Below are 57,671 nucleotides of genomic sequence, written 5' to 3'. Positions count from 1 at the left end.
AATCCGCATTACGACACGTTCGAGGTCGATCTCGACGAATGCGGCCCGATGGTGCTCGACGCGCTGATCAAGATGAAGTCCGAGCAGGATTCGTCGCTCACCTTTCGCCGCTCGTGCCGCGAAGGGATTTGCGGGTCGTGCGCGATGAACATCGACGGCGCCAACACGCTCGCCTGCACCAAGGCGATCGAGGACGTGAAGGGCGAGATTCGCATCACCCCGCTGCCGCACATGGAAGTGATCAAGGACCTCGTCCCCGATTTCACGCACTTCTACGCGCAGTACAGCTCGATCAAGCCGTGGCTGCAGACCGTCACGCCGCCGCCCTCGGGCAAGGAGCGGCTGCAGTCGCCGGCCGAGCGCGAGAAGCTCGATGGGCTGTACGAGTGCATTCTGTGCGCCTGCTGCTCGACGGCATGCCCGAGCTATTGGTGGAATTCGGACAAGTTCCTGGGGCCGGCGATCCTGTTGCAAGCCTATCGCTGGCTCGCCGACAGCCGCGACGAGATGACCGGCGAGCGGCTCGACGAGCTCGAGGATCCGTTCCGCCTGTATCGCTGCCACACGATCATGAACTGCGCCAACGTCTGCCCCAAGGGGCTGAACCCGGCCAAGGCGATCGCCGAGATCAAGAAGATGGAAGTCGAACGCGTCGTTTGATGGCTTCTTCTGCTCCCTCTCCCCGCCGGGGAGAGGGTCGGGGAGAGGGGCTGTACCAAGGAAGAACGTCCGAGTGACTGCCCCTCTCCCTCGCTTCGGCTTCGCCTCGCTTGCCCTTTCCCCGCAAGCGGGGAGAGGGAGAATATGACTGACATCCTCAAGCGCTATGCCGCTTTGCTCTCATCGGGAGAGCTGAAACCCGATCCCGAGCAAGCCGCCGCCGCTCAGCGCCTCGCCGACCTCGCCACCGCACTCCAGGCCACTCCCAAGCGCGGCTCTACGCTGTGGCGCGTCCTCGGCCGCAAGCCCGAGCCGCCACGCGGGCTCTACATCTGGGGCGGGGTGGGGCGCGGCAAGTCGATGCTGATGGACCTCTTCTTCGACTCGCTCGACATCCGCCGCAAGCGCCGCGTCCATTTCGCCGAGTTCATGCTCGAAGTGCACCAGCGCCTCGCCGCCGAGCGCGCCAAGGAACTCGGCGACCCGATCCCGCCGCTCGCGAAAGCCTTTGCCGAGGAAACGCGGTTGCTCGCGTTCGACGAGATGATGGTCACCAACAGCCCCGACGCGATGATCCTGTCGCGGCTGTTCACGCATCTGCTCGACGAGGGCGTGACGGTGGTCACCACTTCGAACCGCCCGCCCGCCGATCTCTACAAGAATGGGCTCAACCGCGAGCATTTCCTGCCGTTCATCGCGCTGATCGAGCAAAAGCTCGACGTGCTCGCGCTCAACGGGCCGACCGATTATCGCCGCGATCGGCTCGGCCAAGTCGACACCTGGCTCGTCCCCAACGGCCCGCAGGCGACCGCGACGCTGTCGGGCGATTTCTTCCGCCTGACTGATTTCCCGGTCGAGGATCGCGCGCACGTGCCGTCCGAGGAGATGATCGTGCAGGGCCGCACGCTGCACGTGCCCAAGGCGATCAAGGGCGTCGCGGTGTTCAGCTTCAAGCGGCTTTGCGGCGAGGCTAGGGGGGCGGCCGATTACATTGCGATCGCGCGGCGATTCCACACCGTGATCCTCGTCGGCATCCCCAAGCTCGGCCCCGACATGCGCAACGAGGCGGCGCGCTTCGTCGCTCTGATCGACGCGCTGTACGAGCATAAGGTCAAACTGCTCGCCGCCGCCGATGCCGAGCCCGCGCTGCTCTACGAAGCGGGGGATGGCCGCTTCGAGTTCGAACGGACGATCAGCCGCCTGGAAGAAATGCGCTCGGAAGAGTATCTTGCGCAAGGGCATGGCACAGACTGAGGGCTGCGGCGTTCAGCCTTGGTACAGATAGCGCTCTCGTCTAATTGCACTTGCGAATTAGTCGCAATACCGGTTGTTAACCCAGTCGCCTTTACGGTTGCCCCAAGGCGCAAACCGGCCTAAGCCGCGCGCCATCTGCCCCGCCGCGCGTCCGCGGCCCCAATCACAACGCCCGTGCGCGGGCGATAGTCGGAAGGATCCCAGATGGCTCGCAAGAAGATCGCGCTGATCGGCGCCGGTAACATCGGTGGCACGCTCGCGCACCTCGCAGCGCTCAAGGGTCTGGGCGACGTCGTGCTGTTCGACGTGGTCGAAGGCGTGCCGCAGGGCAAGGCGCTCGATCTCAGCCAGTGCTCGCCGGTCGAGGGCTTCGACGCCAAGGTCACCGGCACCAACGATTACAAGGACATCGCCGGCGCCGACGTGATCATCGTCACCGCCGGTGTCGCGCGCAAGCCCGGCATGAGCCGCGACGATCTGCTCGGCATCAACCTCAAGGTCATGAAGGCCGTCGGCGAGGGCATCGCCGCCAACGCCCCCGACGCTTTCGTCATCTGCATCACCAACCCGCTCGACGCGATGGTGTGGGCGCTGCGCGAATTCTCGGGGCTGCCGCATCACATGGTGGTCGGCATGGCCGGCGTGCTCGATTCGGCACGCTTCAGCCACTTCCTCGCCGAGGAATTCGAGGTTTCGGTCAAGGACGTCACCAGCTTCGTGCTCGGCGGCCATGGCGACACGATGGTCCCGGTGATCCAGTACTCGACCGTTTCGGGCATCCCGGTCCCCGATCTGATCGCGATGGGCCGTTCGACCCAGGAGAAGATCGACGCGATCGTCAAGCGCACGCGCGGCGGCGGCGGCGAGATCGTCGCTTTGCTCAAGACCGGCTCGGCTTATTATGCGCCCGCCACCAGCGGCATCGCGATGGCCGAAGCCTATCTCTACGACCAGAAGCGCGTCCTCCCGGCAGCGGCGCACCTCACCGGCCAGTATGGCATCGACAATCTCTATGTCGGCGTCCCGGTCGTGATCGGTGCCGGCGGCGTCGAGCAGATCGTCGAGATCGCGCTCGACGACGAAGCCAAGGGCAACCTCTCGGTCTCGGTCGACGCGGTCAAGGAACTGCTGGTCGCGTGCAAGGCGATCGACGGGTCGCTCAACTGATTTTTCTGCCGGTGGTGCGCTGATCGCACCACCGCTTTCTCCCAACAGGAAGAACGCTGCATGAGCATTCTCGTCGACAAGAACACCAAGGTCATCACCCAGGGCATGACCGGTGAGACCGGCAGCTTCCACACCAAGGCGGCGCTTGAATATGGCACGCAGATGGTTGGCGGCGTGACGCCCGGCAAGGGCGGCACCACCCACCTCGATCTGCCGGTGTACGACACCGTCGCCGAGGCCGTCGCCAAGACCGGCGCGACCGCATCCGTGATCTACGTTCCGCCCCCCTTCGCGGCCGACTCGATCCTCGAGGCGATCGACGCGCAGGTTCCGCTGATCGTCACGATCACCGAGGGCATTCCGGTGCTCGACATGGTTCGCGTCAAGCGCGCGCTGTCGGGTTCGAAGTCGCGGCTGATCGGCCCGAACTGCCCGGGCGTGCTGACGCCGGGCGAGTGCAAGATCGGCATCATGCCCGGCAGCATCTTCCGCAAGGGTTCGGTCGGCGTTGTCAGCCGTTCAGGCACGCTCACCTATGAGGCGGTGTTCCAGACGTCGAACGCAGGCCTTGGTCAGACGACCGCGGTCGGCATCGGTGGCGATCCGGTCAACGGCACGAACTTCATCGACGTGCTCGAGCTGTTCCTGGCGGACGACGAGACCAAGTCGATCATCATGATCGGTGAAATCGGCGGTTCGGCCGAAGAGGAAGCCGCGCAGTTCCTGCGTGACGAAGCCAAGCGCGGTCGCAGCAAGCCGATGGCCGGCTTCATCGCGGGCCGCACGGCGCCTCCGGGTCGTCGCATGGGCCATGCCGGGGCGATCGTCTCGGGCGGCCAGGGCGGCGCCGAGGACAAGATCGCGGCGATGGAAGCGGCGGGTATCCGCGTTGCGGATAGCCCCTCGGAACTGGGCACGACCTTGCTGGCAGTGCTGAACGGTTGAATCTAACCCTTCTCCCCCTGTGGGAGAAGGTGGCCCGAAGGGCCGGATGAGGGGGAGTAGGGGGCCGCTGCTGTGGTCCCCCTCACCCTCCCACCCGCAAGAGCGGGTGGGCCCCTCCCTCTCCCACAAGGGGAGAGGGAAAAGAGGACGACGACTATGGGCATTGAAGGCCAGGATTTCGCGGATGTTGCGGGCAGCGTAAGCCCCGCCTTCATCGAGTCGCTCTATGCGCGGTTCAAGACGTCGCCCGACAGCGTCGAGCCGTCGTGGCGCTCCTGGTTCGAAGGCCTCGAAGGCTCGACCGAAGGCGCTTCGTGGCAGCAGGCGAACTGGCCGCTCTCCTCGACCGACGATCTGACGTCGGCGCTCGACCCGACCCAGATGGAGCCCGCGCCCAAGCCCGCGCGCGGTGGCGCCAAGCCTGCGCCCGCCGCGGCGGCTGCCCCCGCGCCCTCGCAGGACGCGATCCTGCGCGCCGCGAGCGACTCGATCCGCGCGATGATGCTGATCCGCACCTACCGCGTGCGGGGCCATCTCGCTGCCAACCTCGATCCGCTCGGCCTGTCGACGCGCGACATGCCCGACGATCTCAAGACCGAATATCATGGCTTCTCCGACGCCGACATCGACCGCAAGGTCTATCTCGGCGGCGCGATGGGGCTCGAATGGGCGACGATCCGCGAGCTCGTCGACACGCTGCGCACCAATTATTGCGGCAATGTCGGCCTCGAATACATGCACATCGCCGACGTCGAAGAACGCCGCTTCCTGCAGGACCGCATGGAAGGCAAGGACAAGGCGATCGAGTTCACCGACCTCGGCAAGAAGGCGATCCTCAACAAGGTGATCGAAGCCGAGCAGTGGGAACGCTTCTGCGGCAAGAAGTATGTCGGCACCAAGCGCTTCGGCCTCGATGGCGGCGAGAGCATGATCCCGGCGCTTGAGTCTGTCATCAAGTATGGCGGCGCGCTCGGCATCAACGATATCGTCTTCGGCATGGCGCATCGCGGCCGCCTCAACGTCCTCACCAACGTGATGGCCAAGCCCTTCCGCATCATCTTCCACGAATTCGGCGGCGGGTCGGACAATCCCGACGATGTCGCGGGTTCGGGCGACGTGAAGTATCACCTCGGCACCTCGACCGACCGCGAGTTCGACGGGATCAGCGTCCACATGTCGCTGGTCGCCAACCCCTCGCATCTCGAGGCGGAAGACCCGGTCGTGCTCGGCAAGACGCGTGCGATCCAGACGATCGCGGGCGATCTCGACGAGCATAAGGCGTCGCTTCCCGTGCTCATCCACGGCGACGCGGCGTTCGCGGGGCAGGGGATCGTGTGGGAGTGCCTCGGCTTCTCGGGGATTCGCGGCTACAACACCGGCGGTTGCGTCCACTTCATCATCAACAACCAGGTCGGCTTCACGACCAGCCCGCAATTCGCGCGCTCGTCACCTTACCCGTCGGACGTCGCCAAGGGCGTCCAGGCGCCGATCTTCCACGTCAATGGCGACGATCCCGAGGCGGTGACCTTCGCCACCAAGATGGCGATCGAGTATCGCCAGAAGTTCCACCGCGACGTGGTGATCGACATGTGGTGCTATCGCCGCAACGGCCACAACGAGGGCGACGAGCCGTCCTTCACCCAGCCGCTGATGTACGACGTGATCCGCAAGCATCAGCCGGTCAGCGAAATCTATGGCGCCAAGCTGATCGAGCAGAAAATCATCGACCGTGCGTGGATCGACGCCAATATCGCACAGTTCACGACGCTGCTCGAAGGCGAGTTCGAAGCTGGCGCGACCTACAAGCCCAACAAGGCCGACTGGTTCGCCGGTCGTTGGTCGGGACTGCACTCGCCTGCCGATTCGGAAAGCGCGCGCCGCAACGTCGAGACGGGCATCGAGCAGAAGCTGTTCGACTCGCTCGGCCGCACGCTGACGACGATCCCCGAGGGGCTGACCGTCCACAAGACGCTCAACCGCGTGCTCGACGCCAAGCGCCAGATGTTCAAGGCCGGCGAGAATTTCGACTGGGCGACCGGCGAAGCGCTGGCGTTCGGCTCGCTGCTCTCGGAAGGCTATGGCGTTCGTCTGTCGGGCCAGGATTCGGGTCGCGGCACCTTCTCGCAGCGCCACGCGGTGTGGGTCGACCAGACCGACGAGCACAAGTATCGTCCGCTCTCGACGGTCGAGCATGGCCGTTTCGAAGTGCTTGACTCGCCGCTCAGCGAGTACGGCGTGCTCGGGTTCGAGTACGGCTATGCGCTCGCCGATCCGAAGACGCTGGTGCTGTGGGAGGCGCAGTTCGGCGACTTCATGAACGGCGCGCAGATCATGATCGACCAGTTCATCGCGTCGGGCGAGGCCAAGTGGCTCCGCGCCAACGGCCTCGTGATGCTGCTGCCGCACGGCTATGAAGGGCAGGGGCCGGAGCATTCGTCCGCCCGCGTCGAGCGCTTCCTGCAGCTCTGCGCGCAGGACAATATCCAGGTCGCCAACTGCACAACGCCGGCCAACTACTTCCACCTGCTGCGCCGGCAGATGCACCGCTCCTTCCGCAAGCCCTTGATCATCTTCACGCCCAAGTCGCTGCTGCGCCACAAGCTGGCGGTGTCGAAGACTGCGGACTTCACCGGCGACAGCCACTTCCAGCGGATGCTGAGCGATCCTTCGGCTCCGGCCGATGCGGACGTGAAGCGCCTCGTGCTGTGCACCGGCAAGGTCGCCTACGATTTGATGGAAGCGCGCGATGCCGCTGGCGACCAAAACACTTCGATCGTCCGCGTCGAACAGCTCTACCCCTTCCCGGGTGAGCCTTTGGTCGAGCGTCTGAAGCGCATGCCCAACCTCGAAACGGTGGTGTGGGCGCAGGAAGAGCCGAAGAACAACGGTGCCTGGACCTTCGTCGATCCGTTCATCGAGGAATGCCTGATCGAAGCGGGCGGTAAGGTGCAGCGTGCGCGCTACGCCGGGCGTGCAGCGTCGGCGTCGCCGGCGACCGGCCTGATGAAGCGCCACCAGACCGAGCAGGCGGCACTCGTCGCCGACGCGCTCGGGCACAGCGTTCGCGAAGAAATTCGCCGGACGCGCAAGGTTTGATGGGTATCCCGGCTGCACGCGCAGCCGGGCTTTTGAAATTTCGCGAAGCGCTTGATCGGCAAGCGCTCCGCACCTGGGCCCCGGCCTTCGCCGGGGAAGAGAAAAGAGGCTGATATGGCAACCGAAGTCACAGTACCGGTACTCGGTGAATCGATCACCGAAGCGACGCTCGGCGAATGGCTCAAGCAGCCCGGCGACAAGGTCGCGGTCGACGAGCCGATCGCCAGCCTCGAGACCGACAAGGTCTCGGTCGAAGTCCCGTCGCCGGTCGCCGGCGTGATGGGCCAGCACGCGGTGCAGGTCGGTGACACCGTGCTCGTCGGCGCGATGATCGCGACGATCGACGCAGGCGAGGGCGCTCCCGCCGCCGCCGTTGCGCCGCAGCCCGCCGTGCTCCAGTCGCCCGCCGCTGCCCCTGCCGAAGCACAGGCTTCGCCCGCCGCGACCGCCGGTCAGCAGGCCCCCGCGTCCGATCCGCGCGACACCCCCGCCGCGCTCTCGCCGTCGGTCCGCCGCGCGGTGCTCGAGCACGGTGTCGACCCCGCGACGGTCAAGGGCACCGGCAAGGACGGCCGCCTGACCAAGGACGACGTCGCGGCGGCCGCCGCTTCGACGCCTGCACCGGCACCTGCTGCCGCACCGCCGGTCTCGGCTTCGGTTGCCGCGTCGACCGGCCGCAAGGAAGAGCGCGTCCGCATGACGCGCCTGCGCCAGACGATCGCCAAGCGCCTCAAGGAAGCGCAGAACACGGCGGCCTTGCTGACGACCTTCAACGACGTCGACATGACCGCGGTCATCGAGGCGCGCGCGAAGTACAAGGATCTGTTCGAGAAGAAGCACGGCGTCCGCCTCGGCTTCATGGGCTTCTTCGTGAAGGCCGCCTGCCTCGCGCTGAAAGACATCCCGAGCGTCAACGCCTCGATCGAGGGCGATGAGATCGTCTATCACGATTATGCCGATATCTCGGTCGCGGTGTCGTCGCCCGGCGGGCTCGTCGTGCCGGTGGTGCGCGATGCCGACCAGATGTCGGTCGCGCAGGTCGAGAAGACGATCGGCGATTTCGGCAAGCGCGCCAAGGACGGCACGCTCAAGATGGACGAGATGAAGGGCGGTACCTTCACCATCTCGAACGGCGGCGTGTTCGGCTCGCTGATGTCGACCCCGATCATCAACCCGCCGCAGGCCGCCGTGCTCGGCCTGCACCGCATCGAGGACCGCGCGGTGGTGGTGAACGGCCAGATCGTGATCCGCCCGATGATGTACCTCGCGCTCAGCTACGATCACCGCCTGATCGACGGTCGCGAGGCTGTGACGTTCCTCGTCGCGCTGAAGAATGCGATCGAAGATCCGACGCGGATCCTGATCGACCTGTAATATCGGATCGCACCGACCCATATTCCGTTCGTGCTGAGCTTGTCGAAGCACTGTCCTTGTCTGTCGGACGGAAGAGAAGGCAGCCCCTCGGCAAGCTCGGGGCGAACGGAGTGACACATGGCTGACTACGATTACGACGTCCTCATCATCGGTTCGGGCCCCGGCGGCTACGTCGCCGCCATCCGTGCCGCACAGCTCGGCCTGCGCACGGCGTGCGTCGAGTCGCGCGAGACTCTCGGCGGCACCTGCCTCAACGTCGGCTGCATCCCGTCCAAGGCGCTGCTCCACGCGTCGGAATATTTCGACGCCGCCGCCAACGGCACGATGGCCAAGCTGGGCATCAAGGTCACGCCTGAGCTCGACCTTCCGCAGATGCACGCTCAGCGGCTCGACGCGGTCAACCAGCTGACCGGCGGCATCGCCTTCCTGTTCAAGAAGAACAAGGTCACCTGGCTCAAGGGCCGCGGCGCGTTCGTCGATGCGCACACCGTCCAGGTCGGCGAGCAGACCGTCACCGCCAAGGACATCGTGATCGCGACGGGTTCGTCGGTCACCCCGCTCCCCGGCGTTACCGTCGACCAGAAGGTCGTGGTCGATTCGACCGGTGCGCTCGAGCTCGACAAGGTTCCCGAGCATATGGTCGTGATCGGCGGCGGCGTGATCGGGCTCGAGCTCGGCAGCGTGTGGCGGCGGCTTGGCGCGAAGGTCACCTGCGTCGAGTATCTCGACCAGATCCTCCCGGGCTTCGATGGCGATATCCGCAAGGAATCGAACAAGGTCTTCAAGAAGCAAGGCATCGAATTCAAGCTCTCGACCAAGGTCACTGGCGTCACCGTCAACGGCGACAAGGCCACGCTGACGGTCGAACCGTCGGCCGGCGGCCCCGCCGAGACGATTGAGGCGGATTGCGTGCTCGTCTCGATCGGGCGGCGTCCCAACACCGATGGCCTCGCGCTCGAAAACGCCGGCCTCTCGACCAACCCGCGCGGCCAGATCGACACCGATCACCGCTTCCAGACGACCGTCCCCGGCGTGTGGGCGATCGGCGACGTCATCCCCGGCCCGATGCTCGCGCACAAGGCCGAGGACGAGGGCATTGCGGTTGCCGAGAACATCGCCGGCCAGACCGGCATCGTGAACCACGCGGTGATCCCGAGCGTCGTCTACACCTGGCCGGAAATCGCCGGCGTCGGCCTGACCGAGGAAGTCGCGCGCGAGCAGGCGACGAAGAACGGCGGCGAGATCAAGGTCGGCAAGTTCCCGATGGCGGGCAACAGCCGCGCCAAGACCAACCACGATCCCGACGGCTTCGTGAAGATCATCGCCGATGCCAAGTCCGACCGCGTGCTCGGCGTCTGGGCGATCGCGGTGCCCGCGGGCACGATGATCGCCGAGGCTGCGCTCGGCATGGAGATGGGCGCGACGAGCGAGGACATCGCCTACACCTGCCATGCGCATCCGACGCATAGCGAGGCGATCAAGGAAGCCGCGATGGCGGTCCGCGGGAAGGCGATTCACGTCTGAGTCTGATCGCCCGAGGCCGTAGCGCAGCTACGGCCAAGGCCCGCCGCGATCAGACCGGCCGGCGGCGCCCAAAGCGCCGGCCGACGGCATGGGCTTTGCCCATGCCCTTGGATCACGCACCCCCGCTCGCTCCGCACGCGGAACGATCTCGCGCAACGGCGGTTCTCCGCGCGTACCCTTCTTGGTACGCGTAAACGGGGATTACCGATGAAAAAGACGATGATCGTGGCGTTGGCGCTGGTCGCGCTTCCGCTGGCCGCCTGCGGTGGCAATGGCGACGGCAAGCTTGCCAAGCAGGTCGAGAAAGCCGCCGACAATCGCGCCGACGCGATGGAAGCCAATGCCAAGGACCTGCAGGCGCAGGCCAAGGCCGAGCGCGAGAATGGCGAAGACCGTGCCGACGCGATCCGCGCCGCCGACGTCAATGCCGCCGCGATGACGCCCGAACAGCGCGGCGCCGTCGTCGCCAACGACGCAGCCGCCGTCCGCTGATCCGAACCGGCGCGCGGCCACATGCCGCGCGCCGATCTCGCGCGAACCACATTCCCTCTTCGCCGCTCCTCGCCTAGAGCGTGGCGATGCCCGCACAATTTCCCTGGCAATTCGGCTCGATCCTGCCGTGGCTCGACCTGTTCGGGATCGCGGTGTTCGCGATCACCGGCGCGCTCGCCGCGACGCGACACCAGCAGACGCTCGTCACCGCCACCTTCTTCGCGCTGATCACCGGGGTCGGCGGCGGCTCGGTGCGTGACCTGCTGATCGGCGCGCCGGTGTTCTGGGTGCATGACCGGTTCGTCGCAGGGACGTGCCTCGCGGTGGCGGTGCTGGTGTGGACGACGCCGCAGCGCTGGTGGAAGGGCACCGCGCTCGACTGGCTCGATGCGGTCGGGCTCGCCGCCTACGCCGTGTTCGGCGCGGCCAAGGCGCTGGCGTTCGGCATCCCGCCCGTCCCGGCCGCGCTGATGGGGGTGGTGACCGCGTGCGTCGGGGGGATCATCCGCGACGTGCTGGCGGGCGAGCCTTCGATCCTGATGCGGCCCGAATTGTATGTGACGGCGGCGGCGCTGGCGGCGGGGTCGCACGTGGTGCTGGTCACCTTGGGCGTTTCGCCAACGCTCGCCGCGCCGATCGCCGCGGCCTGCGGGTTCGCGCTGCGTGCGGCGGCGATCCGGTGGCGGCTGGCGTTGCCGGCGTATGGGCGGGCGTAGCGCCTTTTCGTTGCGCGAACGCGCGCGCCTGCCCCGGCGCCGATGTGGCCGATTTCGGCTAAGGCTAGGAAGGTAGGAGCCAGACGATCTTGCGTATCCCGTGCCGGACCTGCGGCTTGCCGTCGGTCCCGAGCGGTGGCGCGTAGCGACCGCGTCTGGTGATGGCGCTACAACTGGCCTCGTCCAGCGCCTTCGACCCACTCGAGTTCACGACGCGACAATCGGCGACTTTGCCATCGGTCTTTATCGTCCAGGCGATCGTCGTCGCACCCTGTTCGCTGGCATCGAGGGAATTGGTCGGATAGTCGTCGTTGGTGATCCATTGTGCGGGAGAAGTCGCACCGGTCGACAGCGGTGGTAAATCGCGCTCGGCTGGGTCGATCTTCCATTGGCGCAGCAAATCGTCCTGGCATGCCCGGAGGGCGCCTGCTGCGCTTTTCATCCCCGGCATCGCGAACGCTGTTTGCGAGCCGTTGGCGGAGGTGATCGAAAGCGACGACGAACGCAGGATCTCGGTTGCGGCATCACCTTCCGCTCTAAGCGTCGTGACGGTCTGGTTTCTGGCCTTGATCTGGTACCTAGAAATCTCGCTGTCGATCGTTCGACCCGACGGCTGGAGCGTCAGCGTCCCCTTGGTCGGACGGTAGCGCGTTGTCGTCGCGCCTGGCGTAACGGTGATGAGCTCGAGGCCTGAGCCAAGCGGCGATGGGTTTACGCCGAGCGTCGTCCGCGCGTCGGCTGTGCCATAATCGCGCGACAGGATGCAGGCCGCGTCCGCGTAATCCACCGTCCACTTCCCGGTAGGCGCCAGTGGCGCGGTCTGGGTCGGTACAGGCTGTGCCGTTACGAGCAATGCCGCGATCGCAATTGATTTCATTGAAGCCCCCGCCCTTGTTGGGGGCATCCTAACGCCCCATCTCGCCCCTGCAACCGGTCGCTTGCGCCACCCGAACAAATATGGAACACGCCCCTACATGCTGACTCATATTTCCGTGCGCGGCGCGCGCGAGCACAATCTCAAGGACGTCTCGGTCGATATTCCGCGCGATACGCTGACGGTCATCACCGGGCTGTCGGGATCGGGCAAGTCGAGCCTCGCCTTCGATACCATCTATGCCGAGGGGCAGCGCCGCTACGTCGAATCGCTCAGCGCCTATGCCCGCCAGTTCCTCGAGCTGATGCAGAAGCCCGACGTCGACCACATCGAAGGCCTCAGCCCCGCCATCTCGATCGAGCAGAAGACCACCAGCCGCAACCCGCGCTCGACCGTCGCGACCGTCACCGAGATCTACGATTACATGCGCCTGCTATGGGCGCGCGTCGGCATCCCATACTCCCCCGCGACCGGCGAGCCGATCGCCGCGCAGACCGTCAGCCAGATGGTCGACCGCGTGATGGCGCTGCCCGAGGGCACGCGCCTCTATCTGCTCGCCCCCGTCGTGCGCGGCCGCAAGGGCGAGTATAAGAAGGAACTGCTCGAGTGGCAGAAGGCCGGCTTCACCCGCGTCCGCATCGACGGCGAGATCCACGAGATCGACGAAGCCCCCGCGATCGACAAGAAGTACAAGCATGACCTCGAGGTCGTGGTCGACCGCCTCGTCATCGGCCCCGACATCGCGACGCGCCTCGCCGAAAGCTTCGAGGCCGCGCTGAAGCTCGCCGACGGGCTCACTTATGTCGACCCCGCCGACCCGGTCGAGCCACACACCCCCAAGAACGAAGTGCTCGGCGACAACGCGCCCCCCGGCCGCATCGTGTTCAGCGAGAAGTTCGCCTGCCCGGTCTCGGGCTTCACCATCGCCGAGATCGAGCCGCGGCTGTTCTCGTTCAACGCGCCGCAGGGCGCGTGCCCGGCGTGCGACGGCCTCGGCGAGAAGATGCTGTTCGACGAAGAACTCGTCGTCCCCAACCACGCGCTCAGCATCAAGAAGGGCGCGGTCGTGCCCTGGGCAAAGTCCAACCCGCCGAGCCCGTATTACATGCAGGTGCTCGGCAGCCTCGCGCGCGAGTATAAGTTCGAGCTCGACACGCCGTGGGAGGATTTGCCCGAAACCGCGCGCGACACGATCCTCTACGGCACCAAGGGCAAGGCGGTCACGCTGACCTTCATCGACGGCAAGAAGTCGTACGACGTCAAGAAGCCGTTCGAGGGCGTGATCGGCAACCTCAACCGCCGCATGCTCTCGACCGAGAGCGCGTGGATGCGCGAGGAGCTGAGCAAGTACCAGTCCTCCGCCGCGTGCGAAGTCTGCAAGGGCGCACGCCTCAAGCCCGAGGCGCTCGCGGTCAAGATCGGCATGCGCGACATCTCGAGCGTCACGCGCCTGTCGGTGGTCGACGCGCTCGCCTGGTTCGAGCAGGTCCCGAGCCAGCTCGGCGACCAGCAGAATGCGATCGCCGAGCGCATCCTCAAGGAGATCCTCGAGCGGATCGGCTTCCTCAACAATGTCGGGCTCGATTACCTCAACCTCGACCGCACCTCGGGCACCCTGTCCGGCGGCGAATCGCAGCGCATCCGTCTTGCGTCGCAGATCGGCAGCGGCCTGTCGGGCGTGCTCTACGTGCTCGACGAGCCCTCGATCGGCCTGCACCAGCGCGACAACGACATGCTGCTCAAGACGCTGCGGCGCCTCCGCGATCTCGGCAACACCGTGCTCGTCGTCGAGCATGACGAGGATGCGATCCGCACCGCCGACTATGTCATCGACATGGGGCCGGGCGCGGGCGTCCACGGCGGCCATATCGTCGCGCAAGGCACCTTCGAGGAAGTGCTCGCCAACGAGAACAGCATCACCGCCGACTATCTCTCGGGCCGCCGCGAAGTCGCCGTCCCCAAGACGCGTCGGAAAGGCAACGGCAAGAAGATCACCGTCCACAACGCCACCGCCAACAACCTCAAGGGCGTGACGGCGAGCCTCCCGCTCGGCACCTTCACCTGCATCACCGGCGTCTCGGGCTCGGGCAAGTCGAGCTTCACGATCGACACGCTGTTCGCCGCCGCCTCGCGCACGCTCAACGGCGCGCGCATCGTCCAGGGCAAGCACGACAAGATCACCGGCCTGCAATATCTCGACAAGGTCATCGACATCGACCAGTCGCCGATCGGCCGCACCCCGCGCTCCAACCCGGCGACCTATACCGGGAGCTTCACCCAGATCCGCGACTGGTTTGCCGGCCTCCCCGAAAGCCTCGCGCGCGGCTACAAGCCCGGGCGCTTCAGCTTCAACGTCAAGGGCGGCCGCTGCGAAGCGTGCCAGGGCGACGGGCTGCTCAAGATCGAGATGCACTTCCTCCCCGACGTCTATGTGACGTGCGACGTCTGCCACGGCGAGCGCTACAATCGCGAGACGCTCGAGGTGAAGTTCAAGGGCAAGAGCATCGCCGACGTGCTCGACATGACGGTCGAGGATGCGGTCGAATTCTTCAAGGCGGTCCCGCCGATCCGCGACAAGATGGCGATGCTGCAGGAAGTGGGCCTGGGCTACGTCAAGGTCGGCCAGCAGGCGACGACGCTGTCGGGCGGCGAGGCGCAACGCGTCAAGCTCGCCAAGGAACTCTCGCGCCGCGCTACGGGGCAGACGCTGTATATTCTGGACGAGCCGACGACGGGGCTGCATTTCGAGGACGTGCGCAAGCTGCTCGAAGTGCTCCACCAGCTGGTCGAGCAGGGGAATACGGTGGTGGTGATCGAGCACAACCTCGACGTCATCAAGACGGCGGATTGGGTGCTCGACCTTGGGCCCGAGGGCGGCGTGAAGGGCGGCGAGATCGTCGCGCAGGGGACGCCTGAGGTTGTGGCGAAGGCGAAGGGGTCGTTTACTGGGAAGTATTTGGCGCCGTTGTTGAAAAATTGATATAAAGGCTATCGTTTCTAAATAAAAAGATATTTATATCGACGTTGATGGATATCGTGATGATTTAATCAAAAATGAAGTTGCGCTTAACGATCAGAGGCAGACAGGGGCTTGTCACCTACGAATTTTGCGCAGGCGAATATTCTGATTTGAACATTTGGGGGGGGCGACGTGGATAAAATCATTGATCTCGCGAAGGAAATCGCGTGGCCTATATCTGCGCTCCTCATTGCAATTTGTATTCTTTTAATTGTTTGGCGTGTTACAGCAGCGGCTGGTGACCTGAGCTTTAATGTAAAAGACTGGCTCAAATTAGATCGCAAAGGTCCAAGCGTGCCGGCTCACGTCGAAGTTGCGCCTGCGGCAATTAGCTTCCCCCACGACGCTGAAGCGCCTGCAACAGCCGCTGAGACGTTGGCGGATGTCGCTGAGCAAGACGAGTCTAAGAATATTAAGAACCTTTTTTGGATTGATGAAAATCCTGATAATCTTGAAAGCAGTTTTGAAGATTTTAAGAAAAGCGAATCATATAACAATGATATCGAGTTTTGGGAAAGTCTTTACGTTGATAGGCGGAGAGAACTAGCTGTAGGTTACGGCCCGGATGAGTTTAGAAGCTTGGCTAACTCTAATATAGGGTGGGTTTGGCCTCTTATATTTCTGGTTAGAAGGTTTGTTCGACTTCACGACCTAGATAACGCGGAAAACACGCTAAAAGAAGCTCTGGGGCGCGCCAATAGAGATAAGAAAGTATACGTCCTCCGAGAGGGGATAGATTTGTACAATAGTTTGATTGGATTTGATAGATCTTTGGAATTCTGTAGAGACCAGCTTCTCGCAGGCGCAAGCGATTATGAAGTTTCGTCGATGTTTTTAAAGCTCGCGGGCCTTGTAAAAAAGGAAGATGATCCATTTTCAGCGGCGATGTTGTTGGAAATAGCAACAAGTTATAAGTCAAATGATAAGGACTCACTCTTTGATTTGGCGTATTCGTACGGAACTATAAAAAGCTTGGCTGTCATCGCTTATGAAAGGTATGCCAAAGTCGGAACAGCCGACAAAAATTGGCAAAGCTCTCCTAATAATATGGGAGTAGTTATGGAAAATACTAATTCCATCGTTCAAAAAGAATATTATGAGCAGGCATTTAGTCTCGGTAGCGGAATCGCTGCCGCTAATATAGCTCGCGGTCTCGTCTCGGATGGATATATATTCCGTGCAGAGCAGGTTTTGAAGGAAGTAGACGAAAGTCAGTGCAGCGCTGGTGATCTTTCGGCAATTGCCGACGCGCGAGCCAAAGTGGCGGCAGCGCGGCATTCCATGGAAAAAGCAAGAAAGTCATTCGACGAATATGCTGCAGAGCAAGACCAAAGATATAAAGCTACGATATTCGCCGCATTGGAGTTTTTCAAAGGTAGCGACAATCGCTCGGTTGTGGGAAGATTTACCTCAGCCGATAGTAGCGTACGAATTATAGCTGATCTTGAAGGCGCAACGTGTTCATACAAGCTTGGAGATGTAACTCTTAATGGACGCCTAAACAGAAAGCCGTTGTGCTTCGAAGGGACAGTGTCGGAGGGTGCTGCATTATTGAGCTACAAGCAACGTCGCATGTTGGTAGTTCAGATTGCAGACACAAAGCTTAGGGTCATTATTTGGCCAGAAGAAGTGAAGGAAGAGGACCCTCTCCGGGTTTTGGATCTAGAAAGAGTCCCAACACAGTCGGATCAGATGCAAATAGCAGTAGATGGCAAGATCCCTTCTGTCGCTTTGACTGACGCTGGCGCGATTAGAGAAGATTGATTCTTGTCAGCTGCGGCAAAGGCGCGCCGGCGGTCGGCGCTGTGGCGCCGCCGGCCGAGCCACGCTTGAGCGCGCGTCTTTAGCTTTGCTAAAGCCTCGGCCGCGTGGCTACACCCACGGCTCCACCACCCCGCTCACCAGCAACAACCCACAAACCCCCGCCAGCATGCCCACATTCGCCCACCGCCCCTTCACCAGCAGGAGCGCGATCAGCAGCCCCAGCACCCCGAACCCGCTAAGCAGATACACCAGCACAAGTCCCCCATTCCCCACCTTCTCCGCCGCCTCGGGCAGCGGGTGCACCGCGTCGAGCGCGATCGAGCCGAGCCAGCTCGCGACATTGGCGGCGAGCAGCCCGCCGATCACCAGCCGGTTCTGCTTGTCGTACCATTCGTCGAAATCGGGCCAGTCCTCGGGCGCGTCGGGAAAGATCAGCGTCGCCGCCAGATAATAGACGCCGACCATCGCCAGCACGCCGACCAGCGTGACGTAATTCGCGCCGATCTGCTCGCGCGCATCCCAGGCGAGCAGCCAGAAGCTCGTCAGGTCGAGCATCACCACGAGCCCGAGCAACGGCGTCAGCCAGCCGACCCGCACCGGCCGCGTGCCGCGCTTGAGCTTCACCGCACGCGAGAAACCACCGAGCACCTCTGCCAGCGCGAGACCTAGCAGCAGGCCGTAGACGGCAAACACCAATTCGAACGGACTCATCGCTTTCCCCCCGGAATCGCGTCGCGCACCGGCCCGATCCCCCCGGGCCTGCCGCGCCGCAGCGGCAACCTTATCGCGCGCCGCGCATTTCGTTGGAATAGCATAACAGGAGGAAACCCATGCGCGCACTGACTCTGGGATTGATCGCCGCCTCGACGCTCGTCGCCGGCTGCACCGATTACGATACGGGCGGCCCGCGCCGCGGCTATTATGCCGGCGGCGGTGGCGGCTATTCGCAATATGATTATGACCGGCCCGACCCGGCATATAACGGCTACGACGCGTCGCGTTACTATCGCGACGACAATCGCCGCTATCAGGAACGCCGCCTGAGCAACAACGACCGCGTCTATCGCGGCAGCGACGGGCGTTACTATTGCCGCCACAGCGACGGCACGACCGGTCTGGTCGTCGGCGGCATCGCCGGTGGCGCGCTCGGCGCGGCGATCGCTCCGGGTGGCTCGGGCGTGCTCGGTGCGCTGCTCGGCGCGGCGGGTGGTGCGCTGGCCGGCCAGGCGATCGACAAGGACAGCACGCGCGACGCGCGCTGCCGGTAACTTTCTCGCGCGCGGCGGCTCCGGTCGCCGCGCGCCTGCTTTTTGAAGACGAGATCCACCATGGCCAAGACCCCGACCAAGACTCCCGCGAAGGCACCCGCCAAGAGCAACTCGACCGCCAAGCGCGCACCCGCCCGCACCGCTGAGGCGACGACCCCCGCGATCCGCAGCACCGCCGCCTGGTCGATCGGCGCGGTGGTGGTTGCCGCCGGTGCCGGGCTGGCGGCGTTCCTGTCGCGCGGGCGGATCGCCGCGATTCTCAATGCCGGCCGCGAGGAAGGGCATGTCCCGACCGACCTGCTCGACCCCAAGCGCAATGCCGATGACCGCGCGGTCGCCGATTTCCGTCCCGACATGGATGCGGTGATGACCGCGGCCGAGCGCGAGGCGCTGCGCCCGCCGGTCGGCAAGCCGTCGATGACCGCGTCGAACGGCTCGATGAACGCGATGACCGCCCCGGCGAACTGACGCCGGGAGCCGCCCGCGCGTCGGTTCAGGCCGCCGTGCGGGCGAGGCGCCGCAGCGCCCGCCGCCGCAGCAGCCATTGCCACGCCGGGATGGTGATCAGCCCGACCTGGCTGAACGGCGCGACGACGAACGCCAGGCCGATCGCGACGAGCGCGCCGAGCACGACCCCGCCACCGCGCGCGCGGACGATCGCGATCGCCTCGGCCGGGACGTCGGCGCGCACCACGCCCGGGCTCGTCGCCATCCGCGAAAGCCGCATGCTCAGCAGCCCGGTGACGATCAGCGTCACGGCGTAGAGCAGCGACGGCACCAACGCCCCGAGGTTCGCGCCCATGAAGGCGGTGGCAAAGGGCATGAACACGATCGCGCACAGCATCTGCAGATTGGGCGCCAGCAGCTTTTCGGAATACTGCCCGGCCAGCCCGAAAGCGCGGTGGTGCCCCGACCAGAAGGCGCCAATCACGAAGAAGCTGACGAAGAAGCCGAAGAAGTTCGGCGTAAGGTCGTACAGGGAGGTGGTGTAGGCCTGCCACGGCGCGCCATGCGGCAGGTGCGGCGGGTGGACCTCGATAATCAGCAGCGTGATCGCGATGGCGAACACCGCATCGGAAAAGAAGATCAGCCGCTCGAGCGGGTGGTCGGGCGCTGCATGGCCGGTTTGCCCGCTATGGCTGTGCTGGTCGGTCATACGCTGCTTCCCCCTGGCGCTTCTATCGCCGAGCAGACAGCGCGCGTGCAAGCCGGATTGCACTGCGCGTCCATGCTTCCCATATCGCCCGGATGAGCGAGAACCCACTGGTGTGGCACGGCACCACGATCCTGTCCGTGCGCAAGAATGGTCGCGTCGTCGTCGCCGGAGACGGCCAGGTGACGCAGGGCCAGACCGTCATGAAACCCAATGCGCGCAAAGTCCGTCGCCTCGGCGATGGATCGGTGATCGGCGGCTTTGCCGGCGCGACCGCCGATGCGTTCACCTTATTCGAGCGGCTCGAGCGCAAGCTCGAGCAGCATCACGGCCAGTTGCTGCGCAGCGCGGTCGAGCTCGCCAAGGACTGGCGCACCGACAAATATCTGCGCAACCTCGAGGCGATGATGATCGTCGCCGACAAGGACGTGACGCTGATCCTGACCGGCAATGGCGACGTGCTCGAGCCCGAGGCGACCGCCAACGGCACCGTCGCTGCGATCGGATCGGGCGGCAATTTCGCGCTCGCCGCGGCGCGCGCGCTGGTCGATTATGAAGCCGATGCCGAGACGATCAGCCGCAAGGCAATGGCGATCGCGGCGGAGGTGTGCGTCTACACCAACGACCGGCTGACGGTGGAGTGGCTCGACGCGAGCGCGCCATAATCCCCCTCCCGCATGCGGGAGGGGTTAGGGGAGGGCCTGTCCTTCCGAGCGCCGCCCGCGACAAGCCCTCCCCCGACCCCTCCCGCATGCGGGAGGGGAGAAGAGACAGACCATGAACGAAGCCCTGACCCCCAAAGCCATCGTCGCAGCGCTCGACGCGCACATCATCGGCCAGGCCGACGCCAAGCGCGCGGTCGCGGTGGCGATGCGCAACCGCTGGCGCCGCCAGCAGCTCGCGCCCGATCTGCGCGACGAGGTGTCTCCGAAAAACATCCTGATGATCGGGCCGACCGGCTGCGGCAAGACCGAGATCAGCCGGCGCCTCGCCAAGCTCGCCGACGCGCCGTTCATCAAGGTCGAGGCGACCAAGTTCACCGAAGTCGGCTATGTCGGCCGCGACGTCGAGCAGATCGCGCGCGATCTCGTCGAGGAGGCGATCCGGCTCGAGAAGGAGCGCCGCCGCAGCGTCGTCAAGGACAAGGCCGAGGAAGCCGCGATGGCTCGGCTGCTCGATGCGCTGACCGGCAAGGGCGCGAGCGAGGCGACGCGCGAAGCCTTTCGGCAACGCCTCCACGACGGCCATCTGCGCGACACCGAGATCGAGATCGAACTCGAGGCCGCACCGCAAATGCCGTTCGAAATGCCCGGCGGCGGCGCGCAGATGATCAACCTGTCCGAGATGATGGGCAAGGCGTTCGGTGGCGGCCAGCTCAAGCGCCGCAAGCTGACGGTGCCCGCAGCGTGGGACAAATTGGTCGAGGAAGAGGCCGACAAGCGGCTCGACCAGGACGAGGTCAGCCGCGCGGCGCTCGCCGATGCCGAGGCGAACGGGATCGTGTTCCTCGACGAGATCGACAAGATCGCGGTGTCCGACGTGCGCGGCGGTTCGGTCTCGCGCGAGGGCGTCCAGCGCGACCTGCTGCCGCTGATCGAGGGGACGACGGTCGCGACCAAATATGGGCCGATGAAGACCGACCATATCCTGTTCATCGCGAGCGGCGCGTTCCATGTCGCCAAGCCGTCGGACCTGCTGCCTGAATTGCAGGGGCGTTTGCCGATCCGCGTCGAGCTGAAGGCGCTGACCGAGGATGATTTCGTCGCGATCCTGTCCGACACCAAGGCGTCGCTGACGCAGCAATATGTCGCGCTGATCGCGACCGAGGGCGTCGGCGTCGAATTTACTGCCGACGGCATCCGCGCAGTCGCGCGGATCGCGGCCGAGGTGAATGGCGAGATCGAGAATATCGGCGCGCGGCGGTTGCAGACGGTGATGGAAAAGCTGCTCGAGGACGTCAGCTTCAATGCCGAAGATCGCGGCGGCGAGACGGTGGTGGTCGATGCCGCTTATGTCGAGACGCATCTGGCGAGCATTGCGCGCAACACCGATCTCAGCCGGTTCGTGCTGTAGGCGGGGTGCTGGCGGACCCTGCAACGCACCCTGGCGGAGCCCCGCAGCTTCGCCAGGCAAGCGCCGACGGACGGTCCGTCTCGCCGTTCGTTTCGAGCGAAGTCGAGAAACCGCGACGAGCGCTGTGCCAGGTTTCTCGACTTCGCTCGAAACGAACGGTTGGGAAGCCTCGACGCTGCGTTCGGCCGCTCTCAGCTGCGACCGCGAACTCGGCGCACGCCCCTTACTTCACCTTGTCCCACGGCACGAACGAACCGAGCCGGCAGCGCGGGCCGGGGATCCCGCCGCCGCCGCGTTGTAGCGTGTAGATCTGGTCATTGCGGCACAATTGCCCGCCATAGACCTCGGTCACGATGATCGCATCCGGGTCGAGCCCGGGGCAGGCATCGGGCAGGTCGTTGCGCCACAGCCGCGGGCCGTCGCGGTAGAGCAGGACGCTGTCGCTCATGATCTGCGGGCTGTTGCTGCGCGCACTCGACAGGCAGGTCACTGGCGCCCCCGGCGCGCGCCCGGCAAGCGCCTTGGCCAGCTCCTTGCTGTCCGATCCCGTCGTCGCGCCCAGTGCGGCGACCAGCAGCAGCCCGCGGATCATGGTTTTTTATAGGGCACGAAGTCGCCGAAGCTGCAGCTGCCGCTCGGGATGCGCATTGGCAGGTCGACCGTGGTGACGATGTCGCCGCGGCACAGCTGGCTGCCGAAGGTCTTGGTGACGATCGCATCGCCGCGCCGCAGCCCGAAGCAACCGCCGCCGGTATCGTTAACCATCACGTCGTTGCGGCCGTTCTTGTAGAGGATCTTGTCGCCGACGCGTGTCGTGTCGCGATAGCGGATCGGGTCGATGCAACTCTGCGGCTTGCCCGGCACGAGGCCGGCCAATTGCTTGTCGAGCTCGACCCGGTCGTTCGCCGCCTGGCGAGCGGCATAGCCCTTGCTGTCGGCCGAGAGCGCGGCCGTCCCGCCGAGCAAGAGCATGGCGGGGAGGATGAAACGGAACATCATGTCGATCCTTTTCAAAGCAGTCGCCCCCCGCCACACTATAGCGCAGGTTGCGTTAGAACACATCCTTTGCGGCCCGCCGTTCGGCGAGCTGCGCGGCCGATTCCGCACGCAGGAACGGGTTGGTTGCCAGTTCGAGCGCGATCGTGGTGGGGACGGTCGGCTCGCCCGCCGCGCGCTTGGCATCGATCTCGACCATCCGCGCGCCGACCGCTGTATTGTCAGGCTCGGCGGCGGCGGCATAGCGGCCGTTCGACTGGGTATATTCGTGCGCGCAATAGACGATCGTCTCGGGCGGAAGAGTCTTGAGCCGCTGCATGTTGGCATACATCTGGTCGGGCCCGCCCTCGAACAGTCGGCCGCAGCCCATCGCGAACAGCGTGTCGCCGCTGAACAAAGCGGCGTCGTCGGCCATGTAGAAGACGATATGGCCGGCGGTGTGGCCCGGCGTCTCGATCACGTGCGCGACATGCGCGCCGATCCGCACGCTGTCGCCCTCGCGCAGGCCGTAATCGAGCGTCGGGATCTTGTCGGCTTCCGCCACCGGGCCGCTGACGGTCGCGCCGAGCGCCTTGATCTCGGCATTGCCGCCGGTGTGATCGGGGTGCCAGTGCGTGTTCCAGATCTGCGAGATCGTCCAGCCACGCGCCTTTGCTGCGGCGAGCACAGGGGCTGCCTCGCTCGGATCGACGACGATCGTCTCGTCCGATGCCGAATCATGGACGAGCCAGACGTAATTGTCGTCGAGCGCCGGAATGCGGACGATTTCGAGCGGGCTCGCCATTACCATTCCCCGGTGTTGGGCATCGAGGCCCATGGCTCGGCGGGGGCGAGCGCGCCGCCCTCCTGCAGCAGTTCGATCGAGATGTTGTCGGGGGTGCGGACGAACGCCATGTGGCCGTCGCGCGGCGGACGGTTGATCGTCACGCCGCCATCCTGGAGCCGCTGGCAGGTCTCGTAGATATTGTCGACGCGGTAGGCGAGATGGCCGAAATTGCGCCCGCCCGTATAGCTTTCGGGATCCCAATTGTGCGTCAGTTCGACCTGCGCATCATGGTCGCCAGGGGCGGCGAGGAAGATGAGCGAGAAGCGGCCTTTTTCGCTGTCCATGCGGCGGACCTCCTCGAGCCCGAGCAGCTTGAAGAAGGCGATCGTGGCGTCGGGATCGGTGACGCGGATCATCGTGTGGAGATATTTCATGCAGCGCTCCGGTGTGGCTTTGCACCGAGATAGGGGCGACCGGCGGCTGGCGCTACCCTAGCGCGATCCCTTTGCCGGGGCTTTTGCCGCAGGAGCCGTCGGCGATGGGGTCGCAGCGGGGGCCGTGTCGAATTGCCGCAGCGCCGCAGCCGCGGCCTTGCCGGGCTCGCTGTCGGGGCGCAGCGTGACCGCCTGCTGCCATGCGCCGCGCGCGCCTTGCTCGTCGCGCGCGAAGGCGGCGATGTTGCCCGCTTCGAGCTGGACCGCCGGATCGTCGGCGCCGAGCCGCAGCGCTTCGGCAATGTCGTGCTTGGCGCGGACGATCTGCTGCTGGCGCCGCGCCAGCGTCGCCGACAGCAGCCAGGCGAGCGGATCGGTCGGCACTTCGGCGAGCGCGCGGTCGAGATCGTCGCGTGCGCCCTCGAGATCGTCGCCCGCCACCATCGCGCGTGCGCGATCGAGATGCGCCTCGCCGAGCGGCAGCCCGCTCAGCGTGCCGCCGGCGAGCGCTGCATCGAGCGCGGCGCGCGCCTTGGTGGCATCGCCAGACGCGAGCCAGGCATTGCCAGCTTGCGCCCAATAATTGGCCGAGCGCCCGTCGCCGGCCTTCTCGGCCGCGCGCGCGGCGGCATCGAAGGCGGCGGCGGCGGCGGTCCAGCGCTGTTCGTTGGCATAGGCCATGCCGAGGCACTGGCCGGCCAGGAACCCGCCGCCCGCCAATTGCCATTGCCCGGCCTCGGCTTCGGCCGCAGTGGCGTTGGTCGTCGCGAGATCGAGGCATTTTTCGTAGCGCTGCGACGGCGGCGGCGCGGGCGGGCCGCTCTGCGCGGCAGCCTGGCTCAGCAGGAGGGAGGCGAGCAGGATCGGCGTCATAAGGCGGTCATCACAGATTCGAGCGTCGCTTCGAGCAACGCGAGATCCGCGTCGCGCGAGAGGCGGTGGTCGCCATTCTTGACGAGCGTGACCTGCACATCGGCTGAACGGAGCTGCTCGGCCAGATGGATCGAGCGGTTGGCGGGGACTTCGGTGTCGGCCATGCCGTGGAGCAGCCGCACCGGTGCATCGATCGCGAGCCCGGCGAAGAGCACGCGATTGGCCTCGCCCGATTGCCAGAAGGTGCGGGTGTAGACCATCGGCAGGTCGGCATAGCGGCCGACCTTCTCGAGCCGGCCTTCCGAGAGGATCTGCAATTTCTGTTCGACGCTGAAACCCCAGTCGGTGAAGTCGGGCGCGGCGGCGATGCCGACCAGCGCGGCGACCTTTTCGGGATGATCGCGCGCGACGAGCAGCATCAGCCAGCCGCCCATCGACGAGCCGACCAGCACCGCGGGGCCGTCGACCAACTGGTCGAGCATCGCCAGCACGTCGTCGCGCCAGCCGGCGAGCGTCTGCTCCTCGAACACGCCCTCGCTGCTCCCGCAGCCGCCATAATCGAAGCGCAGAAAGGCGCGGCCGGTGCGCTTGGCCCACGCCTCGAGCGTGAGCGCCTTGCTGCCCTCCATGTCCGAGCCGTAGCCGGGCAGGAACACGACCGTCGGGCCGGTGCCCTCGGTCAGATGATAGGCGAGCGCGGGGCGGGCGGGGAGCGTGTCGGTCATGGGGGCGGGGCTTAGCGGAAGATTACGGGCGGGGAAATCGCGCTTTCCCCTCCCGCGCACCACGGCACGTGTCGCTATTTCGCCTCGACGAAGGCGATCACCGCCGCCTTGAACGCGTCGGGCTGGTCGAGCATCACCATGTGCGCACTCTCGGCAATGTCGACGAAGGTGATGTGCGGCGCGGCCGCGTATTGCTTGCGATAGAAGGCGTCGCCCTTCGCCTTGGGCAACGATGCCGCATTCCACGGATACAGCATCGTCAGCGGCGTCGTGATCGTCGCGAGCGACGGGCGCAGGTCGGTCGTCAGATCCTCGTACATCGCCTCGCCGGTAACGCGCGGATCGGCGGCCTTCGCCCAGCCCGACATCGTCACGACGCTGCTGGGCTTGAGCGCGAGTCCGCGCGTCTGCGCCGCGACCATCTCGTCGCTCAGCGGCTTGCCGTAAGTGGCGACGATCCCGTCGCGCATCTTGGCGGCGTAGGGCGCGACCATCGCGGGGGTCGGATCGACCCCGGGCGGGGCCATGATCACCGCGAAGAACGGCAGCGAATCGACGATCATCAACCGCGACAGGTCGACCGGGTGCGCCTTTGCCAGCATCATCCCGACAAGCCCGCCCATCGAATGGCCGACGACCAGGACGTTCGTCAGCTTCTCCGCCGCGATATAGCCGTCGAGATCGGCGACGATCCCGTCGAGCACGCCGGGTTGCAGATTGGCGCCCGGATCGTCGCCGCCAAAGCCGTTGACTTGCACCACGATGACCCGGTGCTTCGCCGCAAGTGCGGGCGCGACGCCGTCCCACACCGCGCGGGGGGAGGCGAGGCCGGGAATGAGAATGACCGGGCTGCCCGACCCCATCGTCACGATAGAGATGTGCGGCAGCCGCACCTCGGGCGTCGGCGCGACCGGCGCAGCGAGGCAAGGCGTAACGGGCAGCAGCGCAAGCGCGGCGAGCAGGCAGGCTTTGAGGACAGGCTTCACGACGCATCTCCTTTGGAGGGGCTGACGAAGATCGCTTCGATCGGGAGCTCGAACAGTTCGGCGATGCGGAAGGCGAGCGGGAGCGAGGGATCGTAGCGCCCGGTCTCGATCGCGTTGACGCTCTGCCGCGACACGTCGAGTCGCTCTGCGAGATCGCCCTGGCTCCAGCCGCGCTCGGCGCGAAGCACGCGCAGGCGGTTGATCATGCCGCGTCACCGCCGCGGCGCTCGATCACGGCATTGACCGCCGAGCCGAGGCCGAGCCCGGCAAACCACGCGATCGGCACGAAGAACAGCGGGATGTGCGGGGTGTGCGCATAGACTTCGAGGAACCCCCAACCGGTCGCCAGCGTCATCGCAAAGCCCGTCGCGACGAGCGCCTTGCGCACTTCGAGCATCCGCCGATATTCGTCACGCAGATCGATCAGATAGCGGCCGATGATCCAGAACACCGCGCTCAGCGGGAAGGCGGGGAGCAAAGCGATCAGCCACAGCAGCGGGCCGGTCGCACCCAGGGCACGGATCAGGAAGGGCGATGCCCAGACCAACACGACATAGAGCGCCATCACGGCGACGAAACGGCGCAGATAGGCGCGGTCGGCCGGGTCGATGCGCCGGCTCACAGCGCGGCGTCCGAACCGGAGAGACGCGTTGCACACCGGCCGAGACCGAGGCCGCCGAACCATAGTACCGCGACATAGAAAGGCTCGAGATGCCCGACCAGGTCAAACGCCTCGAGAAACCCCCACAGCGTTGCGGCGCTGAGCGCGAAGCCGCTTGCCCACAGCGTCTGGCGGACCATCAGCATGCGCAGATATTCGTCCGGCTCCTCGACGAGATAGCGCCCGATCGCGACGAATACGCCGATGATCGGCAGCGCGGGCAGGATGGCGACGATCCAGGCGGCGGGGCCGGCCACGATCTGATGCTTGAAGGCATAGACCGCGCCGAGCAACGCGGCGGCGTAGAGCATCGCCAGCCAGAGCGTGCGGGTCCGATAGCGGCGGGCGGCGACGGTACGCGACATGGAAAGCTCCCTTTCACATTTGTGAAGGTCGCTTTACAGTCAAGGTCGCTTGTCTGTCAAGCGAGCTTTCCACGCTCGCTCGGGTGGGGCGATTGCCCAACCATCACCCCGGCCTTGTGCCGGGGTCCACCGGGATGCGCATTCTGCGGTTACAGTTCTCGCGGCGCGGTGGACCCCGGGACGAGCCCGGGGTGACGGACTGGGGGCTTTCCGGCGCTTTCGAACTTACGCCGCCATCGCCCGCGCCACCGCCTCGGCAACCTTGATCCCATCGACCGCCGCCGACAGAATCCCCCCGGCATACCCCGCGCCCTCACCCGCCGGGAACAGCCCGGCGGTATTGAGGCTCTGGAAATCGTCGCCACGCGTGATGCGCACCGGCGAGGAGGTGCGGGTCTCGACGCCGGTCAGCACCGCGTCGGGATGGTCGTAGCCGGGGATTTCGCGACCGAACTGGACGAGCGCCTCGCGCATCGCGGGCACCGCGAACTCGGGCAGGCATTCCGCGAGGTCGGTCATGTACACACCGGGCTTATAGGACGGCACGACGCTGGCGAGCTTGGTCGAGGCGCGGCCGGCGAGGAAATCGCCGAGCAATTGCGCCGGCGCGGCATAGGTCGATCCCCCCGCGACGAAGGCGCGCGATTCCCAATGGCGTTGCAGCGCGATGCCGGCGAGCGGATCGCCGGGATAATCGCGCGCCGGGTCGATCCCGACGACGAGCCCCGAATTGGCGTTGCGCTCGTTGCGCGAATATTGGCTCATGCCGTTGGTCGCGACGCGGCCTTCCTCCGAGGTCGCCGCCACCACCGTGCCGCCGGGGCACATGCAGAAGCTGTAGGCGGTGCGGCCGTTCTTGGCGTGGTGCGACAGAGCATAATCGGCGGCGCCGAGGATCGGGTTGCCGGCGTTGTGGCCGAAGCGCGCGTCGTCGATCCACGATTGCGGATGCTCGATGCGGACGCCGATCGAGAAGGGTTTGGCCTCGAGATAGACGCCCTCGGCATGGAGCATCGCGAAGGTGTCGCGCGCGCTGTGGCCGACTGCGAGCACGACCTGTTCGGCTGCGAGATAGTCCCCGGTGTGGAGGTGCAGCCCGCGCACTTTCCGCGTGCCATCCTCGCTGGTGGCGACATCGATCCCGTCGACGCGCGTCCCGAAGCGATATTCGCCGCCGAGCGCCTCGATCGTCGCGCGCATGCTCTCGACCATCGTGACCAAGCGGAAGGTGCCGATGTGCGGGTGCGCTTCGGTAAGGATCTCGGGCGGCGCGCCCGCCTTGACGAACTCGATCAGCACCTTGCGGTCGAGGTGCCGAGGATCCTTGATCCGGCTGTAGAGCTTGCCGTCTGAGAAGGTGCCAGCACCACCTTCGCCGAACTGGACGTTCGATTCGGGGTTGAGCACGCTTTTGCGCCACAGCCCCCACGTGTCCTTGGTGCGTTCGCGCACCACCTTGCCGCGATCGACGATGATCGGCTTGTAGCCCATCTGCGCGAGGATCAGCCCGGCGAACAGGCCGCACGGGCCGGTGCCGATGACGACGGGGCGCGGGCCGGCATAGTCGGCGGGGGCCTTGGCGACGAACTTGTACGCCGTGTTGGGCGTCTGCTGGACGTGCCGGTCCTTCTTGAAGCGCGCGAGCACCGGCGCCTCGTCGCGCACGTTGACGTCGACCGAATAGACCAGCTGGATGTCGGTCTTGTCGCGCGCATCGTGCGCGCGCCGCGCGATCGTGTAGCGGACCAGGTCGCGCGGCGTGATGCGCAGCCGGTTACGAATCGCGGCGGTCAGTTCCTCGTCGGCGTGATGGAGCGGGAGCTTGAGTTCGGTAATGCGGAGCATCGCGCTGCTGTAGCGGGGATGGGGGGATTCGGGAACTGTGCCCCTTAATCCTTCCTCGCGCAGCGGGAGTGTGGGGTTGGATTGCCCCCGGCAATCCAAGATCATGCCGGGGGCATGATCGACCCCACACTGGGGACCGCCAGCCTACTTCAGGCTGGTGGTGGAGGGGGGCGCGCCACGAGCGTTTCACTCGCGGAGAGGCCCCCCTCCACCCTTCGCTAAAGGCTCAGGGTCCCCCTCCCCCGGTTCCCGGGGGAGGATTGGGAGGTCAGATCACATATTCGACGGTACGCCGCTGCAGCTCATCCGCGCTTGCCGCCGCGCGCTTGGCGACGATCTGCGCGTTGAGCCGCATCACCGTGCGGCTGCCTGTGGTCTTGAACGCGAACGGCAGGAACGCATGCACCACGCCCGCAAGCCCGCCGCCGATCATCGTCAACCCAAAGCGCGAGGCGACGACGAAATGCTCGCCGAAGGTCTCGCCGACCGAGGCGGGGTGATCGAGGAAGAGGCGGCGAAACATCAGGCGGGCTCCTTGTGATTCAGCTGAGTCTAGCGGCAATCTGTGGCAACATGTCGGCAGCAAGCTGGCTCAGCGTATCGTCTCGCGCCCCCATTACCACGATCCGGTCGCCGGGTCGCGCCTGCGCGACGATCCACGCGGCGGCATCGGCGCGATCGGCAATGTGATGCGCCTGCGCGCCGATCTCGGCGACGATGTCGGCGCTGGTCACCTCGCGCGCGACGGTGCCGCCCTGGTAGACCGGGTCGGGCACAACGAGCCGGTCGTCTCCGCCGAGCGCGTCACGGAACATCGCGACCAGTTCGGTCCGCATGACCTTGAGCGGGCCGTAGCCATGCGGCTGGAACAGCACGAGCAAGCGCCCGGGGAAAGCATGCAATGTCGCGAGCGTCGCGGCGATCTTGTCGGGGTTGTGTCCGAAGTCGTCGAGCACGGTGACACCGGCGGCCTCGCCGACGAGCTCGAAACGGCGCTTGAGGCCGGTAAAGCCAGCGATCGCAGCGATCGCTTCGGGAAGCGGCACGCCTGCCGCGCGCGCGGCGCCCAATGCGGCGAGCGCATTCGAGACGTTGTGCCGACCCGGCACGGCGAGCCGGACCGCCTTGGTCGCGCCATCGGCGATCAGATCGAACCCGATGGCGAACGGCTCCGGCGCAAGGTTGCGCGCGCTCAGGTCGGCTTCGGCATCGACCGCGAAGGTCACCAGCTTTGCCGGGTCGAGCGTCGAGGCCAGTGCCTCCGTCTCGGCATCGCCGATGTTGAGCACCGTCGTCTGCGCCTTGCCCGCGAAATCGCCGAACAGCGCGCGCAGTTCCTCGAGCGACTTGTGGTCGAGGCTGACATTGTTGAGCACCGCGATCCTAGGCGCATAAAGCGCGATCGATCCGTCGCTCTCGTCGACCTCGCTGACGAACGCCTCGCCCGTGCCGACCAGCGCACTGGCAAACGGCGCTTGCGGATTCGCAAAGTTCTTCATCACCGCGCCGTTCATCACGGTCGGATCGCGCCCGCAGGCGTGCAGGATCCAGCCGACCATTCCCGTCACGGTCGACTTGCCGCTCGTCCCCGCAACACCGATCGGCAGCGCGCTCGCATTGAACAGCGAGGCGAGCAGTTCGGGTCGGCTCAGCCGTTGCGCGCCCACGTGCTCGGCCGCGACGATATCCGCGACGGTCAATTCCACCGCCGCCGAGGCGACGACGATCTGCGCGGCCGAGGTCACGCCCGATCCGTCCTGCGGAAACAGCGTCACGCCCTTGGCGGCGAGATCGGCGAACTTGGCGGGCAGCGCGCCGCGGTCGAGCGTGCGATCCGACCCCGCGACGGTCGCGCCGCGCCCGGCGAGGATCATCGCCAGCGGCATCATCCCGCTGCCGCCGATGCCTACGAAGAAATAAGGCTGCGGGAAGTTTGATTTGCCGTTGCTCATCGCCGGGGGCTATCGCGGTCGGCGGACGAGCGCAACGGAGCAGACATGCGAATTGGGGTAGTGGCACCGGCACGCGGGATCGACGAAGCACTCGCCGCACGCGCGCTCGGGCTGGCGGCGGTGGCGATGCCCGAGGTCGATCTCGTCTTCCATCCGCAATGCTTCCTCGCCGATGGCCATTTCGCCGGGCCCGACGCGGTGCGCGCGGCGGCGTTCCTCGATGTTGCCAACGATCCCGCCTTCGATGCGATCTGGTTCGCGCGCGGCGGCTATGGCTCGAACCGGATCCTCCACACCGTGATGCCGCAGCTGGGCGACGCGGCGCGGCGGAAGACCTATCTCGGCTTCTCCGACATGGGGTTCCTGCTCGGCGCGCTCTACGCCGCGCGGATCGGGCATCCGGTGCACGGCCCGATGGCGTCGGTCGCGGCGAGCGGCGATGGCGGCACCGCCTTTGTGCGAGCGCTGCTGTGGCTGGCGCGCAAGGACCGCAGCGTGCTCGAGCCCGGGCTCGACGGTCGCCCGACCGCCGCGTTCAACCTAGCGATCCTCACCGCGCTGATCGGCACGCCGTGGCTCCCCGACCTGACCGACCATGTGCTGATCGTCGAGGAAGTGTCCGAGCCGCTCTACCGCGTCGATCGCATGCTGTTCACGATGGCGCATGCGACGCAGCTGAAGGGGCTGGCGGGTGTCCGCTTGGGGCAGGTCAGCGAAGTGCCGGCGAACGACCCGCCATGGGGCGAGACGATCGAGACGATGCTAACCCGCTGGTGCGGCGAGATGCGCGTGCCTTATCTCGGGCGCGCCGCGATCGGCCATGTCCGCGACAATCGCGTGGTGCCGTTCGGGATTGCGTGAAAAATGCGGGCTCAACGCCGCCCGCAACGACGAAATTTGCCGTTCCTCCCGCTCTGTCGCGGAACCCTCCTATAAGAGTCGGGCGAGCTCGACCGGTCGTCGTGCTCCTGCTTCGGCACGACATCCACCGATTTGGAGGGTCTTGGCATGAATTGGTACACTGCATCGGCACCGATCCGACTGAAATTGCTCATCGCGTTCGGAAGTTTCGTCGGATTGTTAGCGACAACGACCTTGGCCATCCTGGAGGCCCCGCACAGCGCGTTGTGGATCGCGCTGGCCTGCAGCGGCGGCGGCCTGCTGCTGGCGCATCTCTTCCGCGAGGCGATCGCGGGGCCGTACGTCACCACCGTCGTCCGGATGGAAGCGCTCGCCGCGGGCGACCTCGACTCGCCGATCGAATTCACCGCCTTTGAGGATTGCGTTGGGCGCATGACCAAGGCGATGTTCGCCTTTCGCGCCACCGCGCAGCAGCAGCTCGCGCTCAATTCCGAAGCCGAGCGCAACGAGGCGATCGTCAAGCGCATGACCGAGAATTTCGAACGCATGGCGGTCGGTGACCTGACCGCCGACATCGTCGATCACTATCCGCCGGTCTATCAACCGCTCAAGACCAGTTTCAACGAAGCGCTGGCCAACCTGCGGCTGCTCTTCGCCTCGGTCATGTCGAGCGCGGGCAACATCCGCGTCGGCTCGTCCGAGATCGCGCAGGCCGCCAGCGACATCGCGCGCCGCACCGAAAGCACCGCGGCAAGCCTCGAACAGACCAATGCCGCCATCCAGCAGTTCGATTCGCGGATCAAGGCGACCGCGCACGCTGCGGCGCAATCGGTCGAAACGTCGGCCGAAGCGAATGCCGCCGTGCTCGAGGGCCGCGGCCGCACCGACGCCGCGGTCCACGCGATGACCCGCGTGCTCGACAGCGCCAAGGGGATCGACGACGTCATCGAAGGGCTCGACAAGATCGCCTTCCAGACGCGCGTGCTGGCGATGAACGCCGCGGTCGAGGCCGGCCGTGCTGGCGACGCCGGGCGCGGCTTCGCGGTCGTCGCCGATCTTGTCTCCGCGCTGGCAATGCGCGCCGAGGAAGAGGCCAAGCGCGCTCGCGACCAGCTGAGCGTCACACGAATCGACATCGGCGCCGCCGTCGATGCCGTGGGGCAGGTCGACAATGCGTTCGAGGTGATCCTGACCTCGGGCGACCGCGTCGCCGCGCTCGCCAAGCAGATTGCCAGCGACAATGACGCGCAGGCCGGCGCGATCTCCGAGGTTACCTCTGCGGTCCACGCCATCGACCGGTCCACGCAGGAAAACGCTGCAATGGTCGAGCAGACCTCTGCGGCGGCGCGCAACCTTACCGGCGAAGTGGGCGAACTCGCCGCGCAGGCCGGGCGTTTCCAGATCGAGCCAAGCGCGGTGCGGCGGCCAATGGCAGCGGCGTCGCAGCGGATGCTCGCCGCCGCCTGATCCGGCGTCGGCTGTCGTGCTGCAGTTTCGCTGAATGTCCCGGCGCGCCCACTCGGGCCGCCGGGCATCGGCTATAAAGCTGCGATTCGGCCCCTACGCCGCCAGCGCGAAGTCCCCTCGCTCATCCTCATTCGCCGGAGCGGCCGGCTTGCGTGCGACCCGCTGCCGCCGCGCCCGCGCCCTGGGCCGCGCTGTGAAGCGTGCGACGATCATGCGCCAGCCCGCTCCGCCGCGCGTCGCCGTCGCCACCACCGCAGAGGTCAGCACGATGTCGACATAGACGGAGACATCCCACATCAGCACCAGCGCGATGTCGAACGGCCCGATCAGCGCCAGCAGTTCGGCGCTGGCGATCAGGATGAAGGTCGTCAGGATCAGCGCGAAGATGAGGTGCCGGCGCTCGACCCGGCGCAGCGCGGCGGCAGTGGCGGTGATCGCGCGTTCGAGCCAGCGTGCCGCTCCCGTCTCCGGAAAGCGCCTCAGCACGATCATCGCGAATACAAGCAGCCCCGTCAGCATCGTCATCCCCCCGTTTGCGCCACCGAGATAGGAACGCCGCGACCGCTCCGCCAGTGACGGGGTGACGCCGCGCGCGCGCTTGCCTATATCGGCCCTCCCGGCTTAAGCGCCGGAGCCTTTTTCCAGCCACGAAAGATCCATGATGTCCGCCCTGTTCCGCATCACGCTGCCCGACGGTTCCGTCCGCGAGGTAGCCCCGGGGACTACCCCGGCCGATGTGGCCGCCGCGATCGGTCCCGGCCTCGCGAAGGCGGCGATCGCCGCGCGGATCGACGGCGAGCTGCGCGACATCATGCGCCCGTTCGAGGGCGACACGCAGCTGGCGCTGGTGACGTCGAAGGACGAGGCCGATGCGCTCGAGCTTGCGCGGCACGATTTCGCGCATGTCCTCGCCGAAGCGGTGCAGAGCCTGTTCCCGGGCACGCAGATCACTTTCGGTCCCTCGACCGAAGACGGCTTCTATTACGACTTCGCGCCGAAGGATCGCCCCTTCACCGACGAGGACCTGCCAGCGATCGAGGCCGAGATGCGCCGCATCATCGCCAAGAACGAGCCGTTGATCCGCGAAGTGTGGAGCCGCGCCGATCTGATCGCCCGCTGGCAGGCCGAGGGCGAGACCTTCAAGGCCGAATGGGCGGCCGAACTGCCCGAGGGCGAGGAGCTGACGGTCTACAAGGCGGGCAACGGGCCCGGCGCCTGGCTCGACATGTGCCGCGGCCCGCATCTCGCCTCGACCGGCAAGCTCGATCCGAACGCGTTCAAGCTGACGCGCGTCTCGGGCGCATACTGGCGCGGCGACCAGAAGAACGCGATGCTGAGCCGCGTCTATGGCACCGGCTGGCTCAACAAGAAGCAGCTCGACGCGCATCTCACGATGCTCGAGGAAGCCGGCAAGCGCGACCACCGCAAGATCGGGCAGGAGATGGACCTGTTCCATCTTCAGTCCGAAGCGCAGGGCTCGGTGTTCTGGCACCCCAAGGGCTTCATCCTGTGGCGGCAGCTCGAAGCGTATATGCGCCGCCGGCTCGACGCCGCGGGCTATGCCGAGGTCAAGACGCCGCAGCTGATGGACGCGCGCCAGTGGGAGGCGTCGGGCCATTGGGGCAAGTATCGCGAGAACATGTTCGTCGTCCCCGACGAGATCCCCAACACTGACGACGCCGCGGCGATCTTCAGCGGCACCGCCGACCTGATGGCGCTGAAACCGATGAACTGCCCGGCGCACGTGCTGATCTTCCGTCAGGGGATCAAATCGTATCGCGACCTGCCGATCCGCATGGCCGAGTTCGGCTGCTGCCACCGCAACGAGCCGCATGGTGCGCTCCACGGCATCATGCGCGTCCGCCAGTTCACGCAGGACGACGCGCATATCTTCGTGCGCGAGGACCAGCTTGTCGAAGAGGTGCAGCAGTTCTGCGAGCTGCTCGACAGCGTGTACCGCGATCTCGGGTTCGAGGATTATGCGGTCAAGCTCGCGCTGCGCCCCGACAAGCGCTTCGGCAGCGACGAGATGTGGGACACAGCCGAGGACGAACTGCGCAAGGCGGTGCTCGGATCGAAGCTCAGCGACTCGATCAAGGCCAAGTTCGAGGAGCTGCCGGGCGAGGGGGCCTTCTATGCGCCCAAGCTCGAATTCCACCTGACCGACGCGATCGGCCGGACGTGGCAGGTCGGCACGATCCAGTCGGACCGCGTGCTGCCCGAGCGACTCGACGCGTCGTACGTCGGTGCGGATGGCGAGCGGCATCGCCCGATCATGCTCCACCGCGCGATCCTCGGCACGTTCGAACGCTTTATCGGCATCCTGATCGAGCATCACGCCGGGCGCTTCCCGCTGTGGCTGTCTCCGGTGCAGGCGGTGGTCGCGACGATCGTGTCCGACGCCGACGACTATGCCCGCGAAGTGGCCGAGAAGCTCAAGGCGGCGGGGATTCGCGTCGAGACCGATCTGCGCAACGAGAAGATCAACTACAAGGTGCGCGAGCATTCGCTGGCGAAGGTCCCGAACCTGCTCGTCGTCGGCAAGCGCGAGGCCGAGGAAGGCAAGGTCGCGCTGCGCCAGCTCGGGAGCGATCGCCAGCAATTCCTGACGCTCGACGACGCGATCGCGATGCTGACCGAGGCAGCAAAGGCCCCGGACCTGTAACCGACCGACGCTTCCCCGGCCTTCGCCGGGGGAGTCGTGAGAGACGTGCAGGGCGCACCTTTCGTTTTGCCCGAAAAAGCCCTATATCGACTCTGAAACAATCGCAGGAGCTACACCTATCCGACCCCCGATGACCCGCCAGGCGCCGCCGATGAATGGCCCTCGCTTCAACGAATTCATTGTATCGCCCAAGGTTCGCGTGATCGACCAGGACGGTGAGAACCTCGGTGTCATGTACACCCGCGAGGCGATGGAGCAGGCGCGCGAGGTCGGTCTCGACCTGGTCGAAGTGTCGCCCAACGCCGATCCGCCCGTCGCCAAGTTCCTTGATGTCGGCAAGTTCAAATACGAGGCGCAGAAGAAGGCCAACCTCGCGCGGAAATCGCAGAAGACGCAGGAGATCAAGGAGATCAAGATGCGTCCCAACATCGATGACCACGACTATGACACCAAGATGAAGAAGGTGCTCGAGTTCATCGACGAGGGCGACAAGGTCAAGATCACGCTGCGTTTCCGCGGCCGTGAATTGAGCCACGGCCAGCTCGGCATGGTCCTCCTCCAGCGCGTCCAGGCCGATGTCGCCGAGACCGCCAAGGTCGAAGCATATCCGCGCATGGAAGGCCGTCAGATGTTGATGGTGCTCGCACCCAAATAAGTCCTGCAATACAATCTTTTCCGGGCTGGCCGACGCCTCCGCGCGCCGGCCCGGAGGCTTTTCCAGCATTACGTAGCGTCATTCCGGGTGAGCCTTCGCGCGCGCGGCTGGGCCGGTGTGGCCATACTACATCACCTATCTTCTAAATCGTGTTTCCGCAGGGCTTTTTGCTTTACGCTCAGCCCTGCGTAGCTATTCGGAGGGACAATACCCAAAAAACTAAAAAACGTTGGAGAGTTCTGAAATGCGCAAAACCGCGTACTTATTGTCGGTCGCTGCCGTCGCCATCTCGGCACCTGCTTTCGCCCAGACTGCCCCTGCCACCACGCAACAAGACGCGCAGGCCGGAACGCCCGCCACCGCTCCCGCCGCAGCTCAGGACAACAACGCCGGCGACATCATCGTCACCGCGACGCGCCGCTCCGAGCGGCTCTCGAACGTGCCGATCGCCGTCTCTGCGGTCGGGCAGGAATCGCTGCAGAATTCGGGCGGTTCCGACATTCGCGCGCTCAACCAGCTGGCGCCGTCGCTGCTGATCTCCTCGACCGGCAGCGAATCGAACGCGTCGGCGCGGATCCGCGGCGTCGGCACGGTCGGCGACAATCCCGGTCTCGAGAGCTCGGTCGCGGTGTTCATCGACGGCGTCTATCGTAGCCGCACCGGCGTGGGCCTGAACGAGCTCGGCGAGATCGACCGGGTCGAAGTGCTGCGCGGCCCGCAGGGCACGCTGTTCGGCCGCAACGCCTCGGCCGGCCTGATCAACATCATCACCGCGTCGCCGAAATTCACCTTCGGCGGCTATGGCGAAGGCACGTACGGCAATTACGACCAGAAGCGCATCGCCGCCGGCCTGACCGGGCCGATCACCGACACGCTCGCCTTCCGGCTCGACGGTGTCTACGTCAATCGCGACGGCTTCTATCGCAACGTCACCCAGAGCGGCAACGAAGCGCGCGTCAACGATCGCGACCGCTATTTCGTCCGCGGGCAATTGCTGTTCAAGCCGACCGCCGACCTCAGCATCCGCGTGATCGGCGACTATTCGCACCGCAACGAAAGCTGCTGCGGCGCGACCTATTACAGCCAGAAGCAGACGGTCGATCCCACCCCGGACGCAGCGGCCGCCAATGGCGCGGGCGTCAATGCCGATGGCGCCGTGTCGGTCACAGCCGCCAATCCGATCGTCGACATCCTGCGCCGCGCCGGTGCGGCTTACCCGCTCGCCGGCAACACGCCAGGCACCTTCAACCGCGAAGTCGCGATCACGCCGGGCCAGACCTTCCGCAACACGACCGTCGATTATGGCGGCTCGCTCCAGGCGGACTGGAACCTGGGTGGCGCGACGCTGACCTCGATCACCGCATACCGCGAATACAAATCGGGCAATGCCGGTGACGTCGATTACACCAACGTCGATCTCACCCACCGCGCGGCCGACGGCAACGCCTACCGCCAGTTCCACACCTTCACGCAGGAAGCGCGCCTGCAGGGCTCGGCGTTTGGCGACAAGCTCGATTGGCTCGTCGGCGGCTTCTATTCGAAGGAGGATCTGCGGGTCGTCGACAACGTCGTGTTCGGCTCGCAATATGGCGAGTTTGCGGCGTGCCGCCTGGTCGCCAACATCAGCCAGAATGCCGCGCTGCAGAACAACACCGCGCCGGGCTGCCTCTCGGCGCTTGGTCGCGGGACGATCGCTGCCGCATTCGGCCCGCTCGCGCCGTCGGTGCTCGGTGGGCTCGATCGCCTGACCGGTGGCCCCGGTCTCGGCGGCGGGGTCAATAATGTCGGTGACCAGGGTTCGGTCTATCGCCAGAAGAGCGAGAATTACGCCTTCTTCACGCACAACATCTTCCACATCACCGACACCGTCTCGCTGACGCTCGGCGCGCGCTACACGCACGAGCAGAAGACGTTCAGCGCGAACTTCAACAACAACAATACCGTCTGCCCGGTCCAGCAGGCCAATCTGTCGCCGCTGCTCGCCAGCGCTGCGGTTCCGGCGGCGGCGAAGGCCTATATCGGCGGCATCCTCACGCTGAGCTGCACCGGCAACTCGTCGTCGCAGCTCAACACACTCAACCTGCAGAACAATTTCGGCGAAGGTAAGGTCACCGGCACCGCGGTCCTGTCGTGGAAGCCGATCCCCAGCCTGTTGACCTATGCGTCCTACGCCAAGGGCTACAAGTCGGGCGGCTACAATCTCGATCGCTCGCCGCTCGGCGGGGCATCGGGCGTGTTCGGGCCGCGCAGCAACGCCGACGCGGCGGGGCTGCGTTTCGCGGCGGAAACGGTCAACAGCTATGAATTGGGCGCCAAGTTCAAGACGCGCGGCTTCAGCCTCAACGTCGCGGCGTTCCGTTCGGAGTTCAAGAACTTCCAGCTCAACACCTTCAACGGCTCGGTCTTCGTGGTGCAGAACCTGGTCGGTTGCACGACCAGCCTCAACGGTGGCGACAGGGACAATCTCGCTGCGACCGGCCAGTGCACCGGCAAGGCCGACAAGCCCGGCGTGATCTCGCAGGGTGTCGAGCTCGAAGCGACGATGACGCCGATCCGCCAGTTCCAGGTGACCGCAGGCTACACCTTCGCCGACACCAAGATCGCGCGCAATCTGGTCGGCAATTCGGCCGGTGCACCGCTCGATCCGGCGCTGTTCCTGCTGCCCGGTGGCCAGCTCTCCAACGCGCCGCGCCATGTCGTGACCACGTCGGCGGCGTGGACCCCCGATCTCGGGTCCAACGGCCTGTCGGGCCTGGTCTATGTCGATAGCCGCCTGACCTCGGACTATAACACCGGCTCGGATCTGGCGCCGGAGAAGAAGCAGGACGGCTTTGCGCTGGTCAACGCCCGCGTCGGCATCCGCGGCAAGGATCAGCTGTGGGCGATCGAGTTCTGGTCGCAGAACGTCTTCAACAAGCAGTACATCCAGGTCGCGTTCAACACGCCGTTCCAGGGTGCGGGTTCGTCGGCCAACGTGGCTAATTTCGGCGGCACCGGCAACGCGCTCTATTCGGCCTTCCTCGCCGAGCCGCGCACCTACGGCGTGACGCTGCGCTCGCGCTTCTGAGCGGAGCACTGTCGGCATGAAAAGGCCCGTCGCTCGGTCGCGAGCGGCGGGCCTTTTTCCTGTGTCGATCGGCCAGAAGTCAGGGCGCTGGCTGGTCGACCGGCGGCGTCGGCTCCCACAACTCGATCGGATTGCCCTCCGGATCGTGGATCCGCACGAAACGGCCGACCGCCGGGTCGTTCCAATCGTCGTTGGTGATCACTTCGATCCCCGCGAGGTCGAGGCTGATCGTCAGCCCTTCGAGATCGCGCACACGCAGGTTGAGCATATAGGGTTTGTCGCGCGTGAAATAATCGGTGTCGTCCTTGAACGGGGCGAACACCACCGGGCCGCCCTGGGCCTGCCACGCCCATTCGTCGGGCGCCTCGCCTTCGACCGAGACACAGCCCGCGCCGATTCCGAGATGCTTGCGATACCATTCGGACAACGCGTCCGGATCCTTGCTGCGGAAAAACAGGCCACCAATTCCAACTACTGGCATCGATCGTTCCTTTCCTGCGGCGCCGCGAGAAGCGGGCGAGAATCGGTGCTATAGCAGATATTTACGAGACGTGGGTTGGCTTACGCGCTCGCGCCCGACGTTTCAGCGTGCGCGGAGCAAGCGCGCCAGCGCCAGATCGAGCGCCGACAGGAAGCGCGATCGATCCTCCTTGCGGAACGGCGCCGGTCCGCCGGTCTGCTCGCCGCCCGCGCGCAGATCGGCCATGATCGCGCGCACGGCAATCGCACTGCCGATCGAACTCGTCGTGAAGCTCTTGCCGGTCGGGCCGATCACCACCGCGCCGGCCTTGAGGCAGCGGTCGGCAAGCAGGATGTCGGCGGTCACCACCACGCTGGCGTCGTGCGCATGGTCGGCGATCCAGTCGTCGGCGGCATCGAACCCAGCGTCGACCACGATCCGGCTGATCAGCGGGTGCACAGGAATGCGAAAATGCGCATTGCTGACGACGATCACCGGCACCTCGACGCGGTATGCGACGCGGTAGATCTCGTCCTTGACCGGGCAGGCGTCGCCATCGACCAGGATCTGTGGCGCAGCGCTCATGCCGCGTCGGCCATCCGTTCGCCCGCGGCGGCGGCGAGCAGCCGGCGCTCGATCGTCTTGAGCCGCGTCGAAGCGGCGATCTTGTCGCCGGTCAGGTCGGTCAGGTAGAAAGTGTCGACCGCGCGCTCGCCATAGGTCGCGACATGCGCCGAATGGATCGTCACACGCGACTGGAACAGCGTGTAGGCCAACTGGTGGAGCAGCGCCGGCCGGTCGCGGGCGTTGACCTCGATCACCGTAAAACGGTTCGACGCCTTGTTGTCGATCAGCACGTTGGGCGCGATCGCGAAGGCTTCGGCGCGCGGGCGGGGGAGGGGTTTGGCCATCAGCCGGTCGATCATCTTGCCGCGATTGGCGAGCGCATCCTCGATCGACTGCTTGAGCCGCTCCAACTGCGTCGCCTCGTCGAATGGACGGCCGAACGGATCCTGGACGAGGAAATTGTCGAGCGCCATGCCGTCGCGCGTGGTGTGGATCCGCGCGTCGATGATGTTGCCGCCCGCCACGCTGATCGCGCCGGCGATGCGGTAGAACAGGCCGGGATGGTCGGCGGCGTAGATCGTCACCAGCGTCGCGCCGCGTTCGGGATAGACTTGCGCGGCGATCGACAGTTGCGCGTCGCCGGCCTCGGCCACCAGACGGGCATTGCGCGCGATGACGTCTTCGGGCTCGGCCACCCAATAGGGTTCGGGCAGGCGGCGGACCAGCGCGTCGAACTGCGCGGGCTGCCAGCCCAGGAGCTCCCGGAGCGCTTCCTGCTTGACCGCGACGCGCTCGCTCCGCCCCTTCTGCTTGTGCCCGAGCCGCAGCACTTCCTCGGCGAATTCGTAGAGCGTCGAGAGCAATTGCCGCTTCCAGCCGTTCCATACGCCGGGGCCGACCGCGCGGATGTCGACCACGGTCAGCACCAGCAGCAGGCGCAGTCGCTCGGGGCTCTGCACGACCTCGGTGAAGTCGAGGATCGTCTTGAAGTCCGACAGGTCGCGTTTGAAGGCGGTCGCCGACATCAGCAGGTGGAAGCGCACCAGCCAGGCGACCGTCTCGGTTTCGGCCGGGCTGAGCCCGAAGCGCGGGCAGAGGCGATGCGCGACTTCGGCGCCGAGCACCGAATGGTCGCCGCCGCGCCCCTTGGCGATATCGTGGAGCAACACCGCGACATAGAGCGCGCGCCGCGACACGATCTGGTGGAGCAGCGCCGACGCCAGCGGATGGTCGGTCGTGAGGTCGCCATGCTCGATCTTCGAGAGCAGCCCGATCGCGCGAATGGTGTGCTCGTCGACCGTATAGTGGTGGTACATGTCGAACTGCATCTGCGCGACGACGCGTCCGAAGTCGGGAACGAAGCGGCCGAACACGCCGGCTTCGTTCATCCAGCGCAGCACCGTCTCGGGGTCGCGCGGACTGGTCAGCACGTCGAGGAACAGCGCGTTGGCAACCGGATCCTGGCGGATGTCGTCGGCGAGCTTCGCGTCGCGTGCCGCAGCGCGCATCGTCAGCGGATGAATTTCGAGGCCATGCTTGTCGGCGAGCGCGAACATCTCGAGCAGCCGCGTCGGCTTTTCCGCCAGAAATCCGTCGTTCGGGATCGCGAGGCGTCCGCGGATCACGGTGAAGCCGTTGAGCTTGCGCGGTGAGCGCCGCAGCACCGGCAGGCCAAACCGCCGCCCGCGCGCGGCGAACTTCTCGTCGAGATGCGCGAGGAACACACCGGTGAGGTCGCCCGCGGTGCGCGCCTGCAGGAAGTAGAATTGCATGAAGCGCTCGACCTTCGATTTGCCGGGGCGGTCGGCAAAGCGCATCCGCTCGGCAATCTCGCGCTGGAGGTCGAACGTCAGCCGATCCTCGGCGCGGCCCGAAATGGCGTGGAGGTGGCACCGCACCGCCCACAGGAAGTTTTCGGCGCGGTGGAACTGGCGATATTCGTCACGGCTGAGCAGCCCGGCCTCGACCAGCTGCGCGGGCTCACTGACGTTATAGGCATATTTGCCGATCCAGAAGAGCGTGTGCAGATCGCGCAAGCCGCCCTTGGCTTCCTTGACGTTCGGCTCGACGACATAGCGCGTGTCGCCCATCTTGCGATGGCGCACGTCGCGCTCGACGAGCTTGTCGGCGATGAACTGCCGCGCGGTGTCGGCCTGTACCTCGCTCTTGAAGCGCCGCGCCGCCTCTTCGTACAAGGCCATGTCGCCCCATACGAAGCGCGCCTCGAGCAAGGCGGTGCGGATCGTCACGTCGCTCTTGGCCTGGCGCACCATCTCGTCGAGCGAGCGGCTGGAGTGGCCGACCTTCATGCCGAGATCCCACAAGGCATAAAGCATCGTCTCGATGACCTGCTCGGTCCAGCCGGTCTGCTTCCACGGCGTGAGAAAGCCGACGTCGACATCCGAATAGGGGGCCATTTCGCCGCGGCCATAGCCGCCTACCGCGATGACGGTGATCCGCTCGGCCGCGGTCGGATTGCCGTTGGGATAGAGCCGCTGGATCGTGAAATCGTAGAGCAGCCGGAGCAGCTGGTCGGTCAGGAACGCCTGGCTCGCGGCGATTTCGAGCCCGCGCGAGGGATGTTCGATCAGGCGGCGGGCGATCTCTTCGCGACCGGCATCGAGCGCTGCCTTGAGCAGCGTGGTGCCCTGTGCACGCAAGGCGGCCTTGTCGCCTTCGAGTGCGGTAAGCGCATCGGCAAGACTGCGCCGGTCGATGATCGCACGGCGCTGCGGGACGGATTCGAAGCGGGAGGCCATTCGCCGCAGATAGGGGGTTCGGGCATCCGCGTCCACGCGGGCGAATGCTGCGCCGTGACCGAGCGATCGTCGCAACCGAAAACGCCCCGCCATTGCTGGCGGGGCGTTCGGCATCGTACGATGATTAGGCGTGGTCGGCTTACTTGTCGTCGTCCTTGACGCCAACGGTGGGCACGTCGACCGTGGTCTTCTTCGTGCCGACGACCACTTCCTTCGACTTCACGTCGACATCGGGAAGCGCGCCTTCCTTGGCGCTGACATTGATCTTGGGGAGCTCGCCACCCTTGACATCCGCGCTCCAGAAGCCGGTCGCGAACAAAATCCCGACCACGACAAGCGCGAGGACGATGATGCCACCGACGACCATCCCGGTGTTGCTCTTCTTCTCGACATAAACACGGTCGGTGGTGTCGCGATACTCAGCCATTGTAACTCTCCCGTTTAAACCTGGGAGCACAACCGCCGTTTGACTGGAAATGTTCCAAGCGGGCTGACGTTTGTCTTTGGCGGGATCGTCCGCTGGCTCCGAACTGGCGCGCTGCGCCATGAAGTGGCGGAAATTCCGTTGACCGCCGATCGACCGGATGCGCCGCACGAGGGCAGGGCGGTGTATTATGCAAATGGCACACTTCTCGCATGGGGGCCCATGGCATCGGATCGACCGCTGCCAGATCATTCCGGGAGCCCGCCATGCCGCTATCCTTTCCGCTCGTTGCGCTGATCCTCGTTTCGGCGGCCGACCCGACCACGAGCGTGGCGCCGCACCGCAGGACGATCACCGACACCTATCGGGTCAGCTATCAGCCGCGGTCTGACCGTTATTGTCTGCGCGTCTTCGCCGATCCGGCGCCAGCCGATCCGCGGCCGCAGAGCCCCCCCGACCCATGTCGTTCGCGGGCGGGTTGGGTGAAGGAGGGGATCGTCATCACCGATCCGGCACGCGATCGGGCGATGGCAAGCCGGCGCTAGGCGCGGCGATCGCGCGTCACTCGCGCGCGAGCGCCTTGAGCCGGTAGAGCGTCTCGAGCGCCTCGCGCGGGGTCAGCGCGTCGACGTCGAGCGTCTCGACCTCGGCGCGGATCGCGTCGCATTGCTCCTCGGCGACCTCGATCGCGGCGGCGAACAGCGGCAGGTCGTCGAGCCCGGCAGCGAGTCCGCCGGTCTTGGCGCGGCCGGCCTCGAGCTTGCTCAGCACCGCCTTGGCGCGTGCGATCGTCGCGGGCGGCAGCCCGGCGAGCCGCGCGACCGCTAGGCCGTAGCTGCGATCAGCCGGGCCTTCGGACACTTCGTGGAGCAGGACGAGCTCGCCCTTCCATTCGCGCGCGCGGACGTGGTGGAGCGTCAGCGCGTCGCAGCGCTCGGCGAGCCGCGTCAGCTCGTGATAATGCGTCGCGAACAGGCAGCGGCAGCGATTGTCCTCGTGGATCGCCTCGACCACCGCCCAGGCGATCGCCAGCCCGTCGTAAGTCGATGTGCCGCGGCCGACTTCATCGAGGATCACGAAGCTGCGCGGCGTCGCCTGCGCGAGGATCGCGGCGGTCTCGACCATCTCGACCATGAAGGTCGATCGGCCGCGCGCGAGATTGTCCGACGCGCCGACGCGGCTGAACAGTCGGTCGACGAGGCCGAGCGTCGCGGCGCTGGCGGGGACATAGCTGCCGGCCTGGGCGAGCACAGCGATCGCGGCGTTCTGGCGCAGGAAGGTCGACTTGCCGCCCATATTGGGCCCGGTGACGAGCCACAGCCGCGAGTCTTCCGACAGGCGGCAGTCGTTGGCGACGAAGCGCTCGCCACGCTTGGCGAGCGCATCCTCGACCACCGGGTGCCGCCCGCCGACGATGTCGAAACACGCATGGTCAACAAGGGCAGGGCGCGCCCAGCCCCCTTCGGTCGCGCGCTCGGCAAGACCCGCCGAAACGTCGAGGCGCGCGAGCGCGTCGGCGGTGGCGGCGACCGCTTCACGCTTGGCGAGCGCGGCCTCGATCAGATCCTCTAGATGCGCGGCTTCCGCCGCCAGCGCATGCGCGCCCGCCTGCGTGACCTTCAGCGCGACCTCGTGCAGTTCGGGCGCGTTGAAGCGGATCGCGCCCGCCATCGTCTGGCGGTGGGTGAAGCCGGTCTCAGGCTTCATCAGCGCATCGCCGAAGCGCGCGGGCACCTCGATATGATAGCCGAGCACGCCGTTATGCCGGATCTTTAGCGCGGTGACGCCGGTGCGCGTGCGGAAGTCCGCCTCGAGCGCGGCGATCGCGCGGCGGCCGCCTGCGCCCGCATCGCGCAGATCGTCGAGCGCGGCGTCATAGCCCGGCGCGATATAGCCGCCGTCCGAGGCGTCGATCGGTGGCGAGGCGACGAGCGCGCGCGTCAGCAGGTCGATCAGCGCGCCATGGCCGCGGAGCGCGGGGGCGAGTTCGCCGAGCAGGGGCGGGGGCTGGTCGATCGTGCCGAGCCGTTCGCCGAGCCGCCACGCGCCGTCGAGCCCGTCGCGCAGCTGCCCGAGATCGCGCGGAGACCCGCGCCCTGCGGCGAGGCGCCCCAGCGCGCGACCGATATCGGCCATGCTGCGCAGCGTGCCGCGCAACGCCTCGCGCAACCCCGAATCCTCGGCGAGCAGCGTGAGCAGATCGAGCCGCGCCTCGATCCGGCCGCGATCCATCAGCGGCGCGCCGATGTCGGCGGCGAGCAAGCGCGCGCCTGCGGCGGTGACGGTGCGATCGACCGCGTCGAGCAGGCTCCCCTTGCGCGCGCCGGTGGTGGTCTGCGTGAGCTCGAGGCTTTCGCGCGTCGCCGCGTCGATCGCCATCTGCTGCGTCGTCTGGGCGAGGCGTGGCGGGCGCAGGAAGGGGATCGCGCCCTTGGCGGTATGGTCGAGATAGGCGACGAGTCCGCCCGCTGCGGCGAGCGCGGCACGGCCGAACTGGCCGAAGCCGTCGAGCGTCGCGACGTCGTACAGCGCCTTGAGCCTTGTCTCGCCGCGGCCGCTGTCGAAATCGGCGCGGGGGCGCAGCATCGTCGCGGCCTCGCCAAACGCCGTCGCTTCCGACGCGATCGTCTCGGCCGGCGAAAGCCGCGCGAGTTCGGCGCCCAGACTGGCGGCATCGCATTCGATCAATTCGAACCGCCCGGTCGAGATGTCGGCGGCCGCGACCGCGACGCCGCCCGCCGCCTCACCGATCGCGACGCACCAGTTCGCGGTGCGCGCATCGAGCAACGCTTCCTCGGTCAGCGTCCCCGCCGTCACCACGCGGACGATCGCGCGCGAGACGAGCGTCTTGCCGCTCCGCTTCTTGGCCTCGGCCGGGCTCTCGGTCTGTTCGGCGATCGCGACGCGGTGCCCGGCCTTGATCAGCCGTGCAAGGTAGGCGTCGGCGGCGTGGACCGGCACGCCGCACATCGGGATCGGCACCCCGTCATGCTCGCCGCGCGCGGTCAGCGCGATGTCGAGCACGGCGGCGGCGATCTTGGCATCCTCGAAGAACATCTCGAAGAAATCGCCCATCCGGTAGAACAGCAGGCAATCGCGCGCGTCCGCCTTGAGCGCGAGATATTGCGCCATCATCGGGGTGGGGGTGGCGGGCGCAGAGGCGGTGGGAGCGGCTGGCATTGTTGCTCGGTAGCGAAGAAATTTGGGCGCGTCATGCCGCGCGCAGGTCGGTCCTCGCCAACGGGCCGCGCATAGCGATGTTTTGAAGACGCAATCGGACGCCGCCACGCTGCAGCGGTGCGCGAACCGAGAGCTTGGTAGACACCCTCAATCGTCATCCAGCCGCCGAATCGTCGGGATGCTCACGGTCCAATCCGATGCGCCATGCGGAAACGCACGAATTTCCAAGTCTTGCGGATCGGTCTCCGCCACGAATTGATAGCGTAGCAGCCGCACCTTCCCCGAGCCGTATGCGCGGACGCGCGTTCGAAACAGCTTTTCGACGCCAGCGCCATGGACCACATCGACCGTGAGATGCCCCGATGGGCCGAAATGCCAACGCGACGCTTCATGCTTGGCGAGCAGCGAAACCTCATATCGACCGGCGACGACGCTGGTGCGAGGGCCATGAACCAGCGCGCCACCGTCTCTTTGTGTTTGGCGAAAGGCCGGTCGACCACACAGCGTCGTCGGCGCGCCAAGTGTGCTGCGATACTGCTGATCGACCGCTATCGCTCCCGTCTTATAGACTTCGTGAAACCCGAGGTGGCGGGCCTTGGCCAGCACGTCTTGACGCTTTCGCTCGGTGCGGGTCGCGATGCCGATTTCGCCGCCGTCATAGCCACCGGTCAAAAAGGTCAGCGCGAAGCCGCTGCGTTCGAAACACTCTCGAATGAAGCTGTGCGACCAGCCCGATTCGAACCAACCGTTCGCGCGCGCTACGAAGAGCGATACGGGGTCAAGGCGAATGCCCCAGTGCTTCCACCATATCGCCTGGATCGGCTCGCCGACGAACGCGATGACGCCATCGGGATCAATCTTGGTAGCGAGGTCCGCAATCAGCTTCCACGGACGAAGATTATGATGGAGCGCCTGCGAGAAGAAGGCGCCGGCATAGTGATTGTCCGGGAGGGTAGAGAGATCGTCGAAATTGAGATCCAGACGCGTGATATCCAAGTCCCGGACCGTGCTGCGCTCCCGGCTGAGGCGTCCGAGATCGGCGTCGATATCGACCGCATGGACCACGCAACTGGCATAAGCGAGCACCTCTGACCCGAGACCGTGGCCTGCACCCATGTCGAGGATCGTCGGCCGATCCTTCAAGCATGCCAGCGCTAGCATCGTCGAGATCGAGCGAACATATTCCGCCGCGAGCGCACAGTCCTGGATTCCCAGGGGATTTGGCGCTTTGTAGAGACTCTCGATATCGTCGCCATGGAGCTCCCCCAGTCCTTGATCCAGGGGACGACCAGCGATCTCGCTATAGAGGGCCATCTGCTGTTCGAAATAGGCGTCGGAATAGGGGGACAGCGTTTGATCGACCTTCGTTTCAAAAACGAGATCGATCGGCTCATACTTCGCGACGATATCGGGGTTTTGATACCCGCCAGGGGCGCTTTTTGCATCCTCGACATATTGGGCAAGGTCGGAAGTGTGAAGAGCGGGCATAAAGGCTCCAGTGGCGCGATGCCCGTTTGTTAGCATGTTGAAATTACGAATAATATCCGGGTTTTTGTTGAACTTATATGACGGCTGCCTGTAAAACTTGAGAGGCGCCTGTTCGACCGCGAGGGCCCGGCCTCGCGCATGGTCGCCTGTCTGACCGCGCGTGGCGCGTTCCACCATCGGTAGCTTTGCTTGGATAAGCACCCCCCGGGTTCGGCAAGGGGCGACAACAGGGCCAAAGCGGCGTGGCCATCACGGATTCTGGATCGCATCGGGAGCGCCTGAAGCGGCTTTGATCGCCGTGGCTGCGATTAGGGGCGTTCCCATTGTGGCCGACTCTGCCTAAGGCAGGCGCCACAGGAGTTGTTCATGTCCGAAGATTCGAACCTTCAGTTTTCCGAGCGCGAAGCGCTGCTGTTCCATTCCGAGGGTCGTCCGGGCAAGCTCGAGATCATCGCCTCCAAGCCGATGGCGACGCAGCGCGACCTCGCGCTCGCCTATTCGCCCGGTGTTGCGGTGCCGGTACTGGCGATCGCCGCCGATCCCAGCCTGGCGTACGACTACACCGCCAAGGGCAACCTCGTCGCGGTGATCTCGAACGGCACCGCGATCCTAGGGCTCGGCAATCTCGGCGCGCTCGCGTCGAAGCCGGTGATGGAAGGCAAGGCGGTGCTGTTCAAGCGCTTCGCCGATGTCGACGCGATCGACATCGAGCTGAAGACCGAGGACCCGGACCGGCTGATCGACGCGATCGAACTGATGGAACCGAGCTTCGGCGGCATCAACCTTGAGGATATCAAGTCGCCCGAATGCTTCATCATCGAGCAGACGCTGCGCGCGAAGATGAACATCCCCGTCTTCCATGACGACCAGCACGGCACCGCGATCATCTGCGCCGCCGGACTGATCAACGCGCTGTTCCTGACCGGCCGCGACATCAAGACCACCCGGGTGGTGATGAACGGCGCCGGCGCGGCGGCGATCGCCTGTGCCGAACTGATCAAGGCGATGGGCCTGCCCAACGACCATCTGACGATGATCGATCTCGGCGGCGTGATCTATCAGGGCCGCGACGACATCAACCAGTGGCAGTCGGCGCATGCCGTCAACACCTCCGCGCGCACCCGCGCCGAGGCGCTGGTCGGCGCCGACGTGTTTATCGGTGTTTCGGCGGCGGGCGCGCTGCCGGCGGCCGACCTGATGAAGATGGCGCCCAAGCCGATCATCTTCGCGATGGCCAATCCCGATCCCGAGATCACCCCGCCCGAAGCCAAGGCGGCACGCCCCGACGCGATCATCGCCACCGGGCGCTCGGATTATCCGAACCAGATCAACAACGTGCTGTGCTTCCCGTTCATTTTTCGCGGCGCGCTCGACGTGCGCGCGACGACGATCAACGACGAGATGAAACTCGCCGCGGCGCACGCCTTGGCGGCACTCGCGCGCCAGCAGGTACCCGAGGAGGTCGCCGTGGCGTACGGCGTGCGCCACACCTTCGGTCCCGATTACATCATCCCCGCGCCGTTCGATCCGCGGCTGATGGAGATCGTGCCGGTCGCTGTCGCCAAGGCGGCGATGGATTCGGGCGTCGCGACCAAGCCGATCCTCGACCTCGAGGCGTATCGCGAGAAATTGAAGGCACGGCTCAACCCGACCACCTCGGTGCTGACGCTGGCGTATGAAGGCGCCAAGGCGCATCCCAAGCGCGTGCTGTTCGCCGAAGGCGAGGAGGAAGTCGTGCTGCGCGCGGCGATCGCGTTCAAGGATGGCGGCTACGGCACGCCGGTGCTGGTCGGGCGTGACGACGTTCCCGAGCGGCTGCGCGCATTGGGCGTCACCGATCCCGACAGCTACGAATTGCACAACAGCCGCAAGTCGCCGCTGGTACCGCGGATGGTCGACTTCCTCTATGGCCGCCTCCAGCGCCGCGGCTATCTGCGCCGCGATTGCGAGCGGATGATCAACCAGGATCGCAACATCTTCGGCGCGGTGATGCTCCAGCTCGGCGAGGCTGATGCGATGATCACCGGCATCACGCGTACCTATGCGCACACGATGCGCGAGATCCGCCGCGTGATCGATCCGGAGGCGGGGCGCACGCCGTTCGGCATCCATCTGATGGTCGGGCAGAGCCACACCGTGTTCATGGCCGACACCACCGTCAACGAACGCCCCAATGCCGAGGAACTCGCCGATATCGCCGAGGGCACCGCGCTCGTCGCCAAGCGGATGGGCCACGAGCCGCGCGTCGCGTTCTTGAGCTATTCGACCTTCGGCAATCCCGAGGGCAATTGGCTTGACGACATCCGCGCCGCGGTGAAGGTGCTCGATGCGCGCAAGGTCAGCTTCGAATATGAGGGCGAGATGGCGCCCGACGTCGCGCTCAACCCCAAGCAGCTCGCCAATTACCCGTTCGCGCGGCTGTCGGGCCCGGCCAACGTGCTGGTGCTGCCGGGGCTGCAATCGGCGAACATCTCGGCCAAGCTGCTGCGCGAGCTCGGCGGCGACGCGGTGATCGGGCCGATGCTGATCGGCATGGAGAAGTCGGTGCAGATCGCGCCGATGACGAGCACGGCAAGCGAGCTGGTGACGCTCGCGGTGCTGGCGGCCGGAGGCATCGCGCGCTGAGCAGGCCGGGCGGCGCCGACCGACGAACCGGCGTCGGCCCGCCCGCCGTAGCGATTTCGTTAACCTAGGTATGTCAGACGGTTAGCGCGCACATCGGGTGGCGCGGGGACGCCGGCGATGAAGCTTGCGATTGCGGAGACGAGCGCGCACCGCAGCGGCGGAATCGACCTGTTTCGCGGCCTGCTCGTCGTGCTGGTGATCCTCGGTCATTTCTCCGAGCTGACGCAGCGCGAAAGCTTCCTGACCTGGGTCGGCCTCGGCTTTCGCATGCCCTTGTTCATCGGACTGAGCGGCTATCTGTTCAACCTCGAACAGGCCCGCGCGCTCCCGCTTGCGGCGTTCTTCGGCAAATATTACCGGCGGCTGATCCTGCCTTGGCTGACCGCGTGCGTGGTCGTGCTGACGCTGACCGACGCGATCGACTGGCTCGCGCCGTGGAGCATCGTCGCGCAACCGCCCTTCCATCTCTGGTTCGTGCCGGTATTGCTGAGCTTCGTCCTGATCACGCGGGGCTGCGGATTGAGCCCGGCGGCAATGCTGGCGATCGCGCTGCCCGGCAGCATTGCCGCGATGTATCTGCTCGGCGCGGGCCATGCGGTCGCGCCGTTCGCGCTGTGGATGCCCGACCGGCGCTACTTCATCTATCCGGTCTATTTCGTGCTGGGGCTATGGGTGGCGCGACGCCCGTTCGATCCGCGCGGTCGCTGGTGGTCGCTGGCGCTTGCGTCTGTCGGGCTGTTATGGTGGTGTCGGCTCTATGATCATCCCTCCCTCCCAGGCGAGGTCGCGGCTGCCTTGGTGATGTGTATGCCGGTCATCGGCCTGTTCCCGTGGCTCCGCCAATCGGCCCTGTCGCTGCCCTTGATCGTTCCGGTCGGCCGCGACAGCCTGTTTTTCTATCTCTGGCACCCGCTCGCCTTCGCGCTGTGGATCTCGCTGGGGATGTCGGGCGGGTCCTTGCTCGCTTTGGCGTTTGCGCTGATCCTGCTGGCGTGGCTGTTGGCGGCACGGATCGCCCCGCTGGCGTTCGTGCTCGGCATCAACCCCCGTGGACCGCGCCCTCGCGGAACGGCGGCGCCGAATGGCGACGCCGCCACCGGAGGCGCGTGATGCCGCGCCTGCTTCCGCTGTTGCGCAGCGGCGCGATGACGATCGCCTGGCTGATGATCCTGCCGTGCTTCGTCATCCTGCTTTCGGCGATCGCCCCGATCGTTCCGTGGCTGCGCATCTATGCGGTGAGCGTCGTCCCCAACGACGCCACGTGGCTGTTTCTGTGGTCGTTCGTCGGACTCATGATAGGGCTGCTGGCCTATGCGAACGGCAAGACCCGGCTTGCCCTCGCGCTGATCGTGATCGGCGCGACCGCGACGCTGACGACTGCGGCGGTGATCCTGCATTTGCTCTATGTCGCGCAGAGCAACGGCGCGCGGATCGATGTCGTGCGCGCCTTGTCGGTGCGCGAATTCAGCACCGGCGCGCAGCCCGACGAGAGCCACGTCTATTCGCGCCCGCAGGGCGAGGCGCTTTGGCTCGACGTCTATCGCGCGCGCAAGGCCGCCGCCAATGGCCTCAGCCCGGTGATCGTCAACGTCCATGGCGGCGGTTTCTTCGAGGGTAGCCGCAGCTTCGGCGCGGCCAATCTGCGCTGGTATGCCGACCAGGGGTGGACCGTGATCAGTATCGATTATCGGCTCGCCCGCGACGACCGGCCGACCTGGAACCTCGCGAGTGGCGATGTCGAGTGCGCGCTCGTCTGGACCGCGGCGCATGCCGGCGCGCTCGGAATCGATCTCGACCGGCTCGCGCTGATCGGCGGTTCGGCCGGCGGGACGCTCGCCATGTCGGCCGCTTATGCGATCGACGCGAAGGAGGGCGAGCCGCGCTGCGGCGGCAAGATGCCGCACGTCGCCGCGGTGGCGGTCAAGGTGCCGCTGATCGATGCGTTCGGATCGTGGTACAATCCGGGCGAATTGCAGCCGCTGCAGCGCTCCTATCTCACGCGCTTCCTCGGCGGCCCGCCCGAGCAGTTTCCCGAACGCTATGCCGCGGTCGACCTGCGGCCAAAGCAATATCCGAGCAATCCGCCGACGCTGATCCTTGGCGGCGCGGCCGATCCGCTGCTGCCGCCCGCGGCGGCGCGCGAGTTCACGCGGCGTGCGACCGCCGCCGGCCTCAACGTACGCCACATCCTGTTTCCCTATTCGGGGCACGATTTCAACACGCGCTATGATGGGATCACCAACCAGGCATTGCGGCAGATCTTCGCGCAATTCCTCGTCGCGCACCATGTCGGGCCGGGGCCGGCGCGATCGACCCGCGCCAAACCCTAAGTCCGACGTTACAAAGCGTGATCGGCGGATCGTCCACCGGCCTCGGTCGTTGAGCGGCGCGGGCGTGTCAGCCACTATCGAAGGAACCAGGATGCCGGACGGCCAGCACAATCTCCAAGCCGCACCCTCGTGGTCAGCGTCATCCGATCCCGCAATGGCGCACGACACGATCCTGCACCCGATCCTCGACCATGCCGACGTGCTGCTGCGCCCCGATCCGGCGCGCACCGTGGTGCGCCCGTTCGCGCTCGAATATCCTGCGGCGTTTCGGGTCGAAGGGCACAGCCGCACCGAGGTCATCGTCGAGCGGGTCTTCACGCTCGACGAGGCCGCGTTGGCGGTCGAGCTGGCGTTGGTGACCGACTCGCTCGACGAGCGGCATCGCGACGTCGATGCGATGCTTATGCGGCGCTACGACGAGATCGCCGCCATGCTTCCGGACCATCCGACCGCGACGCCGGCGCAACGGCGGTTGATCGGCGCCTATTTCAGTGAGGAATTCTCGTACGAGGCGGCCGCGCTGTTCAACCCCAGCGCGGTGCTGTCCCCCGACCAGACCGCCGCCCCGGACGGCGGCGTGCGCTTCGTCCTTTCGCTCCGTGGGATTGGCGAGGGCCATGTCTCGTCGGTCGCGTTCCGCAGCGGCAGCTGGGTTCCCGGCGGCAATCTGACGATCGACCCGCCGAGCCCGGTGGCCGTGCCGCCGATCATCGAGGGAACCAGCGTCGAAGCCGGTGCGGTGGTGACGTTGCGGGTCGACCGCAGCCGCGAGATTTCGGAGACGGTGCTGTTTCCGGTGTTGCCAAGCCAGCGCCAGGGAATCGAGGATCTTCGCCTGGTGCGCTTCACCGACGACGACGGCACGATCGCCTATCACGGCACCTACACCGCCTATAGCGGCGCCGCAGCGCGCCCCGAATTGCTGTCCGGCGATGGCTCGGAGACCTTCATCATGCGTGCGCTGACCGGAGACGCGGCGGGCGCGAAGGGCATGGCGCTCTTTCCGCGACGTGTCGGAGGCCAATATCTCATGCTCGGAAGGCAGGACAGCGAGAGCATCTGGCTGCACCGCTCGGACGACATCCTCCACTGGGAGGGCGGCGGCAAGATCGTCAGCCCGCGCTACCCGTGGGAGTTCGTCCAGATGGGCAATTGCGGGTCGCCGATCGAGATCGACGAAGGCTGGCTGGTGTTCACCCACGGCGTCGGCACGGTGCGCAACTATTGCGTCGGCGCGTGCCTGCTCGACAAGGCCGACCCGTCCAAGCTGCTCGCGCGCACGCCCGAGCCGATCCTGCGGCCGAGCCCGGCCGAGCGCGACGGCTATGTGCCCAACGTGGTGTACAGCTGCGGTGCGCTGGCGGTCGGGCGCGACATCCTGCTGCCGTACGGGGTGGCGGACAATTTCACCGCCTTCGCCACGACCACCGTCGATCGGCTGCTCGGCGCGATGGAGTAAGCGCACCGCTTCGGTCAGCCTTCATAAAGGCGGGCCGCGGCATTATATCCTGATCGTGACCTATCTCCCCGATCTTGGCCCGCAAGGCCCGCTCTATCTGCTCGTCGCGGGCGTCATCGCGATCATGGTGCTGGCGCGGCGTATCCCGGTGTTCGGGCGCTTGCTGTCGTTCGTGATGACGACCGGGGCGATCGTCGTGGTCGCGCTGCTGGTGTTCGAGCGCGCGCAGTTCGACCCGATGTTCGCGCGGATGGCGCAGCGCTTCCAGATCGGCGGGCAGCAGGTCGTCGGCAAGGAAATGCGCGTGCCGATGGCGCCCGACGGGCATTTCTGGGTGCGCGTGAAGCTCGGCGGGATCGAGCGGCGGATGCTGGTCGACAGCGGCGCGACGGTGACTGCCATCTCGGCCGATACTGCGGCCGCCGCCGGGATCGAGCCGAGCGACTCGCTGATGCCGGTGGTGATGCAGACCGCCAATGGCAACGTCACCGCGCAGACCGCGACCGTCCCGGTGCTGCGGATCGGCAACGTCGTCGCGCGCGATCTGCCGGTGGTGGTGTCGCCGGCGTTCGGCGAGATGAACGTGGTGGGGATGAACTTCCTGTCGCGGCTGAAATCGTGGCGGGTCGAGGATGGCGTGCTGATCCTCCAGCCGCATCATCCGCAGGAAACGACGTAGGCAGACCGTCACCCCGGCCTTGTGCCGGGGGCCACCAGGTTGCGAGCGTACCGATCCATGCCGGAGGCTAGGTGTGTGCTGCACGGTGGACCCCGGCACAAGGCCGGGGTGACGACGTGTTACGCGTCGATCGACGTCCCCACCGCGGCATGCACCAGGCCACCATCGACCGTGATCGTATCGCCGATCACATAATCGCCGGCGCGCGATGCGAGATAGATCGCCGCGCCCGCCATGTCCTCGTCGACGCCGATGCGCTTGGCCGGGATGCTCTGCGCGATCGCCGAGCCATGGTCGCGCGCCGCCTTGTTCATCTCGCTGGCAAAGGCGCCCGGCGCGATCGAGGTGACGTTGATGTGATCGGTGACGAGCCGCGCCGCCATCCGCTTGGTAAGATAGATCAACGCCGCCTTCGACGCCTGATAGCTGTACGTCTCCCACGGGTTGAGCCGCTGGCCGTCGATCGAGGTGATGTTGATTACCTTGGCGGGTTGTCCCGCGCTGGCGGCGGCCTTGAGCGGTTCGTGGAGCGCCTGCGTCAGGAAGAAGGGCGACTTGACGTTGAGGTCCATCACCTTGTCCCAGCCCTTTTCGGGGAACTGCTCGAACGGTTCGCCCCAAGCGGCGCCGGCATTGTTGACGAGGATGTCGAGCCTGTCGGTATGCTCGGCCAGTTGCGCGGCGAGCGCCTTGCAGCCGGCGACGGTCGAGACGTCCTGCGGTAGCGCGATGCACTTCTCGCCGAGCTCCTTGGCGGTCTCGAAGCAGGCATCGGCCTTGCGCGCGGAAATGTAGACGGTCGCGCCTTGCGCGATGAAGCCGGCCGCGATCATCTTGCCGATGCCGCGCGAGCCCCCGGTAACGAGCGCTATGCGTCCGTCGAGGCGGAACAGGGTGGTGGTGTCCATTTTTCTTCCTTCTTCTCCCTCTCCCCGCTTGCGGGGAGAGGGTCGGGGAGAGGGGCTGTACTGAGAGCGCGCCGCACTGCCCCTCTCCCGCGCGTCGCTTCGCTCGCTTGCCCTCTCCCCGCAAGCGGGGAGAGGGAGAGAAGGTCACCCCCCGCGCTTGATCGTCTCGCGCGCGATGATGATCTGCTGGATCTGGCTGGTGCCTTCGTAAATCCGGAACAGCCGCACGTCGCGGTACAGCCGCTCGATCCCGTAATCGGCGATGTAGCCGGCACCGCCGAAGATCTGCACCGCGCGATCCGCCACGCGGCCGACCATCTCGCTCGCGAAATATTTGGCGGCGGCCGATTCCATCACGACGTCCTTGCCCGCATCCTTGGCGGCCGCGGTCTCGAGCACCATCGCGCGCGCGACCAACGCCTCGGTCTTAGAATCGGCGAGCATTCCCTGGATCAGCTGATGCTCGGCGATCGGCTTGCCGAACTGCGTCCGCTCGGTGGCATAGGCGACGCAATCGGCGATCAGCCGCTCGGCCACCCCGACGCACACCGCGGAAATGTGCAACCGCCCGCGGTCGAGCACGCGCATCGCGATCTTGAAGCCCTCGCCCTCCGCACCCAGCCGGTTCTCGGCGGGGACAACGACATCGTCGAACACCACGTCGGCGACCTTGGCGCCCTTCTGCCCCATCTTCTTCTCAGGCTCGCCGATCGACACGCCGGCGAGATCGCGCGGCACGAGGAAGGCCGAGACGCCGCGCGCGCCGGGATCGTCGCTGGTCCGCGCCATCACGGTGAACAGGTCGGCCTTGTCGGCATTGGTGATGTAGCGCTTGGTGCCGTTCAGCCGGTACGACTGCCCGTCGAAGGTCGCGCGCGTCTTCACTGCGCCCGAATCCGATCCGACGTCGGGTTCGGTCAGCGCGAAGCTGGTAATGATCTCGCCGCTCGCGATGCGCGGCAGCCACGCCGCTTTCTGCTCGGCATTGCCCGCCATCACGAGCCCTTGTGAGCCGATCCCGACATTGGTGCCGAAGGTCGAGCGGAAGGCGGGGGTGGTGCGGCCGAGCTCGATCGCGACCTTGGCCTCTTCGAG

Annotated in this window: 51 protein-coding genes (2 of these 51 only partly in view); 26 read left to right on the top strand and 25 right to left on the bottom strand. The window is 66.0% G+C overall.

The genetic code is table 11. The features are described 5' to 3' along the window. The 9 genes from U1872_RS08860 to U1872_RS08820 all read left to right on the top strand — a co-directional run. On the top strand, positions 1–660 hold the 3' portion of the coding sequence (locus tag U1872_RS08860) for a succinate dehydrogenase iron-sulfur subunit (protein ID WP_332792514.1). 126 nt of this gene lie to the left of the window's left edge; 660 of the gene's 786 nt are visible here — the last part of the coding sequence; the start codon falls outside the window, past its left edge; its stop codon occupies positions 658–660. Positions 661–804: 144 nt separating this feature from the next. Then, positions 805–1,914, top strand: coding sequence for a cell division protein ZapE (gene zapE, locus U1872_RS08855; protein ID WP_332792513.1), 1,110 nt, complete (start codon positions 805–807; stop codon positions 1,912–1,914). A gap of 204 nt (positions 1,915–2,118) precedes the next feature. After that, complete coding sequence (mdh, locus tag U1872_RS08850) at positions 2,119–3,081, top strand: malate dehydrogenase (RefSeq protein WP_133186470.1); 963 nt, start codon at positions 2,119–2,121, stop codon at positions 3,079–3,081. Positions 3,082–3,141: 60 nt separating this feature from the next. After that, on the top strand, positions 3,142–4,026 hold the full coding sequence (gene sucD / locus U1872_RS08845) for a succinate--CoA ligase subunit alpha (RefSeq protein WP_010183864.1): 885 nt from the start codon (positions 3,142–3,144) through the stop codon (positions 4,024–4,026). Positions 4,027–4,182: 156 nt separating this feature from the next. Next, entirely contained in the window at positions 4,183–7,122 is a 2,940-nt protein-coding gene (locus U1872_RS08840; RefSeq protein WP_332792512.1) for a 2-oxoglutarate dehydrogenase E1 component, read from the top strand. Positions 7,123–7,236: 114 nt separating this feature from the next. After that, the gene (gene odhB, locus U1872_RS08835) at positions 7,237–8,496 is read left to right on the top strand and encodes a 2-oxoglutarate dehydrogenase complex dihydrolipoyllysine-residue succinyltransferase (protein WP_332792511.1); all 1,260 of its coding nucleotides are present in this window, start codon (positions 7,237–7,239) and stop codon (positions 8,494–8,496) included. Positions 8,497–8,613: 117 nt separating this feature from the next. Then, a complete protein-coding gene (gene lpdA / locus U1872_RS08830) occupies positions 8,614–10,020 on the top strand; it encodes a dihydrolipoyl dehydrogenase (RefSeq protein ID WP_332792510.1) in 1,407 nt (468 codons plus the stop codon). Positions 10,021–10,227: 207 nt separating this feature from the next. Then, positions 10,228–10,512, top strand: coding sequence for a hypothetical protein (locus U1872_RS08825; protein ID WP_332792509.1), 285 nt, complete (start codon positions 10,228–10,230; stop codon positions 10,510–10,512). A gap of 86 nt (positions 10,513–10,598) precedes the next feature. Further along, positions 10,599–11,228: a trimeric intracellular cation channel family protein gene (locus U1872_RS08820; protein WP_332792508.1), complete on the top strand. Its 630-nt coding sequence runs from the start codon at positions 10,599–10,601 to the stop codon at positions 11,226–11,228. 64 nt (positions 11,229–11,292) lie between these two features. Here the strand turns inward: U1872_RS08820 and U1872_RS08815 are convergent, their stop codons facing one another. After that, positions 11,293–12,105 (bottom strand): energy transducer TonB, encoded by an 813-nt coding sequence (locus tag U1872_RS08815; protein ID WP_332792507.1) that lies wholly within the window; start codon positions 12,103–12,105, stop codon positions 11,293–11,295. A 97-nt stretch (positions 12,106–12,202) separates the two neighbouring features. Between U1872_RS08815 and uvrA the strand changes: the two genes are divergently transcribed. Together uvrA and U1872_RS08805 are read left to right on the top strand one after the other, a co-directional pair. Next, positions 12,203–15,082, top strand: coding sequence for an excinuclease ABC subunit UvrA (gene uvrA, locus U1872_RS08810; RefSeq protein ID WP_332792506.1), 2,880 nt, complete (start codon positions 12,203–12,205; stop codon positions 15,080–15,082). Positions 15,083–15,253: 171 nt separating this feature from the next. After that, positions 15,254–16,885 (top strand): hypothetical protein, encoded by a 1,632-nt coding sequence (locus U1872_RS08805; RefSeq protein ID WP_332792505.1) that lies wholly within the window; start codon positions 15,254–15,256, stop codon positions 16,883–16,885. A gap of 108 nt (positions 16,886–16,993) precedes the next feature. Here the strand turns inward: U1872_RS08805 and U1872_RS08800 are convergent, their stop codons facing one another. Next, positions 16,994–17,596, bottom strand: coding sequence for a hypothetical protein (locus U1872_RS08800; RefSeq protein WP_332792504.1), 603 nt, complete (start codon positions 17,594–17,596; stop codon positions 16,994–16,996). 119 nt (positions 17,597–17,715) lie between these two features. On the opposite strand from U1872_RS08800, the gene U1872_RS08795 reads away from it, so the two are divergent. Both U1872_RS08795 and U1872_RS08790 read left to right on the top strand, forming a co-directional pair. Next, the gene (locus U1872_RS08795) at positions 17,716–18,153 is read left to right on the top strand and encodes a hypothetical protein (protein ID WP_332792503.1); all 438 of its coding nucleotides are present in this window, start codon (positions 17,716–17,718) and stop codon (positions 18,151–18,153) included. A 60-nt stretch (positions 18,154–18,213) separates the two neighbouring features. Next, entirely contained in the window at positions 18,214–18,621 is a 408-nt protein-coding gene (locus U1872_RS08790; protein WP_332792502.1) for a hypothetical protein, read from the top strand. A gap of 25 nt (positions 18,622–18,646) precedes the next feature. On the opposite strand, the gene U1872_RS08785 is transcribed toward U1872_RS08790, so the two are convergent. Then, positions 18,647–19,309, bottom strand: a complete 663-nt coding sequence (locus tag U1872_RS08785) for a TMEM175 family protein (protein WP_332792501.1) — start codon at positions 19,307–19,309, stop codon at positions 18,647–18,649. A 92-nt stretch (positions 19,310–19,401) separates the two neighbouring features. Between U1872_RS08785 and hslV the strand changes: the two genes are divergently transcribed. Beyond that, positions 19,402–19,971, top strand: a complete 570-nt coding sequence (gene hslV / locus U1872_RS08780; RefSeq protein WP_332792500.1) for an ATP-dependent protease subunit HslV — start codon at positions 19,402–19,404, stop codon at positions 19,969–19,971. Between the two features lie 112 nt (positions 19,972–20,083). Next, positions 20,084–21,379: an ATP-dependent protease ATPase subunit HslU gene (gene hslU, locus U1872_RS08775; protein WP_332792499.1), complete on the top strand. Its 1,296-nt coding sequence runs from the start codon at positions 20,084–20,086 to the stop codon at positions 21,377–21,379. Between the two features lie 223 nt (positions 21,380–21,602). Here hslU and U1872_RS08770 read toward each other — a convergent pair whose 3' ends face one another. The 13 genes from U1872_RS08770 to U1872_RS08710 all read right to left on the bottom strand — a co-directional run bounded on the left by U1872_RS08770 (position 21,603) and on the right by U1872_RS08710 (position 30,982). After that, on the bottom strand, positions 21,603–21,971 hold the full coding sequence (locus U1872_RS08770; RefSeq protein WP_332792498.1) for a hypothetical protein: 369 nt from the start codon (positions 21,969–21,971) through the stop codon (positions 21,603–21,605). After that, positions 21,968–22,378, bottom strand: a complete 411-nt coding sequence (locus U1872_RS08765; protein ID WP_332792497.1) for a hypothetical protein — start codon at positions 22,376–22,378, stop codon at positions 21,968–21,970. Before U1872_RS08765 ends, U1872_RS08770 begins: the two co-directional genes overlap by 4 nt. A 52-nt stretch (positions 22,379–22,430) precedes the next feature. Next, on the bottom strand, positions 22,431–23,159 hold the full coding sequence (gloB, locus tag U1872_RS08760) for a hydroxyacylglutathione hydrolase (RefSeq protein ID WP_332792496.1): 729 nt from the start codon (positions 23,157–23,159) through the stop codon (positions 22,431–22,433). Next, positions 23,159–23,575 (bottom strand): VOC family protein, encoded by a 417-nt coding sequence (locus U1872_RS08755; protein WP_332792495.1) that lies wholly within the window; start codon positions 23,573–23,575, stop codon positions 23,159–23,161. The genes gloB and U1872_RS08755 overlap by 1 nt, the downstream gene beginning before the upstream one ends. Before the next feature lie 57 nt (positions 23,576–23,632). Beyond that, on the bottom strand, positions 23,633–24,448 hold the full coding sequence (locus U1872_RS08750; protein WP_332792494.1) for a tetratricopeptide repeat protein: 816 nt from the start codon (positions 24,446–24,448) through the stop codon (positions 23,633–23,635). Beyond that, positions 24,445–25,173, bottom strand: coding sequence for an alpha/beta hydrolase family protein (locus tag U1872_RS08745; RefSeq protein WP_332792493.1), 729 nt, complete (start codon positions 25,171–25,173; stop codon positions 24,445–24,447). Before U1872_RS08745 ends, U1872_RS08750 begins: the two co-directional genes overlap by 4 nt. Before the next feature lie 74 nt (positions 25,174–25,247). Continuing rightward, the gene (locus U1872_RS08740; RefSeq protein ID WP_332792492.1) at positions 25,248–26,159 is read right to left on the bottom strand and encodes an alpha/beta fold hydrolase; all 912 of its coding nucleotides are present in this window, start codon (positions 26,157–26,159) and stop codon (positions 25,248–25,250) included. After that, a complete protein-coding gene (locus U1872_RS08735; protein WP_332792491.1) occupies positions 26,156–26,365 on the bottom strand; it encodes a helix-turn-helix transcriptional regulator in 210 nt (69 codons plus the stop codon). The genes U1872_RS08740 and U1872_RS08735 overlap by 4 nt, the downstream gene beginning before the upstream one ends. Continuing rightward, a complete protein-coding gene (locus tag U1872_RS08730) occupies positions 26,362–26,781 on the bottom strand; it encodes a hypothetical protein (protein WP_332792490.1) in 420 nt (139 codons plus the stop codon). The genes U1872_RS08735 and U1872_RS08730 overlap by 4 nt, the downstream gene beginning before the upstream one ends. Then, entirely contained in the window at positions 26,778–27,185 is a 408-nt protein-coding gene (locus U1872_RS08725; RefSeq protein ID WP_332792489.1) for a hypothetical protein, read from the bottom strand. Before U1872_RS08725 ends, U1872_RS08730 begins: the two co-directional genes overlap by 4 nt. A 225-nt stretch (positions 27,186–27,410) precedes the next feature. Further along, a complete protein-coding gene (locus U1872_RS08720) occupies positions 27,411–29,030 on the bottom strand; it encodes an NAD(P)/FAD-dependent oxidoreductase (RefSeq protein WP_332792488.1) in 1,620 nt (539 codons plus the stop codon). A 268-nt stretch (positions 29,031–29,298) separates the two neighbouring features. Next, on the bottom strand, positions 29,299–29,553 hold the full coding sequence (locus U1872_RS08715; RefSeq protein ID WP_332792487.1) for a DUF6356 family protein: 255 nt from the start codon (positions 29,551–29,553) through the stop codon (positions 29,299–29,301). A 19-nt stretch (positions 29,554–29,572) separates the two neighbouring features. Further along, entirely contained in the window at positions 29,573–30,982 is a 1,410-nt protein-coding gene (locus tag U1872_RS08710) for a UDP-N-acetylmuramate--L-alanine ligase (RefSeq protein WP_332792486.1), read from the bottom strand. A 45-nt stretch (positions 30,983–31,027) separates the two neighbouring features. Between U1872_RS08710 and U1872_RS08705 the strand changes: the two genes are divergently transcribed. Together U1872_RS08705 and U1872_RS08700 are read left to right on the top strand one after the other, a co-directional pair. Continuing rightward, the gene (locus U1872_RS08705; protein WP_332792485.1) at positions 31,028–31,843 is read left to right on the top strand and encodes an LD-carboxypeptidase; all 816 of its coding nucleotides are present in this window, start codon (positions 31,028–31,030) and stop codon (positions 31,841–31,843) included. Positions 31,844–31,990: 147 nt separating this feature from the next. Further along, positions 31,991–33,310 carry a methyl-accepting chemotaxis protein gene (locus U1872_RS08700; protein ID WP_443025352.1) on the top strand — a complete coding sequence of 440 codons (1,320 nt, stop codon included), beginning with the start codon at positions 31,991–31,993 and terminating at the stop codon, positions 33,308–33,310. Between the two features lie 93 nt (positions 33,311–33,403). Here U1872_RS08700 and U1872_RS08695 read toward each other — a convergent pair whose 3' ends face one another. Continuing rightward, positions 33,404–33,835, bottom strand: a complete 432-nt coding sequence (locus U1872_RS08695; protein ID WP_332792483.1) for a hypothetical protein — start codon at positions 33,833–33,835, stop codon at positions 33,404–33,406. A 136-nt stretch (positions 33,836–33,971) separates the two neighbouring features. Between U1872_RS08695 and thrS the strand changes: the two genes are divergently transcribed. From thrS to U1872_RS08680, 3 genes are all read left to right on the top strand, one after another. Continuing rightward, a complete protein-coding gene (thrS, locus tag U1872_RS08690; RefSeq protein WP_332792482.1) occupies positions 33,972–35,975 on the top strand; it encodes a threonine--tRNA ligase in 2,004 nt (667 codons plus the stop codon). Between the two features lie 130 nt (positions 35,976–36,105). Further along, positions 36,106–36,630, top strand: coding sequence for a translation initiation factor IF-3 (gene infC / locus U1872_RS08685; RefSeq protein WP_037492586.1), 525 nt, complete (start codon positions 36,106–36,108; stop codon positions 36,628–36,630). Between the two features lie 244 nt (positions 36,631–36,874). Further along, positions 36,875–39,697 carry a TonB-dependent receptor gene (locus tag U1872_RS08680; RefSeq protein ID WP_332792481.1) on the top strand — a complete coding sequence of 941 codons (2,823 nt, stop codon included), beginning with the start codon at positions 36,875–36,877 and terminating at the stop codon, positions 39,695–39,697. 79 nt (positions 39,698–39,776) lie between these two features. Here the strand turns inward: U1872_RS08680 and U1872_RS08675 are convergent, their stop codons facing one another. From U1872_RS08675 to U1872_RS08660, 4 genes are all read right to left on the bottom strand, one after another. Then, positions 39,777–40,178: a VOC family protein gene (locus U1872_RS08675; protein WP_332792480.1), complete on the bottom strand. Its 402-nt coding sequence runs from the start codon at positions 40,176–40,178 to the stop codon at positions 39,777–39,779. Between the two features lie 102 nt (positions 40,179–40,280). Then, complete coding sequence (locus U1872_RS08670) at positions 40,281–40,742, bottom strand: YaiI/YqxD family protein (protein ID WP_332792479.1); 462 nt, start codon at positions 40,740–40,742, stop codon at positions 40,281–40,283. Further along, positions 40,739–43,483 (bottom strand): [protein-PII] uridylyltransferase, encoded by a 2,745-nt coding sequence (locus U1872_RS08665; RefSeq protein WP_332792478.1) that lies wholly within the window; start codon positions 43,481–43,483, stop codon positions 40,739–40,741. The genes U1872_RS08670 and U1872_RS08665 overlap by 4 nt, the downstream gene beginning before the upstream one ends. A 139-nt stretch (positions 43,484–43,622) precedes the next feature. Continuing rightward, positions 43,623–43,910, bottom strand: a complete 288-nt coding sequence (locus tag U1872_RS08660; RefSeq protein ID WP_332792477.1) for a hypothetical protein — start codon at positions 43,908–43,910, stop codon at positions 43,623–43,625. 263 nt (positions 43,911–44,173) lie between these two features. On the opposite strand from U1872_RS08660, the gene U1872_RS08655 reads away from it, so the two are divergent. Continuing rightward, entirely contained in the window at positions 44,174–44,452 is a 279-nt protein-coding gene (locus U1872_RS08655; RefSeq protein ID WP_332792476.1) for a hypothetical protein, read from the top strand. A gap of 16 nt (positions 44,453–44,468) precedes the next feature. Here the strand turns inward: U1872_RS08655 and mutS are convergent, their stop codons facing one another. Then, a complete protein-coding gene (gene mutS, locus U1872_RS08650) occupies positions 44,469–47,042 on the bottom strand; it encodes a DNA mismatch repair protein MutS (protein WP_332792784.1) in 2,574 nt (857 codons plus the stop codon). A gap of 192 nt (positions 47,043–47,234) precedes the next feature. Then, a complete protein-coding gene (locus tag U1872_RS08645) occupies positions 47,235–48,752 on the bottom strand; it encodes a class I SAM-dependent methyltransferase (RefSeq protein ID WP_332792475.1) in 1,518 nt (505 codons plus the stop codon). A gap of 189 nt (positions 48,753–48,941) precedes the next feature. On the opposite strand from U1872_RS08645, the gene U1872_RS08640 reads away from it, so the two are divergent. The 5 genes from U1872_RS08640 (at position 48,942) to U1872_RS08620 (ending at position 55,668) form a co-directional block, all read left to right on the top strand. Further along, positions 48,942–51,200, top strand: a complete 2,259-nt coding sequence (locus U1872_RS08640; RefSeq protein WP_332792474.1) for an NADP-dependent malic enzyme — start codon at positions 48,942–48,944, stop codon at positions 51,198–51,200. A 117-nt stretch (positions 51,201–51,317) separates the two neighbouring features. Continuing rightward, positions 51,318–52,310, top strand: coding sequence for an acyltransferase family protein (locus tag U1872_RS08635; protein ID WP_332792473.1), 993 nt, complete (start codon positions 51,318–51,320; stop codon positions 52,308–52,310). Beyond that, a complete protein-coding gene (locus U1872_RS08630) occupies positions 52,310–53,530 on the top strand; it encodes an alpha/beta fold hydrolase (RefSeq protein ID WP_332792472.1) in 1,221 nt (406 codons plus the stop codon). The genes U1872_RS08635 and U1872_RS08630 overlap by 1 nt, the downstream gene beginning before the upstream one ends. Before the next feature lie 154 nt (positions 53,531–53,684). Then, positions 53,685–54,989, top strand: coding sequence for a glycoside hydrolase family 130 protein (locus U1872_RS08625; protein ID WP_332792783.1), 1,305 nt, complete (start codon positions 53,685–53,687; stop codon positions 54,987–54,989). 55 nt (positions 54,990–55,044) lie between these two features. Then, on the top strand, positions 55,045–55,668 hold the full coding sequence (locus U1872_RS08620) for a retropepsin-like aspartic protease family protein (RefSeq protein WP_332792471.1): 624 nt from the start codon (positions 55,045–55,047) through the stop codon (positions 55,666–55,668). Positions 55,669–55,787: 119 nt separating this feature from the next. Here U1872_RS08620 and U1872_RS08615 read toward each other — a convergent pair whose 3' ends face one another. Continuing rightward, positions 55,788–56,576 (bottom strand): SDR family oxidoreductase, encoded by a 789-nt coding sequence (locus U1872_RS08615; RefSeq protein WP_332792470.1) that lies wholly within the window; start codon positions 56,574–56,576, stop codon positions 55,788–55,790. A gap of 144 nt (positions 56,577–56,720) precedes the next feature. Beyond that, positions 56,721–57,671 carry the 3' portion of an acyl-CoA dehydrogenase family protein gene (locus U1872_RS08610; protein WP_332792469.1) on the bottom strand. The gene runs 195 nt beyond the window's last position, so only the last 951 of its 1,146 coding nucleotides appear in the window; its start codon lies beyond the right edge, outside the window — the gene reads right to left on this strand; the stop codon is at positions 56,721–56,723.

It is taken from the genome of Parasphingomonas frigoris (assembly GCF_036663815.1).
GTDB lineage: Bacteria > Pseudomonadota > Alphaproteobacteria > Sphingomonadales > Sphingomonadaceae > Sphingomonas.
The sequence above is the reverse complement of the archived record's forward strand: the minus strand, read 5'-3'. Positions and strand labels throughout refer to the sequence as shown.

Coding starts and splice junctions, on each gene's coding strand:
- U1872_RS08645 (WP_332792475.1), bottom strand. CDS start 48,752: ATGGTGGAACGCGCCACGCGCGGTCAGACAGGCGACCATGCGCGAGGC.
- U1872_RS08665 (WP_332792478.1), bottom strand. CDS start 43,483: ATGGCCTCCCGCTTCGAATCCGTCCCGCAGCGCCGTGCGATCATCGAC.
- U1872_RS08790 (WP_332792502.1), top strand. CDS start 18,214: ATGGCCAAGACCCCGACCAAGACTCCCGCGAAGGCACCCGCCAAGAGC.
- hslV (WP_332792500.1), top strand. CDS start 19,402: ATGAGCGAGAACCCACTGGTGTGGCACGGCACCACGATCCTGTCCGTG.
- mutS (WP_332792784.1), bottom strand. CDS start 47,042: ATGATGGCGCAATATCTCGCGCTCAAGGCGGACGCGCGCGATTGCCTG.
- U1872_RS08630 (WP_332792472.1), top strand. CDS start 52,310: ATGCCGCGCCTGCTTCCGCTGTTGCGCAGCGGCGCGATGACGATCGCC.
- hslU (WP_332792499.1), top strand. CDS start 20,084: ATGAACGAAGCCCTGACCCCCAAAGCCATCGTCGCAGCGCTCGACGCG.
- U1872_RS08660 (WP_332792477.1), bottom strand. CDS start 43,910: ATGGCTGAGTATCGCGACACCACCGACCGTGTTTATGTCGAGAAGAAG.
- U1872_RS08705 (WP_332792485.1), top strand. CDS start 31,028: ATGCGAATTGGGGTAGTGGCACCGGCACGCGGGATCGACGAAGCACTC.
- U1872_RS08840 (WP_332792512.1), top strand. CDS start 4,183: ATGGGCATTGAAGGCCAGGATTTCGCGGATGTTGCGGGCAGCGTAAGC.
- U1872_RS08720 (WP_332792488.1), bottom strand. CDS start 29,030: ATGCTCCGCATTACCGAACTCAAGCTCCCGCTCCATCACGCCGACGAG.
- U1872_RS08635 (WP_332792473.1), top strand. CDS start 51,318: ATGAAGCTTGCGATTGCGGAGACGAGCGCGCACCGCAGCGGCGGAATC.
- U1872_RS08700 (WP_443025352.1), top strand. CDS start 31,991: ATGAATTGGTACACTGCATCGGCACCGATCCGACTGAAATTGCTCATC.
- U1872_RS08735 (WP_332792491.1), bottom strand. CDS start 26,365: ATGATCAACCGCCTGCGCGTGCTTCGCGCCGAGCGCGGCTGGAGCCAG.
- U1872_RS08725 (WP_332792489.1), bottom strand. CDS start 27,185: ATGTCGCGTACCGTCGCCGCCCGCCGCTATCGGACCCGCACGCTCTGG.
- U1872_RS08680 (WP_332792481.1), top strand. CDS start 36,875: ATGCGCAAAACCGCGTACTTATTGTCGGTCGCTGCCGTCGCCATCTCG.
- U1872_RS08655 (WP_332792476.1), top strand. CDS start 44,174: ATGCCGCTATCCTTTCCGCTCGTTGCGCTGATCCTCGTTTCGGCGGCC.
- sucD (WP_010183864.1), top strand. CDS start 3,142: ATGAGCATTCTCGTCGACAAGAACACCAAGGTCATCACCCAGGGCATG.
- U1872_RS08750 (WP_332792494.1), bottom strand. CDS start 24,448: ATGACGCCGATCCTGCTCGCCTCCCTCCTGCTGAGCCAGGCTGCCGCG.
- U1872_RS08675 (WP_332792480.1), bottom strand. CDS start 40,178: ATGCCAGTAGTTGGAATTGGTGGCCTGTTTTTCCGCAGCAAGGATCCG.
- U1872_RS08625 (WP_332792783.1), top strand. CDS start 53,685: ATGGCGCACGACACGATCCTGCACCCGATCCTCGACCATGCCGACGTG.
- U1872_RS08615 (WP_332792470.1), bottom strand. CDS start 56,576: ATGGACACCACCACCCTGTTCCGCCTCGACGGACGCATAGCGCTCGTT.
- uvrA (WP_332792506.1), top strand. CDS start 12,203: ATGCTGACTCATATTTCCGTGCGCGGCGCGCGCGAGCACAATCTCAAG.
- lpdA (WP_332792510.1), top strand. CDS start 8,614: ATGGCTGACTACGATTACGACGTCCTCATCATCGGTTCGGGCCCCGGC.
- U1872_RS08695 (WP_332792483.1), bottom strand. CDS start 33,835: ATGACGATGCTGACGGGGCTGCTTGTATTCGCGATGATCGTGCTGAGG.
- U1872_RS08785 (WP_332792501.1), bottom strand. CDS start 19,309: ATGACCGACCAGCACAGCCATAGCGGGCAAACCGGCCATGCAGCGCCC.
- U1872_RS08800 (WP_332792504.1), bottom strand. CDS start 17,596: ATGAGTCCGTTCGAATTGGTGTTTGCCGTCTACGGCCTGCTGCTAGGT.
- U1872_RS08795 (WP_332792503.1), top strand. CDS start 17,716: ATGCGCGCACTGACTCTGGGATTGATCGCCGCCTCGACGCTCGTCGCC.
- odhB (WP_332792511.1), top strand. CDS start 7,237: ATGGCAACCGAAGTCACAGTACCGGTACTCGGTGAATCGATCACCGAA.
- thrS (WP_332792482.1), top strand. CDS start 33,972: ATGTCCGCCCTGTTCCGCATCACGCTGCCCGACGGTTCCGTCCGCGAG.
- U1872_RS08755 (WP_332792495.1), bottom strand. CDS start 23,575: ATGAAATATCTCCACACGATGATCCGCGTCACCGATCCCGACGCCACG.
- U1872_RS08815 (WP_332792507.1), bottom strand. CDS start 12,105: ATGAAATCAATTGCGATCGCGGCATTGCTCGTAACGGCACAGCCTGTA.
- mdh (WP_133186470.1), top strand. CDS start 2,119: ATGGCTCGCAAGAAGATCGCGCTGATCGGCGCCGGTAACATCGGTGGC.
- infC (WP_037492586.1), top strand. CDS start 36,106: ATGACCCGCCAGGCGCCGCCGATGAATGGCCCTCGCTTCAACGAATTC.
- gloB (WP_332792496.1), bottom strand. CDS start 23,159: ATGGCGAGCCCGCTCGAAATCGTCCGCATTCCGGCGCTCGACGACAAT.
- U1872_RS08745 (WP_332792493.1), bottom strand. CDS start 25,173: ATGACCGACACGCTCCCCGCCCGCCCCGCGCTCGCCTATCATCTGACC.
- zapE (WP_332792513.1), top strand. CDS start 805: ATGACTGACATCCTCAAGCGCTATGCCGCTTTGCTCTCATCGGGAGAG.
- U1872_RS08640 (WP_332792474.1), top strand. CDS start 48,942: ATGTCCGAAGATTCGAACCTTCAGTTTTCCGAGCGCGAAGCGCTGCTG.
- U1872_RS08710 (WP_332792486.1), bottom strand. CDS start 30,982: ATGAGCAACGGCAAATCAAACTTCCCGCAGCCTTATTTCTTCGTAGGC.
- U1872_RS08765 (WP_332792497.1), bottom strand. CDS start 22,378: ATGATGTTCCGTTTCATCCTCCCCGCCATGCTCTTGCTCGGCGGGACG.
- U1872_RS08670 (WP_332792479.1), bottom strand. CDS start 40,742: ATGAGCGCTGCGCCACAGATCCTGGTCGATGGCGACGCCTGCCCGGTC.
- U1872_RS08770 (WP_332792498.1), bottom strand. CDS start 21,971: ATGATCCGCGGGCTGCTGCTGGTCGCCGCACTGGGCGCGACGACGGGA.
- U1872_RS08820 (WP_332792508.1), top strand. CDS start 10,599: ATGCCCGCACAATTTCCCTGGCAATTCGGCTCGATCCTGCCGTGGCTC.
- U1872_RS08825 (WP_332792509.1), top strand. CDS start 10,228: ATGAAAAAGACGATGATCGTGGCGTTGGCGCTGGTCGCGCTTCCGCTG.
- U1872_RS08715 (WP_332792487.1), bottom strand. CDS start 29,553: ATGTTTCGCCGCCTCTTCCTCGATCACCCCGCCTCGGTCGGCGAGACC.